The organism is Streptomyces sp. NPDC059247 (assembly GCF_042754005.1).
Classification (GTDB): Bacteria; Actinomycetota; Actinomycetes; order Streptomycetales; family Streptomycetaceae; genus Streptomyces.
The window spans coordinates 858,953-916,010 of the sequence record NZ_JBHYZW010000001.1; the positions used below are offsets into that span (position 1 = coordinate 858,953).

General features: G+C 74.4%; 49 protein-coding genes and 1 pseudogene (1 of these 50 only partly in view). 22 read left to right on the plus strand and 28 right to left on the minus strand.

Features of this window, described 5'->3' with window-relative positions:
* Positions 1-134: 134 nt before the first annotated feature.
* The 4 genes and pseudogenes from ACFXGN_RS03565 to ACFXGN_RS03580 all read left to right on the plus strand — a co-directional run bounded on the left by ACFXGN_RS03565 (position 135) and on the right by ACFXGN_RS03580 (position 3,852).
* On the plus strand, positions 135-1,235 hold the full coding sequence (locus ACFXGN_RS03565; RefSeq protein WP_384852868.1) for a glycoside hydrolase family 5 protein: 1,101 nt from the start codon (positions 135-137) through the stop codon (positions 1,233-1,235).
* 209 nt (positions 1,236-1,444) lie between these two features.
* Complete coding sequence (locus tag ACFXGN_RS03570; protein WP_384852869.1) at positions 1,445-2,752, plus strand: alpha/beta fold hydrolase; 1,308 nt, start codon at positions 1,445-1,447, stop codon at positions 2,750-2,752.
* A 180-nt stretch (positions 2,753-2,932) separates the two neighbouring features.
* Positions 2,933-3,094: pseudogene (locus ACFXGN_RS03575) on the plus strand (sugar isomerase); the annotation flags it as partial.
* Complete coding sequence (locus ACFXGN_RS03580) at positions 3,091-3,852, plus strand: PIG-L deacetylase family protein (RefSeq protein ID WP_384852871.1); 762 nt, start codon at positions 3,091-3,093, stop codon at positions 3,850-3,852. The pseudogene ACFXGN_RS03575 and the gene ACFXGN_RS03580, both read left to right, overlap by 4 nt.
* 49 nt (positions 3,853-3,901) lie before the next feature.
* Here ACFXGN_RS03580 and ACFXGN_RS03585 read toward each other — a convergent pair whose 3' ends face one another.
* Both ACFXGN_RS03585 and ACFXGN_RS03590 read right to left on the minus strand, forming a co-directional pair.
* The gene (locus ACFXGN_RS03585; protein ID WP_384852875.1) at positions 3,902-4,681 is read right to left on the minus strand and encodes a VOC family protein; all 780 of its coding nucleotides are present in this window, start codon (positions 4,679-4,681) and stop codon (positions 3,902-3,904) included.
* Positions 4,682-4,888: 207 nt separating this feature from the next.
* The gene (locus ACFXGN_RS03590) at positions 4,889-5,866 is read right to left on the minus strand and encodes an NAD(P)/FAD-dependent oxidoreductase (protein ID WP_384852878.1); all 978 of its coding nucleotides are present in this window, start codon (positions 5,864-5,866) and stop codon (positions 4,889-4,891) included.
* Positions 5,867-5,932: 66 nt separating this feature from the next.
* On the opposite strand from ACFXGN_RS03590, the gene ACFXGN_RS03595 reads away from it, so the two are divergent.
* The 4 genes from ACFXGN_RS03595 (at position 5,933) to ACFXGN_RS03610 (ending at position 10,104) form a co-directional block, all read left to right on the plus strand.
* Positions 5,933-6,520, plus strand: coding sequence for a helix-turn-helix domain-containing protein (locus tag ACFXGN_RS03595; RefSeq protein WP_384852881.1), 588 nt, complete (start codon positions 5,933-5,935; stop codon positions 6,518-6,520).
* Between the two features lie 337 nt (positions 6,521-6,857).
* Positions 6,858-7,826 (plus strand): NADPH:quinone oxidoreductase family protein, encoded by a 969-nt coding sequence (locus ACFXGN_RS03600; protein ID WP_384852884.1) that lies wholly within the window; start codon positions 6,858-6,860, stop codon positions 7,824-7,826.
* Positions 7,823-9,004, plus strand: coding sequence for an acyl-CoA dehydrogenase family protein (locus tag ACFXGN_RS03605; protein WP_384852887.1), 1,182 nt, complete (start codon positions 7,823-7,825; stop codon positions 9,002-9,004). The genes ACFXGN_RS03600 and ACFXGN_RS03605 overlap by 4 nt, the downstream gene beginning before the upstream one ends.
* Complete coding sequence (locus ACFXGN_RS03610; protein ID WP_384852889.1) at positions 9,001-10,104, plus strand: acyl-CoA dehydrogenase family protein; 1,104 nt, start codon at positions 9,001-9,003, stop codon at positions 10,102-10,104. The genes ACFXGN_RS03605 and ACFXGN_RS03610 overlap by 4 nt, the downstream gene beginning before the upstream one ends.
* A gap of 129 nt (positions 10,105-10,233) precedes the next feature.
* Here ACFXGN_RS03610 and ACFXGN_RS03615 read toward each other — a convergent pair whose 3' ends face one another.
* Positions 10,234-11,709 (minus strand): amidase family protein, encoded by a 1,476-nt coding sequence (locus ACFXGN_RS03615; protein WP_384852891.1) that lies wholly within the window; start codon positions 11,707-11,709, stop codon positions 10,234-10,236.
* A 389-nt stretch (positions 11,710-12,098) separates the two neighbouring features.
* On the opposite strand from ACFXGN_RS03615, the gene ACFXGN_RS03620 reads away from it, so the two are divergent.
* The 8 genes from ACFXGN_RS03620 (at position 12,099) to ACFXGN_RS03655 (ending at position 19,984) form a co-directional block, all read left to right on the plus strand.
* Positions 12,099-13,712, plus strand: a complete 1,614-nt coding sequence (locus tag ACFXGN_RS03620) for an ABC transporter substrate-binding protein (protein ID WP_384852894.1) — start codon at positions 12,099-12,101, stop codon at positions 13,710-13,712.
* Positions 13,709-14,701 carry an ABC transporter permease gene (locus tag ACFXGN_RS03625; protein WP_384852897.1) on the plus strand — a complete coding sequence of 331 codons (993 nt, stop codon included), beginning with the start codon at positions 13,709-13,711 and terminating at the stop codon, positions 14,699-14,701. The genes ACFXGN_RS03620 and ACFXGN_RS03625 overlap by 4 nt, the downstream gene beginning before the upstream one ends.
* Entirely contained in the window at positions 14,694-15,530 is an 837-nt protein-coding gene (locus tag ACFXGN_RS03630; RefSeq protein WP_384852900.1) for an ABC transporter permease, read from the plus strand. The genes ACFXGN_RS03625 and ACFXGN_RS03630 overlap by 8 nt, the downstream gene beginning before the upstream one ends.
* The gene (locus ACFXGN_RS03635; RefSeq protein ID WP_384852903.1) at positions 15,527-16,639 is read left to right on the plus strand and encodes an ABC transporter ATP-binding protein; all 1,113 of its coding nucleotides are present in this window, start codon (positions 15,527-15,529) and stop codon (positions 16,637-16,639) included. Before ACFXGN_RS03630 ends, ACFXGN_RS03635 begins: the two co-directional genes overlap by 4 nt.
* Positions 16,632-17,303: an ABC transporter ATP-binding protein gene (locus tag ACFXGN_RS03640; RefSeq protein WP_384852906.1), complete on the plus strand. Its 672-nt coding sequence runs from the start codon at positions 16,632-16,634 to the stop codon at positions 17,301-17,303. Before ACFXGN_RS03635 ends, ACFXGN_RS03640 begins: the two co-directional genes overlap by 8 nt.
* The gene (locus ACFXGN_RS03645; protein WP_384852908.1) at positions 17,300-17,953 is read left to right on the plus strand and encodes a hypothetical protein; all 654 of its coding nucleotides are present in this window, start codon (positions 17,300-17,302) and stop codon (positions 17,951-17,953) included. The genes ACFXGN_RS03640 and ACFXGN_RS03645 overlap by 4 nt, the downstream gene beginning before the upstream one ends.
* Before the next feature lie 130 nt (positions 17,954-18,083).
* Complete coding sequence (locus ACFXGN_RS03650) at positions 18,084-18,278, plus strand: hypothetical protein (RefSeq protein ID WP_366440912.1); 195 nt, start codon at positions 18,084-18,086, stop codon at positions 18,276-18,278.
* Between the two features lie 116 nt (positions 18,279-18,394).
* Complete coding sequence (locus ACFXGN_RS03655) at positions 18,395-19,984, plus strand: hypothetical protein (protein WP_384852912.1); 1,590 nt, start codon at positions 18,395-18,397, stop codon at positions 19,982-19,984.
* Between the two features lie 70 nt (positions 19,985-20,054).
* Here the strand turns inward: ACFXGN_RS03655 and ACFXGN_RS03660 are convergent, their stop codons facing one another.
* The 3 genes from ACFXGN_RS03660 to ACFXGN_RS03670 all read right to left on the minus strand — a co-directional run bounded on the left by ACFXGN_RS03660 (position 20,055) and on the right by ACFXGN_RS03670 (position 22,376).
* Positions 20,055-20,855 carry a VOC family protein gene (locus ACFXGN_RS03660; RefSeq protein ID WP_384852914.1) on the minus strand — a complete coding sequence of 267 codons (801 nt, stop codon included), beginning with the start codon at positions 20,853-20,855 and terminating at the stop codon, positions 20,055-20,057.
* Between the two features lie 121 nt (positions 20,856-20,976).
* Complete coding sequence (locus ACFXGN_RS03665; protein ID WP_384852917.1) at positions 20,977-21,903, minus strand: universal stress protein; 927 nt, start codon at positions 21,901-21,903, stop codon at positions 20,977-20,979.
* Positions 21,904-21,977: 74 nt separating this feature from the next.
* The gene (locus ACFXGN_RS03670) at positions 21,978-22,376 is read right to left on the minus strand and encodes a DUF5997 family protein (RefSeq protein ID WP_384852919.1); all 399 of its coding nucleotides are present in this window, start codon (positions 22,374-22,376) and stop codon (positions 21,978-21,980) included.
* Between the two features lie 63 nt (positions 22,377-22,439).
* On the opposite strand from ACFXGN_RS03670, the gene ACFXGN_RS03675 reads away from it, so the two are divergent.
* Complete coding sequence (locus ACFXGN_RS03675; RefSeq protein ID WP_384852922.1) at positions 22,440-23,282, plus strand: LysR family substrate-binding domain-containing protein; 843 nt, start codon at positions 22,440-22,442, stop codon at positions 23,280-23,282.
* 354 nt (positions 23,283-23,636) lie between these two features.
* Here the strand turns inward: ACFXGN_RS03675 and ACFXGN_RS03680 are convergent, their stop codons facing one another.
* From ACFXGN_RS03680 to ACFXGN_RS03700, 5 genes are all read right to left on the minus strand, one after another.
* Positions 23,637-25,301 (minus strand): FAD-dependent oxidoreductase, encoded by a 1,665-nt coding sequence (locus ACFXGN_RS03680; protein ID WP_384852925.1) that lies wholly within the window; start codon positions 25,299-25,301, stop codon positions 23,637-23,639.
* A gap of 61 nt (positions 25,302-25,362) precedes the next feature.
* The gene (locus tag ACFXGN_RS03685) at positions 25,363-26,268 is read right to left on the minus strand and encodes a diiron oxygenase (RefSeq protein ID WP_384852928.1); all 906 of its coding nucleotides are present in this window, start codon (positions 26,266-26,268) and stop codon (positions 25,363-25,365) included.
* A gap of 216 nt (positions 26,269-26,484) precedes the next feature.
* Positions 26,485-28,299, minus strand: a complete 1,815-nt coding sequence (locus ACFXGN_RS03690; protein ID WP_384852930.1) for a S8 family serine peptidase — start codon at positions 28,297-28,299, stop codon at positions 26,485-26,487.
* Positions 28,300-28,525: 226 nt separating this feature from the next.
* Positions 28,526-31,510 carry a carbohydrate binding domain-containing protein gene (locus tag ACFXGN_RS03695; protein ID WP_384852933.1) on the minus strand — a complete coding sequence of 995 codons (2,985 nt, stop codon included), beginning with the start codon at positions 31,508-31,510 and terminating at the stop codon, positions 28,526-28,528.
* A gap of 581 nt (positions 31,511-32,091) precedes the next feature.
* Positions 32,092-32,559: a MarR family winged helix-turn-helix transcriptional regulator gene (locus tag ACFXGN_RS03700; protein WP_384852936.1), complete on the minus strand. Its 468-nt coding sequence runs from the start codon at positions 32,557-32,559 to the stop codon at positions 32,092-32,094.
* Between the two features lie 203 nt (positions 32,560-32,762).
* Between ACFXGN_RS03700 and ACFXGN_RS03705 the strand changes: the two genes are divergently transcribed.
* Complete coding sequence (locus tag ACFXGN_RS03705) at positions 32,763-34,229, plus strand: MFS transporter (RefSeq protein ID WP_384852939.1); 1,467 nt, start codon at positions 32,763-32,765, stop codon at positions 34,227-34,229.
* A gap of 88 nt (positions 34,230-34,317) precedes the next feature.
* Complete coding sequence (locus tag ACFXGN_RS03710; protein ID WP_384852941.1) at positions 34,318-34,608, plus strand: hypothetical protein; 291 nt, start codon at positions 34,318-34,320, stop codon at positions 34,606-34,608.
* On the opposite strand, the gene ACFXGN_RS03715 is transcribed toward ACFXGN_RS03710, so the two are convergent.
* On the minus strand, positions 34,577-35,395 hold the full coding sequence (locus tag ACFXGN_RS03715) for a VOC family protein (protein WP_384852944.1): 819 nt from the start codon (positions 35,393-35,395) through the stop codon (positions 34,577-34,579). The genes ACFXGN_RS03710 and ACFXGN_RS03715 overlap by 32 nt on opposite strands.
* Positions 35,396-35,702: 307 nt before the next feature.
* Complete coding sequence (locus ACFXGN_RS03720; RefSeq protein WP_384852947.1) at positions 35,703-36,626, minus strand: MerR family transcriptional regulator; 924 nt, start codon at positions 36,624-36,626, stop codon at positions 35,703-35,705.
* 184 nt (positions 36,627-36,810) lie between these two features.
* On the opposite strand from ACFXGN_RS03720, the gene ACFXGN_RS03725 reads away from it, so the two are divergent.
* Positions 36,811-38,511: an alpha/beta hydrolase gene (locus tag ACFXGN_RS03725; RefSeq protein ID WP_384852950.1), complete on the plus strand. Its 1,701-nt coding sequence runs from the start codon at positions 36,811-36,813 to the stop codon at positions 38,509-38,511.
* A 114-nt stretch (positions 38,512-38,625) separates the two neighbouring features.
* Here the strand turns inward: ACFXGN_RS03725 and ACFXGN_RS03730 are convergent, their stop codons facing one another.
* From ACFXGN_RS03730 to ACFXGN_RS03750, 5 genes are read right to left on the minus strand one after another with little or no spacing between them, the layout of a single operon-like run.
* Positions 38,626-39,417: an ABC transporter ATP-binding protein gene (locus ACFXGN_RS03730; protein ID WP_384852952.1), complete on the minus strand. Its 792-nt coding sequence runs from the start codon at positions 39,415-39,417 to the stop codon at positions 38,626-38,628.
* Positions 39,414-40,400, minus strand: coding sequence for an ABC transporter ATP-binding protein (locus ACFXGN_RS03735; RefSeq protein WP_384852955.1), 987 nt, complete (start codon positions 40,398-40,400; stop codon positions 39,414-39,416). The genes ACFXGN_RS03730 and ACFXGN_RS03735 overlap by 4 nt, the downstream gene beginning before the upstream one ends.
* Before the next feature lie 5 nt (positions 40,401-40,405).
* Complete coding sequence (locus ACFXGN_RS03740) at positions 40,406-41,278, minus strand: ABC transporter permease (RefSeq protein ID WP_384852957.1); 873 nt, start codon at positions 41,276-41,278, stop codon at positions 40,406-40,408.
* On the minus strand, positions 41,275-42,228 hold the full coding sequence (locus tag ACFXGN_RS03745) for an ABC transporter permease (RefSeq protein ID WP_384852960.1): 954 nt from the start codon (positions 42,226-42,228) through the stop codon (positions 41,275-41,277). The genes ACFXGN_RS03740 and ACFXGN_RS03745 overlap by 4 nt, the downstream gene beginning before the upstream one ends.
* Positions 42,225-43,865 carry an ABC transporter substrate-binding protein gene (locus tag ACFXGN_RS03750; RefSeq protein WP_384852963.1) on the minus strand — a complete coding sequence of 547 codons (1,641 nt, stop codon included), beginning with the start codon at positions 43,863-43,865 and terminating at the stop codon, positions 42,225-42,227. The genes ACFXGN_RS03745 and ACFXGN_RS03750 overlap by 4 nt, the downstream gene beginning before the upstream one ends.
* Positions 43,866-43,996: 131 nt before the next feature.
* Between ACFXGN_RS03750 and ACFXGN_RS03755 the strand changes: the two genes are divergently transcribed.
* Entirely contained in the window at positions 43,997-45,079 is a 1,083-nt protein-coding gene (locus tag ACFXGN_RS03755; RefSeq protein WP_384852966.1) for a LacI family DNA-binding transcriptional regulator, read from the plus strand.
* On the opposite strand, the gene ACFXGN_RS03760 is transcribed toward ACFXGN_RS03755, so the two are convergent.
* Entirely contained in the window at positions 45,046-46,680 is a 1,635-nt protein-coding gene (locus ACFXGN_RS03760; protein WP_384852969.1) for an amidohydrolase, read from the minus strand. The two genes, ACFXGN_RS03755 and ACFXGN_RS03760, sit on opposite strands and share 34 nt — an antisense overlap.
* A 94-nt stretch (positions 46,681-46,774) precedes the next feature.
* Here ACFXGN_RS03760 and ACFXGN_RS03765 point away from each other — a divergent pair, with 94 nt between their 5' ends.
* A complete protein-coding gene (locus ACFXGN_RS03765) occupies positions 46,775-47,563 on the plus strand; it encodes a TetR/AcrR family transcriptional regulator (protein WP_384852971.1) in 789 nt (262 codons plus the stop codon).
* Here ACFXGN_RS03765 and ACFXGN_RS03770 read toward each other — a convergent pair.
* The 9 genes from ACFXGN_RS03770 to ACFXGN_RS03810 all read right to left on the minus strand — a co-directional run.
* Positions 47,502-48,251 (minus strand): 4'-phosphopantetheinyl transferase family protein, encoded by a 750-nt coding sequence (locus ACFXGN_RS03770; protein WP_384852974.1) that lies wholly within the window; start codon positions 48,249-48,251, stop codon positions 47,502-47,504. The genes ACFXGN_RS03765 and ACFXGN_RS03770 overlap by 62 nt on opposite strands.
* 7 nt (positions 48,252-48,258) lie before the next feature.
* Positions 48,259-49,512, minus strand: a complete 1,254-nt coding sequence (locus ACFXGN_RS03775; RefSeq protein ID WP_384852977.1) for an MFS transporter — start codon at positions 49,510-49,512, stop codon at positions 48,259-48,261.
* 343 nt (positions 49,513-49,855) lie between these two features.
* A complete protein-coding gene (locus ACFXGN_RS03780) occupies positions 49,856-50,134 on the minus strand; it encodes a hypothetical protein (protein ID WP_384852980.1) in 279 nt (92 codons plus the stop codon).
* A gap of 101 nt (positions 50,135-50,235) precedes the next feature.
* The gene (locus ACFXGN_RS03785; RefSeq protein ID WP_384852983.1) at positions 50,236-51,615 is read right to left on the minus strand and encodes a glutamate synthase-related protein; all 1,380 of its coding nucleotides are present in this window, start codon (positions 51,613-51,615) and stop codon (positions 50,236-50,238) included.
* Entirely contained in the window at positions 51,612-52,610 is a 999-nt protein-coding gene (locus tag ACFXGN_RS03790; RefSeq protein ID WP_384852985.1) for an asparagine synthetase A, read from the minus strand. The genes ACFXGN_RS03785 and ACFXGN_RS03790 overlap by 4 nt, the downstream gene beginning before the upstream one ends.
* 179 nt (positions 52,611-52,789) lie before the next feature.
* Positions 52,790-54,154, minus strand: a complete 1,365-nt coding sequence (locus ACFXGN_RS03795) for a methylaspartate mutase (RefSeq protein ID WP_384852988.1) — start codon at positions 54,152-54,154, stop codon at positions 52,790-52,792.
* A complete protein-coding gene (locus tag ACFXGN_RS03800) occupies positions 54,151-54,573 on the minus strand; it encodes a cobalamin-dependent protein (protein ID WP_351784384.1) in 423 nt (140 codons plus the stop codon). The genes ACFXGN_RS03795 and ACFXGN_RS03800 overlap by 4 nt, the downstream gene beginning before the upstream one ends.
* Positions 54,574-54,726: 153 nt before the next feature.
* Positions 54,727-54,933, minus strand: a complete 207-nt coding sequence (locus ACFXGN_RS03805) for an MbtH family protein (RefSeq protein ID WP_384852992.1) — start codon at positions 54,931-54,933, stop codon at positions 54,727-54,729.
* 136 nt (positions 54,934-55,069) lie between these two features.
* Positions 55,070-57,058: the final stretch of an amino acid adenylation domain-containing protein gene (locus tag ACFXGN_RS03810; protein ID WP_384852995.1), read on the minus strand. It continues 5,262 nt past the right edge of the window; only the last 1,989 of its 7,251 coding nucleotides appear in the window; the start codon falls outside the window, past its right edge; its stop codon occupies positions 55,070-55,072.

Consider the following 57,058-nt stretch of genomic DNA (forward strand, 5'->3'; position numbering starts at 1 on the left):
GAACCACGTCTCCTGTTCTGACTCTTGCGGGGTGCTCCAGAACCCTGCTATCCATCCGTTAGGAAGGTTTCCTTCCAATCCTGTGGGCCCGATCCGGGTCCGCGTCCCTCGTTCGTCGTTCCGTGGAGATCCCCATGACTTCGGCACGATCCGTACGACCCACCGCCCGTCGCCTCGGCCTCGCGGGCACCGCGCTCGGCGCCCTGCTCCTCGGCCTCGCCGCCGCCCCCTCGGCCGTGAACGCCGCCCCCGCCCCCACCACCCCGCAGGCCGCCCCCGCCCCCGCCCGCGCCGCCACCCCCGCCTCGATCAACGGGCGGCTCAAGGTCTGCGGCACCAAGCTCTGCAACCAGTACAGCAAGCCGATCCAGCTGCGCGGGATGTCCTCGCACGGCACCCAGTGGTACAGCCAGTGTCTGACCGGCGGCTCCCTGGACGCCCTCGCGGGCGACTGGAAGGCCGACGTCCTGCGCGTCTCCACGTACGTCCAGGAGGACGGCTACGAGACCGACCCGCGCAAGTACACCGACCTCGCCCACTCGCTCATCGAGCAGGCCACCGCGCGCGGCATGTACGTGATCGTCGACTGGCACATGCTCGACCCGGGCGACCCGAACTACAACCTCTCCCGCGCGAAGACCTTCTTCACGGAGATCGCCAACCGGCACAAGAACAAGACCAACCTGCTCTACGAGATCGCCAACGAGCCCAGCGGCGTCTCCTGGTCCAAGATCAAGAGCTATGCCGAGCAGCTCATCCCGGTCATCCGGGCCAAGGACCCCAACGCGCCGGTCCTCGTCGGCACGCGCGCGTGGTCCTCGTTCGGCGTCTCGGAGGGGGCCACCGAGTCGGAGGTCGTGTCCAAGCCGGTGAACGCCACCAACATCATGTACACCTTCCACTTCTACGCGTACTCGCACCGGGACGAGTACCTGCAGACCCTCTCCCGCGCCGCCGACAAGCTGCCGGTCTTCGTCACCGAGTTCGGCACCCAGAACTACGCGGGCGAGGGCAGCGACGACTTCACCATGTCGCAGAAGTACCTGGACCTGATGGCCGCCAAGAAGATCAGCTGGGTCAACTGGAACTTCTCCGACGACGGGCGCACCGGAGCGGTCTTCAAGACCGGCACCTGCGACCGGAACGGCCCCTGGACCGGCACCGGATCCCTCAAGCCCGCCGGGGTCTGGATCCGCGACCGGATCAGGACGGCGGACGACTTCCCCACCTCCTGACCGGCCCGCCCGCCCCTCTCGGCCGGGGCGCCTGCCCACCGGCGGGCGCCCCGGCCTCCTGACCGGCCTCCCCGCCGTCCGGCCGGGAGGCCCCGGCACCGGGCCTCCGACCGGACCCCCGACCCGGCCGTCCCGGTCCGGCCCCGGTACGCCCCCGCGGTGTGATCAACTGTCCTCGCGGGGGCGTACCGAAGAGGAGCATCGACAGCGTGACCACCTACCGGCAGCCGGGACTCGTCCTCACCGACCACCGTTTCCCCGTCCCCCTCGACCACGACCGCCCCGACCGGGAGCGGATCGAGGTCTTCGGCCGCGAGGTCGTCGCGAGCGGACGCGCCGGAGCGGACCGCGAGGGCCTCCCCTGGCTGGTCTACCTGGAGGGCGGCCCCGGCTTCGGTGCCCGCCGCTTCATCGGCCCGCAGGCCTGGCTCGGCAGGGCCGTCGAGGAGTTCCGCGTCCTCCTGCTCGACCAGCGCGGCACCGGCCGCTCCACCCCCGCCAACCGGCAGACCCTGCCGCTGCGCGGCACCCCGGCCGAACAGGCCGCCTACCTGGCGCACTTCCGCGCCGACTCGATCGTGCGGGACTGCGAACTGATCCGCCGCAGGCTCACCGGCGGCGCCCCCTGGACCGTCCTCGGCCAGAGCTTCGGCGGCTTCTGCGCCACCCACTACCTCTCCACCGCCCCCGAGGGCCTGGAACGGGTCGTCGTCACCGGCGGCCTGCCCTCCCTGCACGCCACCGCCGACGAGGTCTACCGCGCCGCCGCCCCCCGGATCCTGCGCAAGAACGAGGCCCACTTCACCCGGTACCCGCAGGACGCCGAACGGACCCGCGCGATCCTCACCCACCTCCTGGAACACGAGGTCACCCTCCCCGGCGGCGGAACCCTCACCCCCGAGGCGTTCCAGTCCCTCGGCATCCTCCTCGGCTCCGGCGAAGGCACCCACCAGCTCCATCTGCTCCTCGAAGGCGCGTTCGTCCCCACCCCCGGCGGCCCCCGGCTCGCCGACGCCTTCCTGGAACAGATCCAGGCCCAGCTGTCGTTCGCGGGCCACCCCCTCTACGCGGTGCTGCACGAGGCCATCTACGCCCAGGGGCGGGGGCCCACCGACTGGGCCGCCGAACGCGTCCGCGCCGAGCACCCCGAGTTCGACGCCCGCGCCGCGCTCGCCGAGGGGCGGACGCCGTTCTTCACCGGAGAGAGCGTCCACCCCTGGCACTTCACCACCGACCCCGCTCTGGCCCCGCTGCGCGAGACGGCCGAACTGCTCGCCGCCCGCGCCGACTGGGCCCCGCTGTACGACCCCGAGCGGCTCGCCGCCAACGAGGTCCCGGTCGCCGCGGCCGTCTACCACGACGACATGTACGTGGACACCGCCCACTCGCTGGAGACCGCCCGCGCCGTACGCGGTCTGCGCACCTGGGTGACGGACGAGTTCGAGCACGACGGCCTGCGGGCGGGCGGCCCCCGCGTCCTGGACCGGCTGCTCGCCCTCTCCCGCGACGAGCTCTGACGGAACCTCCCGGAACGAGGCCCGTACGCGCCTCGACGGCGGGTCCGCGCCCCGGTCCGGGCCCCCGGCGGTCCGCGAAAGTCCAAGCACCGGCACCGACTTGCGCATGGCGGGCTCCGGCCGGACGGCGGTACGACTCCGACCGGGGCCCGCGCGGACCTGTTCGCCGCCGACGCGATCGACCCGGTCGCCGCGCTCGTACGCGTCCAGCGGCTCGCGGTGGCCCTCGCGGACCGCCGGGGGCTCAATCCCGACCGGCCCCGGAACGTCTCCCGGTCGGTGATCCTCTCCGGAGGGTTCCGCCCGACAGCCGCGGAGGCGGCTCGTATCCTGCGGTCATGACCGCAACCGAGGACACCGGGGTCACCGACCTCGCGGAGCTGCCCGGCGACTGGGCCCGCGCGCTCGCCGTCGTCGCCCACCCCGACGACCTGGAGTACGGCTGCTCCGCGGCCGTCGCCGCCTGGACGGACGCCGGGAAGGAGGTCGGGTACGTCCTCGCCACCCGGGGGGAAGCGGGGATCGACACCCTCGCACCGGACGTCTGCGGACCCCTGCGGGAACGCGAGCAGCGGGCGAGCGCCGCCGCCGTCGGCGTGGACGCGGTCGAGTTCCTCGACCACCGCGACGGGGTGATCGAGTACGGGCCCGCGCTGCGCCGGGACATCGCGGCGGCGATCCGCCGCCACCGCCCCGACCTCGTGGTGACCCTCAACCACCGGGACACCTGGGGCGAGGGCCCCGGCGCCCCCTGGAACACCCCGGACCACCGGGCCGTGGGCCGCGCCGTGCTCGACGCGGCGGCCGACGCGGGCAACCGCTGGATCTTCCCCGAACTCGCCGACCGGGGCCTGACCCCCTGGGACGGGGTCCGGTGGGTCGCCGTCGCCGGGTCGAACCGTCCCACGCACGCCGTCGACGCGACCCCGGGCCTGGAGCGCGCCGTCCGCTCGCTGCTCTGCCACCGCACCTACATCGAGGCCCTCACGGACGAGGACCCGGAGGAGTACGTCCGGTCGTTCCTCACGGCCACGACGGCCCGCGCCGCCGACCGCTTCGGCGGCCGGCCCGCGGTCACCTTCGAGCTCTTCACCCGCTGAAGGACCGGCCGCCGCCGGGGAGCCGGGACCCCCGGCCCACCCGTTCGGCTCAGTCCATCGGCACGGGCTTGAGGACCGCGAACGTCGCGCCGGACGGATCGGCCAGCCAGGCGATCCGGCCGACGTCCGGCACGTCCGCCGCGGGCATCAGGACCGAACCCCCGTTGCCCTGCACCGACCGTACGGACGCGTCGGCGTCCTCGACCGCGAAGTACGGCACCCAGCGCGCGGGTTCGGCCGCGTCCCGGAGCTCGGCGACCCCGCCGAAGGAGGCGTCCTGCTGATCGCCCTCGGCTGTGGAGACCACCCGGTACGTCATGCCGGGGACGGTCATCTCCGCCCACCGCCAGCCGAACAGGGTCCGGTAGAAGCCGAGCGCCGCCTCCGGGTCCCCGGTGTGCAGCTCCACCCAGACCAGGGTGTTCGTCTCCGAGGTCCGGTCGAGTCCCCGGGTGGTGCCGGGCTGCCAGACCGCGAACCGCGCTCCGGCGGGATCGGTGAGGGCGGCCATCCGGCCCGCCTCCATGACGTCGGAGGCGGGCAGGCGCACCGCGCCGCCCGCCGACTCGGCGGCCCGCTGCGTCGCGTCCGCGTCCGGCGTGCCGAAGTACACCGTCCAGGCGCTCTCCGCGCCCTCCTCGGTGAGCGGACCGAGCGCGGCGACGGTCCTGCCGTCCTGCTGGAAGAAGCCGTAGCCCCCGGCCTCGGGCCCCGCGGAGCGGAACTCCCAGCCGAGGACGGCCCCGTAGAAGGCGGCTGCCGCCGCCGTGTCGGGGCTGCCGAGGTCGATCCAGGTGGGCGAGCCCGTGGTGAACCGCGTACCGAGCATGGGTGTCCCGTCCTTCCGCGGCCCGGGGCGCGGGCCCCCGGACTCCCCGGCCGGGGCCGTGGCCCGTGCGCCCCACCGGGTGTCGCGCGGTCCACGGTCCGGGTCCGTGGGCCCGGCCCGTGCCCCGGGTCCGTGCCGTGTGTGTCCGGCCACCCTCACCGATCCCCGGCCGACGAAGGGCGTGGCCTGCGGCCCGGCGGCCCGGGTTCATCCGACCGGCCGACCGGCCACCGCCTCCTCCAGGCCGCCGAGGACCAGCTCGTTGTTGAGCGCCACGCCCGCCCGGTAGCCCCGGCTGACGGCGTTGACCACCTGTTCCTGCGGCCCGGTGACGTTCCCGGCCGCCCACACGCCGGGCACGCTCGTCCGGCCCGTCCCGTCCACCACGACGAACTCGCCGAAGGGAGTGGCGCCCAGCTCCGCGCCGAGCTGCCGGAGCAGCCCGTCCCGGGGCGCGAGCCGGGTGGCGGCGGCGAAGACCACCGAACGGTCCACGGTCCGGCCGTCCGCGAGCCGGACCCCGGTCAGCCGGTCGTCCGTCACCGCCAGCCCCGTCACCTCGCCGCGCTCGATCCGGACGCCCGCCGCGCCGAGCAGCGCCTCCTCGTGCGCGGACAGCTCCCGCGCGGTGTGGGTGAAGAGGGTGACGTCCTTCGACCAGTGCGCCACCATCAGCGCCTGGTGCGCGGGCATCTCCGAGTGGGCGATCACGCCGAAGGCCCGGTCGCGGACCTCCCAGCCGTGGCAGTACGGGCAGTGCAGCACATCGCGTCCCCACCGGGCGGCGAGCCCTTCGACGGCGGGCAGTTCGTCGACGAGCCCGGTGGTGACGATCAGCCGTCGGGCGCGGACCGGGCCGCCGTCCGCCAGGGTGACGAGGAAGCCGCCGTTCCCGTCGGGCGCCGCGCCCGTCACCTCCCCGTCCCTGACCTCGACCCCGTAACCGGCGACCTCGGCGCGCCCGGCGGCCAGGTACTCCTCGGGGCTCATGCCGTCCCGGGTGAGGACGCCCTGCATGTGGGCGGCGGGGGCGTTGCGCGGGCGGCCCGCGTCGACGACCAGGGTCCGGCGCCGCGACCGGCCCAGGATCAGGGCGGCGCTGAGCCCGGCGGCCCCGCCGCCGACGACCACGGCGTCGAATGCGTACGTGCTGGTCCCGTGTGCGTCGTCAGGATGTGCGTTCATGGGGCGAGCGTGCCCCGGGGCGGCGGTACCGGCAAGCGAACTTGCCGTTTCTGCAAGACTGGGGACATGACCGAAGACGACCGCATCGACTCCGTGCTCCAGGAGGTCGGCCCCCGCCTCCGCCGGGTCCGCCGCGACCGGGGGGTCACCCTCGCCGAACTGTCCGCCGCCACCGGGATCTCCGTGAGCACCCTCTCCCGGCTGGAGTCCGGGCAGCGCAGACCCAGCCTCGAACTGCTCCTGCCGCTCGCCCGCGCCCACCAGGTCCCGCTGGACGAGCTGGTCGGCGCGCCCGCCACCGGCGACCCGAGGGTGCGGGCCAAGCCGATCGTGCGCCACGGCCGGACGATGTTCCCGCTCACCCGGCAGCCCGGCGGCCTCCAGGCGTACAAGGTGATCCAGGAGGTGACGCGGGGGGAGCCGGACCCCCGGGTCCACGAGGGCTACGAGTGGCTGTACGTGCTCTCCGGCAGGCTCCGGCTCGTCCTCGGCGACCACGACGTGATCCTCGGCGCGGGCGAGGCGGCGGAGTTCGACACCCGGGTACCGCACTGGTTCGGCCCGACGGACGAAGGGCCGGTGGAGTTCCTGAGCCTCTTCGGCCCCCAGGGCGAGCGGATGCACGTACGGGCCCGCCCGAAGAAGTCGGGGTGACCGGATCCCGTACGGGGCGGGTGAGCCCGTAGGGGGGTGGACGGAGACCCGTACGGGGCGGGGAGCGCCCTTGAGGGGCCCGGAGCGTGTCCGTACGGGATGGGGGCGGCCCCGTAAGGGATCGGGGGCGCCCCGTACGGGACGGGAAAGCCGCCCCTGGGGGGCGGCCGGGCGGGAGCCCCCGCGGGACGCCGCCGGTGCCCGGCCCGAGCGGTCCCCGGCGCCGCCGGGGGTGCGATCCGGCCCGACCGAAGAAGTCCGGCCGAGCCGTTCCCCCAGAGGCAAGCGACCGCTTAGTATGCCTCCGACCGATCGGCGGTACGGAGGAGGCTTCCGGATGCGGGCATGGCGTGTGTACGAGAACGGGGAACCCCGCGCGGTGATGCGCCGCGAGGAGATCGCCCCGCCCACGCCCGGCGAGGGCCAGGTCCTCCTGAAGGTCCGCGCCGCCAACGTCAACTTCCCCGACGCGCTGCTCTGCCGGGGCCACTACCAGGTGCGGCCCCCACTGCCCTTCACCCCCGGCGTGGAGGTCTGCGCCGAGACCGACGACGGACGCCGGGTCGTCACCACCGCGGCCCTCCCGCACGGCGGCTTCGCCGACCACGTCCTCGCCGACGCCGCCGGACTCCTCCCCGCCCCCGAGGCGCTGGACGACGCCGAGGCCGCCGCCCTCCACATCGGCTACCAGACCGGCTGGTTCGGCCTGCACCGCCGCGCCGCCCTCCGGCCCGGCGAGACCCTCCTCGTCCACGCGGCGGCCGGAGGGGTCGGCAGCGCCGCCGTCCAACTGGGCAAGGCCGCCGGAGCCACCGTCATCGGGGTCGTCGGCGGCCCCGCGAAGGCGGCCGTCGCCCGCGCCCTCGGCTGCGACGTCGTGATCGACCGCCTCGCCGAGGACGTCGTCGCCGCCGTCAAGGCCGCCACCGGCGGACACGGCGCCGACGTGATCTACGACCCGGTCGGCGGCGACGCCTACCGGCAGTCCGCGAAGTGCGTCGCCTTCGAGGGCCGGATCGTGGTCGTCGGCTTCGCCGGAGGCACCGTCCCCGCGCCCGCCCTCAACCACGCCCTGGTCAAGAACTACGCGATCCTCGGACTCCACTGGGGCCTGTACGCGGCGAAGGACCCGGCATCGGTCGCCCGCTGCCACGAGACCCTCACCGCCTACGCGGCCAAGGGCCTGATCAGACCGCTCGTCGCCGAACGCGTCCCCTTCGACGGGGCGGCCGACGCCGTCCAGCGCGTCGCCGACGGCGCCACCACCGGCCGCCTCGTCGTCCTCCCGGACGGAGCCCGCACATGACCGGCGCCGAAGAACTCCGCACCCGGACAAGGGACTTCCTGGCCGCCCACCCGCCCGCCGGAACCGCCCGCACCGACTTCCTGCGCGCCCGCTTCGACGCCGGACTCGCCTGGGTCCACTACCCCGTGGGCCTCGGCGGACTCGACGCGCCCCGCGCGCTCCAGAACGTCGTCGACGCCGAACTGGCGGCGGCGGGTGCCCCCGACAACGACCCGCGCAGAATCGGCATCGGACTCGGCATGGCCGCCCCCACCCTCCTCGCCCACGGCACCGACGAGGTCAGAAGACGGTTCCTCCGGCCGCTCTGGGTGGGCGACGAGGTGTGGTGCCAGCTCTTCAGCGAGCCCGGCGCGGGCTCCGACCTCGCCGCCCTCGCCACCCGGGCCGTCCGCGACGGCGACCACTGGGTGGTGAACGGCCAGAAGGTGTGGACCTCCAGCGCCCACCTCGCCCGCTGGGCCATCCTGATCGCCCGCACCGACCCGGACGCGCCCAAGCACCGGGGCATCACCTACTTCGTCCTCGACATGACCGACCCCGGCGTCGAGGTCCGGCCGCTGCGCCAGATCACCGGCGAGGCCGAGTTCAACGAGGTCTTCCTCACCGGCGTCCGCATCCCCGACACCCACCGCCTCGGCGCGGAGGGCGACGGCTGGCGGGTGGCCGGGACCACCCTCATGAACGAGCGGGTCTCCATCGGCGGCGCCCGCCTCCCGCGCGAGGGCGGCATGATCGGAAAGGCCGCCGCCACCTGGCGCGCCCGCCCCGGACTGCGCACCCACGACCTGCACCGGCGCCTCCTCGGACTCTGGATCGACGCCGAGGTGGCCCGGCTCGCCGCCGAACGCCTCCGTCAGGGACTCGCCGAGGGCAGGCCGGGCCCGGAGGGCAGCGCGGCGAAACTCGCCTTCGCCCGCCTCAACCAGGAGATCAGCGGCCTGGAGGTCGAACTCCTCGGCGACGAAGGGCTGTTGTACGGGGAGTGGGAGATGCGCCGCCCCGAACTCGTCGACTTCACCGGCCGCGACGCGGGCTACCGCTATCTGCGCTCCAAGGGCAACTCCATCGAGGGCGGCACCAGCGAGGTGCTGCTCAACATCGTCGCCGAGCGGGTCCTCGGCCTGCCCCCGGAGCCCCGCACCGACAAGGACGTCCCGTGGAAGGACCTCGCCCGATGACCGGACGGACGGAGCCGGACGAACTGCCGCTGGACCTCCTCCACTCCGAGACCGAGGAGGAGCTGCGGGCGGCGGTCCGCGCCCTGCTCACGGACAGGGCCGGTCACCGGGAGGTCCTGGAGCGGACCGAGACGGGCAGCCCGTACGTCCCCGGTCTGTGGAAGGCCCTCGCCACCGGCATCGGCGCGGCGGGCCTGCTGGTCCCCGAGCGGCTCGGCGGCCAGGGCGCGAGCCACCGCGAGGCCGCCGTCGTCCTGGAGGAACTGGGCCGGGCGGTGACCCCGCTGCCGTACCTGACCAGCGCGGTGATGGCCACCGAGACCCTGCTCGCGCTGGTGGCGCGGGGAGGGGCGGTCACCGGACTGCTCGCGGACCTCGCGTCCGGCCGCACGGTCGCGGTCCTCGCCGTCCCGCTGGGGACGGCGCCGGGCCAGGACCCGGTGCCCGCCCCCTCGGTCGCCGGAGTCGCCGACGCGGTCGCCGCCGACGTGTTCCTGGTGCCGCGCGCCGACGGCCTGTACGCCGTACCTGCCGGGGAGGCACGGGTCGCGCCGCAGGTCCCGCTGGACCTCACGCGTCCGCTCGCCGTGGTGACCCCCGGGGACGGCGGCGTCCGGCTGGCCGGGGCCGCGGACGGCGGCGCCGCCGTCCGGCGCGGACTCCTCGCCGGGGCCGGACTCCTCGCCTCCGAACAGCTCGGCCTCGCCGAGTGGTGCCTGGCCGAGACCGTCCGGCACACCCGCGAGCGCCATCAGTTCAACCGGCCGGTCGGCTCCTTCCAGGCGCTCAAGCACCGGATGGCCCAGCTCTGGCTGGACGTCGTCGGGGCCCGCGCGGCGGCCCGCGCCGCCGCCGACGCCCTCGCGTGCGGACACCCGGACGCCCCGCTCCTGGTGGCGGTGGCGCAGGCGTACTGCTCGAAGACGGCGGTACGGGCCGCCGAGGAGTGCGTGCAACTGCACGGCGGGATCGGCATGACCTGGGAACACCCCGCCCACCTGGCCCTCAAGAGGGCCAAGTCGGCCTCCCTCGCCCTCGGTTCGCCGGGCCGCCATCAGGACACCGTCGCCACCCTGATGAACCTGGCACCGCCGGAGTGACCCGTCACCGTACGGCGGCCGGGGCCGGACCGCCGTGTGCGACGGGGCACTCGTGGCGGGCTCCCCACCGCCGTACGGCCGCCGGGCCCGACGCCCCGCCCACCACGGCGCCCGTCGGGGTCCGGGCCCTCACGCGCGCAGCGCGGGGGCCCGGGGCGCGGGTGGAACGACGCGGGCGAGGGCCTTCGCGGCGGCCACCACCTCGCGGTCGGCCAGGTACGGGCCGATGATCTGGACGGCCAGCGGCAGCCCCTCGGCGGTCCGTCCGGTCGGCAGCACCAGGGACGGCAGGCCCACCAGCGAGGCGAGGTTCAGCCAGCTCGTCTGGTCGTGGTAGCCGCGCCGCACCCCGTCCACGGTGATGTGCCGGTCCTGGACGGCCACGGACGTCTGGTCCGGCACGGCGGCGGTCGGCGCGGCCGGGGTGATCAGCAGGTCGTGCGTCTCGAAGTACGCCTCCCACGCGGCCCGGAGGGCGTGCCGCTCCTCGTCGGCGCGCGCCCAGTCGCGGTGCCGCACCGTGCGCGACCTCAGGTACACGGCGGCGGGGGAGCCGTCCGGAACCGAGGCGGCGGCCTCGACCTCCGCCGCGAACACGTCGTCCGGAGCGGACGCGGCCGAGGTCGCGAACATCAGACGCCGGAACAGGGTGTCGCTCGCCGCGAAGCCGACCGGCCGGGACGTCCCGTCCACCTCGGCACCCGCCTCGCGCACCGCGTGGACCACGCGCTCCAGCAGGTCCCGGGTCGCCGCGTCCACCCCGCAGTACGGGTCGTCGGCCCACACCCCGACGCGCTGCCCGCGCAGCGTCGTCCTGGTCGGCCCCGGCAGGTCGACGCGCCACGCGGCCCGGTCGGCGGGCGCGGGCGCGGCGAGCACGCCGAGCAGCAGGGCGAGGTCGTCGGCGTTCCGGGCGACCGGCCCGAGAGCGAGCATGTCCGCACCGGTGAGCCAGCCCGGCGGGCGCGGGACGTGCCCCCGGACGGGAACGACCGGCGCCGCGCCCCGCGAGGTGCGGAGCGCGAGGACACCGCAGTACGCGGCCGGGAGCCGGAGCGATCCGGCGAGGTCGGAGCCGACCTCCAGGGCGCTGACGCCGATGGCGACGGCCGCCGCCGCGCCGCCCGAGGAGCCGCCCGCCGTGTGGGCGGGGGAGTGGGGGTTGACCGTCGTCCCGACGAGCGGGCTGGAGGTCTGGAGGTCCTGGCACATCGGCGGGACGTTCGACTTGCCGAGGACGACCGCCCCGGCCGCCCGCAGCAGCGCCACGGCGTCCGCGTCCCGCTCCGGTACGTGCTCCGCCAGGTCCGGGCTGCCGCACGTGGTCCGCAGCCCGGCGGTCTCCAGGGAGTCCTTGACCGTCATCGGCAGCCCGTGCAGCCGCCCCAGCGTGCGGCCGGTGTCCGCCAGGTGCCGGTCGGCCCGGTCGGCGGCGGCGCGCGCCCCCTCGGCGTCGAGGGTCACCAGGGCGTTGACACCGGGGCCCACCTCGGCGTGATGGGCCAGGACCTGGTCGAGGAGTTCCCGCGCGGTCACCGTGCGGCGGCGCAGGGCGGCGAGCTGCGTCCGGGCGGTGGCGCGGTACAGGGCGGTGGGACGGTTCACGAGGGGGACTCCCGGTGGGACGGCGGACGGATCATCGTACGGAACGACGGGGGAACCCGCGGGAGTACGTGGGGTGGGGGCCGCCGGGAGTGACGGGTGGGGCCACGGAGAGCACGGTGCCGGGAGCCCGGGAGCCCGGGAGCCCGGGAGCCCGGGAGCCCGGGAGCCCAGGGGCCCAGGAGTCCGGGAGCCTCCGGAGTCCCCGGAGCCCCAGGAGCCGACGACGGCCCCACCGGCAGTGAGTGCACGGCGCGCGGACCCCCCGAGTGTCCGGAACGTGGCCGGAACCTCCGCACGTAAGGGGCCTCTGTGTCCCCTTTTCCTTACATACTGTTTAATTGCAAGCTGCTCGCAACAACAGTTGATCTCCAAGAAGAGGTGTGGCCACGATGACCGCCCGATCCTTCCGGCGTGCCGCCGCCGCGATACCCGCGGCGGCCGTCGCACTCACCGCGGCAGCCTGCTCGAACCCCGGCGCCGCCGGAGGCACCACCGGACCCAAGGATTCCGCGGTCGTCGGCATCGCCTACGAGCCCGAGAGCCTCAGCCCCCTCCTCGGCTACGGCAAGGACGGCAACTCCAAGATCTTCGACGGGCTCCTCGCCCTCGACGCCGACATGAGGCTCACCCCGGCGCTCGCCACCGCGCTGCCCCGGATCAGCGACGACGGCCTCACGTACACGTACACCCTCCGCAAGGGGGTCACCTTCAGCGACGGCGTCCCCTTCACCGCGAAGGACGTCGTCTACACCTACCGGACGATCCTCGACCCGAAGACCAACAACGCCTCCCGCACCGAACTCGACGCCCTCAAGAGCGTCGACGCGGTCGGTGACGGCACCGTCGTCTTCCGCCTCAAGTACCCCTACGCGCCCTTCGCCCAGCGCACCGTCCAGGCCATCGCGCCCGAGCACGTCGCCGGGAAGCAGGACGTCAACACCGGAGCCTTCTCCGGCAAGCCGATCGGCACCGGCCCGTACGTCCTCACCGGCTGGTCCAAGGGCGAGAAGCTCACCTTCAAGGCCAACCCGACGTACTGGAACGGCGCGCCCGCGGTGAAGAAGTTCACCATGGCGATCATCAAGGACGACGACGTCCGCGCCACCCGGCTGCGCGCCGGGGACCTCGACGGCGCGATCCTGCCGCCCAACCTCGCCGCCGGGTTCAAGGGCGACAAGGCCAGGAAGACCTGGACCGCGAAGACCTACGACTACCGCACGGTCACCCTCCCCACCCACCACCGGGTCACGGGCGACACCGCCGTCCGGCGCGCCCTCGACCTCGCCGTGGACCGCCAGACGATGGTCGACAAGATCCTCGAAGGGGCCGGGAAGCCCGCCTACGGGCCCGTCCCCACCGACAGCCCCTGGTTCGCCAAGGGCACCGAACGCCGCCACGACCTCGCCGGGGCGCAGGAGATCCTCGACGAGGCGGGCTGGAAGCCCGGTCCCGACGGCGTCCGCGTCAAGAACGGCGTCCGCGCCGCCTTCCCGCTCTGGTACCTCTCCGGCGACAAGCTCCGCCAGGACCACGCCCTCGCCTACGCCTCCGACGCCAAGAAGGCGGGCATCGAGATCACCGCCCAGGCCGGTACCTGGGAGGTCATCGAGCCCCGGATGAAGACCGACGCGGTCCTCGCGGGCGGCGGCTCCCCCGGCGACCCCGACTTCGACCAGTACCTCCTGCTGAAGTCCACCCTCGCCGGGGACGGCTTCAACAACATGGCCTGGTACGCCGACGGGACCGTCGACCGCGCACTGGAGGACGGCCGCCGCACCGACGACCCCGCCCTGCGCCGCGCCGCGTACGACACGATCCAGCGCGAACTGGTCAAGAACCCCGGCTACACCTTCCTCACCCACATCGACCACCTCTACGTCGTGAACGACGCCTGGGACGGGCTCAGCACCCAGACCGAGCCCCACGACCACGGTCTCGCCTCCGGCCCCTGGTGGAACATCGAGACCTGGAAGCCGAAGAACACCGGAACGACCGCGAAGTGACCCACCGCCTCCCCTGGGGGCCCATGGCCCGGATGACGGGACGGCGCGCCCTGGCCGCCGTCCCCGTCCTTCTCGGCGTCACCCTCGCGGTGTTCGCCGTCGCCGAGGCGTCCCCCTTCGACCCCGTCAAGGCGTACGCGGGGACCGCGGGACTCACCGCCTCGCAGGAGAACCTCGACCAGCTCCGCGCCAACCTCGGCGTGGACCGGCCCCTCCTCACCCGCTGGTGGGAATGGCTCACCTCCGCCCTCACCGGCGATTTCGGCGACTCCTCCGTGATGCGCCGCCCGGTCGCCGAGGTCGTCGGCGAACGGCTCGGCTGGTCCGTCCTCCTCGCCGTCACCGCCTTCCTCGTCGCCATCGCGCTCGGCACCCTCCTCGGGGTCCTCGCCGGACGCCGCAGGGGCGGTCTGGTCGACCGGGCCGTCAGCTCCGTCGCGTACACCCTGGAAGCGGCCCCCGCCTTCTGGCTGGGCCTCCTCGCCATCTGGTTCTTCGCCCTGCGGCTGGGCGTGCTGCCCGCCGGAGGCCTCACCGACACCGCCAGCGACACCGTCACCTTCGACCAGGTCGCCCGGCACCTGGTGCTGCCCGCGCTCGTCCTCGGCGTCTCGCAGCTGCCCTGGTTCTTCCTGTACGTGCGCCAGGGCGTTGGCGACGCCCTCGACGAGGACCCCGTGCGCGGCGCCCGCGCCCGGGGGCTGAGCGAACGCACCGTCCTCACCGGCCACGCGCTGCGCTCCGGGATGCTGCCCATGCTCACCCTCGTCGGCTCCCGCGTCCCCGAACTCATCACCGGAGCCCTCCTCGTGGAGACCGTCTTCAGCTGGCCCGGGATCGCCGCCGCCACCGTCCAGGCGGCGACCTCCGTCGACTTCCCGCTGCTCGCCGCGCTCACCGTGCTCGCCACCGCCGCCGTCCTCGCCGGGAACCTGCTCTCCGACCTCCTGTACGGACTCGCGGACCCGAGGGTGGGCTTCGATGGCTGACCCGCGCACCCACCGCCTGCGCCTGTGGAGCTCCGCCGCCGTCGTCGGCGCGGTCCTCCTCGCCGTCCTGCTCGTCCCTCCGCTGGTCCAGCTCGACGAACAGGCCGTCGACCTCTCCCGCAAGCTCCTCCCGCCGTCCTGGGAGCACCCCTTCGGCACCGACGACCTCGGGCGCGACCTGCTCCTGCGCTGCGTCTACGGCCTGCGGATCTCGCTGCTCGTCGGACTGGTCGCGGCCCTCGTCGCGACCGTCGTCGGCACGGCCGTCGGAGCCGCCGCCGGAGCGCTCGGCGGCTGGACCGACCGCTGTCTGATGCGGCTCGTCGACGCCTTCTCGTCCGTGCCGCACCTGCTCCTCGGCATCTTCGTGGTCGCCCTCTTCCGGCCCGGGGTCTGGCCCGTGATCGTGTCCGTCGCCGTCACCCACTGGCTCTCCACCGCCCGCATCGTGCGCTCCGAGGTGCTCTCCCTGCGCACCCGGCCGTTCGTCGACGCGGCGGTCTCCGGCGGCGCCGGACGGTGGCGGGTCGCCGTCCGGCACCTGCTGCCCGCCGTGCTTCCGCAGGCGGGGCTCGCCGCCGTCCTGATGGTCCCGCACGCCATGTGGCACGAGTCCGCGCTGTCCTTCCTCGGCCTCGGACTGCCGAGCCACCAGGCCAGCCTCGGCAACCTGGTGCAGAACGCGCGCTCCTCGCTCCTCGCCGGGCACGGCTGGCCCACGCTCTTCCCCGGCCTGCTGCTCATCGTGCCGACCCTCGCCATCGCCGGACTCGCCGGAGTGTGGCGCGACCGGCTCAACCCGCGCCGCCGATCGGAGCTGATGCTGTGAACGGCCCCACCACCCCCCGAGGCTCCACCACCCCTCCGAGCTCCATCACTCCCCGAGGCTCCACCACTCCCCAAAGCCCCACCACCCCCACCCGTCGGCCCGGGGGCGACCTCCTCCGCGCCCTCGACGCGGTCTCCGCCGAGCGAGCCGGGGACGCCGTCCTCAGCGTCCGCGACCTCACCGTCCGCTTCCGGCTGCGCGGCGGCCGGACCGTCGCCGCCGTCACCGGCGCCGACTTCGACCTCGGCGCGGGCGAGTGCCTGGCCCTCGTCGGCGAGAGCGGCTGCGGCAAGTCCGTCCTCGCCTCCGCCCTCCTCGGCCTGCTGCCCGGCAACGCCGAGACCTCGGGCTCCGCCCTGCTCGCGGGCGCAGGGGACCGGGCCGGTGTCGATCTGCTCACCGCCGACGAGAAGACCCTCGCGCGCACGGTACGGGGCCGCCGCGTCGGCCTCGTACCGCAGAGCCCCGCCGCCCACCTCACCCCCGTCCGCACGGTCCGGTCCCAACTGGAGGAGACCGTCCGCGCCCTCACCGGTACCGCCCGCAGGGCCCGCCGCGAGGCGGCCGAGGACGCCGCCGACCGCGCCGCCTTCCCCGCCGGGCACCTGGACCGGTACCCGCACGAGCTGTCCGGCGGACTCGCCCAGCGCGCCGCCACCGCCCTCGCCCTCATCGGCGGCGCACCGCTGCTCATCGCCGACGAACCCACCACCGGACTCGACCGCGACCTCGTCGAGCGCACCGCGGACGAACTGCGCCGCCACGCCGACGACGGCCGCGCCCTGCTCCTCATCACCCACGACCTGACCGCCGCCGCGCGGATCGCCGACCGCGTCGCCGTCATGTACGCGGGCCGCATCGTCGAGATCGCCCCCGCCCACCGCTTCTTCGGCACGGTCGGCCCCCGCCACCCCTACGCCCGGGGCCTCCTCGACGCCCTGCCCGACCGGGCGTTCACCCCGATCCCCGGGATGCCCCCGGAACTGTCGGACCTGCCCGACGGCTGCGCCTTCGCCGCCCGCTGCCCCCGCGCCGGGGAAGCCTGCGCCGTCCGGCCGGAGCCCACCGCGGGCGTCGCCTGCCACCATCCGGAGCGCCCCCGTGCTTGAACTCGACTCCGTCACCGCCGGATACGAGCGCCGCGCCCCCGTCTTCCGGGGCGCCTCGCTCACCGTCGCCCCCGGCGAGTCCGTCGGACTCCTCGGCCCCAGCGGCTGCGGCAAGTCCACCCTGGCCCGGGTCGCCGCCCTCCTGCACCGCCCCGACGCGGGCCGTCTCGTCCTCGACGGCACCGAGGTCCGGGCCTGGCGGCACCGCGCCCCGCGCGCCCTGCGGACCTCCGTCGGCGTGGTCTTCCAGCAGCCCAGGACCGCCGCCGACCCCCGCCTGACCCTCGCCGACCTGCTCGTCGAGCCGCTCCGCGCCACCGGCCGCCGCGCCGAGGCCGCCGGGCGCCTCGCGGAACTCGCCCCGGCCGTCGGCCTCACCCCCGACCTGCTGGTCCGCCGCCCGCACGAGGTCAGCGACGGACAGCTCCAGAGGGCCTGCCTGGGCCGCGCCCTGGCCCTGCGCCCCCGCTGGCTGATCTGCGACGAGATGACCGCCATGCTCGACGCCTCCACCACGGCGGCGCTCGTCGCCGCCGTCGAGGGCTACCGGGCCGAGACCGGCGCCGGGCTCCTCGCCGTCGGCCACGACCGCGTCCTGCTGCGCCGCTGGTGCGACCGCACGGTGGACTGGACCGACTGCCTGCCCGCCGAGGAGACCCCGTGACCGGGACACCGGACCCCTGGCCCCGCGTCGCCGAGGACGACCCTCTCGACGGGCTGCGGGCCGCGCTCCTCGAAGCCCCCTGCGGCTACGAGCCCACGCGGGGCTACGAGGACCACTGCTGGCTCCTCCACGGCATCCACGACGGTCCGGTACGACTCCGCTGGGACGAGGTCCTGTCCCGGGCGGACCGACGCCTCACCGACTGGCCGGGCACCCTCTCCCACCTGGTCTTCGAGGACGTGACGGGCGCGGACGAACTCGACGGGCCCGACCCGGCGGAGCTGGACCGGGCCTCGCTGGCCCGGCTCGTCGAGCACCTCGTCCGGCGGTCGCCCGGGGGACCCGACACCCGCTGCGGCGCGGCCCAGGCGCCCGTCGCGGTGCCGCCCGACGAGACGCTCCTGGCCCGGCGCGGCAGGCTCGGTGACGCCCTCGCCCACCACGACGCCGGGCCGGACTTCCACTTCCCCGCCACCTGGTGGGCCGCCGACGGGCACTGGCTGGTCGTGACCGACCACGATCTGAGCGCCACCCAGGTCTTCGGGGACACCGCGCTGATCGAGGCGCTGCTCGCCGACCCCGGACTCGACGCCGTCCGGCGGCCGACCGTCGCGGAGACCTTCGCGGCCCTCCGCGCCTCCGGCGACTGACCGCGCCCCCGTTCCGCCCGGGTTCCACCCGTATGGCCGCCCCGCCGTCCACCCGGACGAACCTCCTTTTCCGCCACAATGTCCGCCGAACGCCGCAATTCAGTTGCGGCAGAAGGAGGACGTGAGGCCGATGGTCGTTTCCCTTTCCGTCGTGGTGCTGCTGCTGATCCTGGCCACGGTCTTCCTGCGGGGCGGCGGGCTCAAGGTCAGCCACGCCCTCGTCTGCGCGCTGCTCGGCTTCTTCCTCGCCGGGACCGGCATGGCGCCCACCATCCACCACGGGGTCGCCGCCACCGCCGACCTGGTCTCCAGCATCCGGCCCTGAGCGTTGCGGCACCGTGAACCGCCCGTGAAACCGGAGCCGATGCCATGTACATCTCAGATCCTCGGGCCTAGCGTCGGCCGCCGGCGCGACAGACACAGGCAACCCGAGGAGCCGCCGTGAGCCCCCACCCGACCCGAGGACGAGCGCGCGCCCTGGTGGCCGCCACCGCGCTCGGCGCGATCCTCCTGACCGGCGCCGCGCCCGTGGCCCAGGCCCAGGAGATCCCCCTCGCCCCCGGCCACCGTCTCGTGGAGCACTACGAGGGCGCCCCCGCCGCCGCGCTCCCGGTGCCGGGGAAGGGCCCCGCCCAGCACCCGTACCTCGCCCCCAACGGGCGCAGCGGGATGCACGCCGACGGCGCGGGCAGCGGCACCCACCCCTACCCCGGGCCGCTCGGCCGCGCCCCGGGCGTCGTCAGCGAGAAGATCGCCCCGGTCGGCGGCGAGTGCGCCACCGTCACCTTCGACTCCGGCGGCAGGCTCGTCACCGTCTGCGGCACCTTCAGCGGCTTCCTCCTGAAGCTGCTGGACCCGCGCACCCTGGACACCCTCGCCGAGTACAAGCTGCCGCAGCGCTCCTCCACCGTCGAGGCGATCACCCGCCTCGACTTCGAGAAGATCTTCAAGGACACCTCGGGGGGCGCCTACTTCTTCCTCGACGAGCGGGACCGGGTCGTCCTCGCCGACTCCCGGCAGCACATCCAGCGCCTGTCGCACCGTCAGAAGCCGGACGGGTCATGGGAGTTCGTCGTCGAGGACGACTGGGACCTGACCTCGCTGGTGCCGCACGACTGCGTCACCTGGACGAACCTGTTCCCCAGCGGCGTCTGCGATCCCGTCACCTCCGTCATGCCGGACTGGGAGGGCCGCATCTGGTGGGTGACCCGCCTCGGGCGGGTCGGCACCGTCGATCCGGCCACCGGGAGGCTGCGCGCGGTCCGCCTCGCGGGCGAGGAGATCCAGAACTCCTTCTCCGTCGCCGAGGACGGCGTCTCGCTCGTCACCGACCACGCCCTGTACTCCTTCGAAGCCGATGCCGACGGCGTTCCGCGCGTGCGGTGGCGGGAGGCGTACGACCGGGGCACCGGCACCAAGCCCGGCTCGGTGAACCAGGGTTCGGGCACCACCCCCGATCTGTTCGGCGTCCACGACGAGTACGTCGCCATCACCGACAACGCCGACGAGCGGATGAACGTCCTCGTCTACCGCAGGGGCGCCGACGTCCCCGAGGGCGGACGGCTCGTCTGCAAGGTCCCGGTCTTCGGGCGCGGCGCCTCCACCACCGACAACTCGCTGATCAGCTGGGGCAACAGCCTCGTCGTCGAGAACAACTACGGCTACGAGAACCCGAGCACGCTCCTGCTCGGCCGCAGTGTCGTCGGCGGCGCCACCCGGATCGACGTCCGCGCCGACGGCAGCGGCTGCGACACCGTCTGGGAGAGCGACGTCCGCTCGCCCTCGACCGTGCCGAAGCTCTCCACCGCCAACGGACTGCTCTACTTCTACGAGAAGCGCCCCAACTCCTGGGGCGTCGACGCCTGGTACCTCACCGCCGTCGACTTCCGCACCGGCCGCCGGGCCTTCAGCCGCTTCACCGGCACCGGGCTCTCCTACGACAACAACTGGGCGCCGATCACCCTCGGCCCCGACGGCACCGCCTACGTGGGCGTCTTCAACGGCATCGTGGCCGTCCGCGACACCGCCTGAGCCCCGCACGGCGCACCCGACGGCCGCCCCCGGGACCTCCGAGGTCCCGGGGGCGGCCGTCGTGCGGGACTCAGACCAGCTCGGGCATCTCGCCGACGGTGGTCTTCGCGTCGATCACGGCGAACGGGGCGCCCTGCGGGTCGAGGACCGCCGCGAACCGGCCGAACGGGCTGTCCATCGGCCCGAACACCTTCCGCCCGCCGAGACGTTCGGCGGCCTCGACGGCCTTGTCGCAGTTGTCGACGGCGAAGTACAGCTGGACGTACGAGGGGACCTCCGGCGGGAAGTCCTCCGCCGACATCACCATCCGTCCGAGGACCGGCTGCGGACCGCCGAGGTCGAAGATCCGGTAGTCCACGTGCTCGTCCTTGATCTTCTTGCTGCCGTAGCCGAAGACCTCCGTGAAGAACGCGTCGGACTTCGCGGGCTCCCGGGTGAAGACCTCCGCCCAGGTGTACGAGCCGGTCTCGCCCTCCAGCTCGAAGCCCTCGTGGCGACCGGCCTGCCAGACACCGAACGTGACGCCCGCCGGGTCCTGCGCGAGGCACATCGAGCCGAAGTCGCCGACCTGCATCGGCTCCATCAGGACGGTGCCGCCCGCGCTCCGGATCTTCTCCGCCGTCGCGGCGACGTCCGGCGAGGCCAGGTACAGACACCAGGCCGACCGGGCCTCGCCGTCCTGGCCGGGCATGGGCGGGACGACCGCCGCGACGGCCTTGCCGTTCTTGTAGGCCTGGGTGTAGTTGCCGTATTCGGAGGAGGACTCGCCGAAGGTCCAGCCGAGCACGTCCCCGTAGAAGGTCTTGGCGCCCTCCAGGTCGGTGAACATCGCGTCGGTCCAGACCGGTGTGCCCTCAGGTCGTGCGGCCATGACGGTGACTCCCACTTCCGATTCGATGACGTGTTCCTGTGAGCCACGCTAGTCACGCTCGCCCCGGAGCGCGCGGTGGCACACGGTCACGCTAATCAAACTGGTGATCGATTACGGGGAATCAGGCGGACGGCCCCGGAGGAACCACGGCCACCGGGCAGTACGCGTGCTGGAGCACCGCGTGGGTGACCGAACCGAGGAGGAGGGAACCGAAGCGATGCCGGTGATGGCGCCCCACCACGATGAGCCCGGCGTCCCGCGAGCCCTCCACGAGCCGCCCCGCCGCGTCCCCCGGCACCACCGAGGCCGTGAACCCGACCCCCGGCCACCGCTCCGCGAACGGCGCGAGCCGCGCGGTCTGCTCCCGCTCCGCCTCCCGCAGGATCTGCTCCGTGTCGTCCTCGAACGGCAGCGGCGGCGGCACCTGGAGCGCGGGGGAGGGGGCCGCGAGGAGCGCGCCCGGCTGCGGCGGGATCCGGAAGGCGGTCACCACCTCCAGCGGCACGCCCCGGTGGTGCGCCGCCCCGAAGGCGAAGGCCACCACCGCGTCCGGGGTCTCCTCGGCCGCCAGCCCCAGCAGCACCCGGCCCGCTCCCGCCCCGCTCTCCAGGGCCGCCGTGCGCGCCTCGTGCGGGACGACGACGAGCGGACAGGGCGCGGTGGCGGCGAGGGTGCGTCCGGCCGAGCCGAGCAGCAGGGTGGCGAAACCGCCGTGCCCCCGGGAGCCGGTCACCAGGAGCCGGGCGTCCCGGGACGCCGCCGTGAGGGCCTCGGTCACGGTCCCGTCCAGGGGCGCGTACCGCACGGGAACACGGTGCCCGCGCTCCTCCACCACGGTCCGTACGGCGCGCAGGACGGGGTCCGGCGGCTCCGGGGCGCCGCCGGGGGAGCCGGTCGGCACCGCGCCGGACCGTACGTGGGCCACGACCAGCGGCGATCCCAGGCGCTCGGCGGAACCCAGGGCCCATTCCAGGGCCCGCAGACTGTGCGCGGAACCGTCCACGCCGACGACGACCGGCGGCTCGGGCGCGGTGCTCGTGTCACTCATGCGGGAATGCCTCCCGCGCGCGCCCGTCCGCCACACCGGTCAGGACCGGCCGCGGCCGGTCCCGGGGGAGAGGGTCAGGCCTCCTGCTGGCGGGTGGCCCGCTCCGCGTCGCGCTCCTTGATGCGGACGGTCTCCTTGCGGACCTCCAGCTGAGTGTTGCGCTCCTTGCGCAGCCACTCGGGGAACTCCTGCTTGAGGGCTTCGATCTGCTCGGTGGTGAGGGGCTCGGTGATGCCTCCGCGCGCGAGACCGGCGATGGAGACGCCCAGCTTCTGCGCGACCACCGGACGGGGGTGCGGGCCGTTCTTGCGGAGCTCCTGGAGCCAGGCGGGCGGGTTCGACTGGAGCTCGTTCAGCTCGGAGCGCGAGACGACACCCTCCTGGAAATCGGCGGGGGTGGCCTCGAGGTACACACCCAGCTTCTTCGCCGCGGTGGCGGGCTTCATCGTCTGGGTGCTCTGGTGCGACGTCATGGGTCAAGGGTATCGATCGCCCGGACGAACTCCGACCACGGCTGCTACCGGTAACCTGGCGGAGTGACAGGCTCGGACGCTCCCCCCTCAGACCTCGCTTCGGATTCCCCCTCCGGCGCCCCCTCCTTCCGGCTGGCGTACGTCCCCGGGGTGACCCCCTCGAAGTGGGTGCGGGTCTGGCACGAGCGGCTGCCCGACGTGTCCCTCGGGCTGCTCCCCGTGACGCCCGCCGAGGCCTTCGGGGCGCTCCGGGACGGCACGGCCGACGCCGGGCTTGTCCGGCTCCCCGTCGACGGCGACGACCTCAGCGCGATCCCGCTCTACACGGAGACCACGGTCGTGGTCGTCCCCAAGGACCACGCGTTCACCGCCGCCGAGGAGCTCACGGCGGACGACCTCGCCGGGGAACTGGTGCTGCACCCCCTCGACGACACCCTGGGCTGGGAACGGCCGCCGGGCCTCGCGGCGAACGAGCGCCCGGCGACCACCGCCGACGCGATCGAGCTGGTCGCGGCGGGCGTGGGCGTGCTCGCGGTCCCGCAGTCCGTGGCCCGGCTGCACCACCGCAAGGACCTCACCTACCGGACGCTCGTGGACGTCGCCCAGTCCCGGGTGGGTCTCGCCTGGCCCGCCGCCGACGAGGCGCCCGACCTGGTGGAGGAGTTCATCGGGATCGTGCGGGGCCGCACCGTGAACAGCACCCGGGGGCGTCGCGCCGAGGCCCTGAAGGGCCAGAAGCAGCCGAAGGAGCGGAAGGGCGGCGGCCGGAAGCAGACCGACCCCGCCCGGTCGGGGAAGCCCGGCGGGGGCTCCCGGACGGCCGGGCGGCCCGCGGCCCGCAAGGGCGGCGGCACCGGCGGCTCCGGGAAGGGCCGCACCGGCGGGAAGCCGCGCCGGAAGTCCTGAGCGGCCCGTCCGCGGACGCGGGCACGGCCGACGCGGGGCGTCGCGGGCGGACACCGCCCGCGCGCGCCGCGCACGGCCGCCCCCGTGACCGACATGGCTCGTGGGCCGTACGGCGGACAGGTCGCTCGACGCTCCCGGTACGACCGGCATCCCGGCCCCTCCTGACCGCCGACTGAATCACTGACTGATCACTGACTGATCACCCGGGAGCCCGCGGGAAGAGCTTCGGCCGCCGGTCCCAGGACCGTCACCGGAGTGGCACCGGACCGCCTCGGCCGGTCCCGGTCCCTCGACCGGGCCTCGCGGCCCGACGCCCCCCCGCCGCGCGGCCGGGCCGGGCCCGTACGTCCGTGATCAGCCCCCGGGCCGCCACCGGCCGCGCCGCGCCGCCGCGAGCAGCTCCGGAACCGTGGCCAGCTTGACCCGGGGACGCCCCGCCGCCCGGCCCCTCGCCCGTTCGGTCCGCTCGATGGCCGCGAGGCCCCGCGCGTCGACCACCTGCCCGCCGCGGCTCCTGACCAGCCTGCGGAACTCCCTCTCGGTGCCCGTGGGCGTCGGCAGCGCGCCGCCGACCGCGTCCGCCAGGAGACTTCCGACCGTCTCTCCGGCGCAGCTCCGGTTGGCCCCGATGCCTCCGGTGGGACCGCGCTTGATCCAGCCGACGACGTAGCTCCCGGGCAGCCCGGTGACGCGCCCGGCGGTGTGCGGCACCGTTCCGGTGGTCTCGTCGAAGGGCAGCCCCGGCAGCGGGACGCCCCGGTGGCCGATGGCGCGGACGAGGAGCCCCACCCCGATCTCCGTACCCGAGGGGGAGCTTCCGCCGGTGACCCGGACCGCGCGGACGGAGTCCCCGCCGAGCACTTCGACGGGAGCCGAGTGGAAGCGGAGGACGATCCGGCGGCGGCCGGGCGCGGGGGGCCGTGCCCAGTCCACCGGCTCGCGGGCGACGCCGTGGAGCAGCGCGGCCTTCTCCCCGGTCCCGGCGGCGTCCACGGCCGCGCCGGTGCGCGGGTCGTGGTCGTCGACGACCAGGTCGACGCCCGGCAGGTGCCGCAGGGCGAGGAGCTCGGAGGTCGTGTACGCCGCCTGCCCGGGGCCCCGGCGGGCCAGCAGGACGACCTCGCGGACGGGGTCGGTGCGCAGGGCGGCCAGGGCGTGGTCGGCGATGTCGGTGCGGGCGAGGACGGCCGGGTCGGAGAGGAGGACGCGGGCGACGTCGAGGGCCACGTTGCCGTTGCCGACGACGAGGACCCGTGCGGCGGGGGAGGGGAGCCGGACGGCGTCCGGGCCGGTCTCGGGGTGGGCGTTGTACCAGGACACCAGGGAGGTCGCGGAGACGCTGCCCGGCAGGTCCTCGCCGGGGATGCCGAGCCGCCGGTCGGCGGGCGCGCCGACCGCGTACACCACGGCGTCGTGGTGTGCGGAGAGTTCCCCGGCGGTCACGTCCCGGCCGATCCGGACCCCGAGCCTCAGCCGTACCCGGGGGTGGGAGTGGAAGCGGGCGAAGGCCTCCCCGGCGCCCTTGGTGGCGGGGTGGTCGGGCGCCACGCCGTAGCGGAGGAGTCCTCCGGCCACCGGCAGCCGGTCGATCAGCGTCACCTCGGACGGGGTGTGGAGGAGCAGGTCCTCGGCGGCGTACAGGCCCGCGGGCCCGGTGCCGACGACGGCGACGCGCAGCGGTGTGAAGTCGGAGGGCAGCGAGCGGGGGAAGGCGGGCTCCCCCCAGGAGTGGAAGGTGGGCGGGGCGGCGGGAGGGGCGGGCGGCCGGTCCGCGTAGTGGGCCGCGTTGATCCCCTCGTACGCGGCGAGCGGTCCGGTCAGCCGGTCCACGGGGAGGATCGCGTCCACCGGGCAGGCGTCGGCGCAGGCACCGCAGTCGATGCAGGACCGGGGGTCCACGTACAGCATCTCCGTGGTGCCGAAGCCGGGTTCCCCGGGCGCCGGGTGGATGCAGGCGACCGGGCAGACGGCGACGCAGGTGGCGTCGGTGCAGCAGGTCTGGGTGATGGCGTAGGCCATGGTGTCGGCTCCGCTCCGCTCGTCGGGGCTGCTCGTCGGTCCGTCCGTGCCGCGGGCCGGTTCAGAGGAGGTGGGCGCGCCGGTAGAAGAAGAGCGCGGGACGGGTCAACATGCCGACGTCGGAGAGGAAGCCCATCAGTCCGGCGCAACTGGCGCGGAGCCGCGCCTTGTAGTGCTCGTTCGCGGCGGCTTCGCGGCGGGCGCGCTCCGGGTCGAGCCCGGCGCGCTCGTACACCTCGGGGTTCACCAGGCTGGTGACGATGTGGTACGCGGCGACGGCGACCACGAGTGCCTGGAAGTGGCGGCGGGCGCGGCTCGCGCGGGCGAGGCGGCGGCGGGTCTCGTCCCGGGCGAACCTCATGTGCCGTGATTCCTCGACGACATGGATGTTGTTGATCGTGCGGACGAAGGGGACCACCCGCTCGTCGCGCATCCAGTCGCGCTGCATGACGTCGAGGACCTCCTCGGCGACCAGGATGCCCGCGTACGCGGCCTCGCCGAAGCCGAAGGTCTTGATGAGGCGGCCGAGTTCGAGGACCGTGCGGCGGGGCCGGTAGGGCGGCGCCCCGAGCTTCCGGGAGCCGCGGGCGAACATGATGGAGTGCCGGCACTCGTCGGCGATCTCGGTGAGGGCCCACTGGAACCGGGGGTCGGTGTGGTCCATGAGGTAGATGTCGCGGAGCACCATCTGCTGGAGGATCATCTCGAACCAGATGCCGGTGCTGGCGACGGAGGCGGACTCCTGCCGGGTCAGCTCCTTGCGCCGCTCCTCGGTCATCTCCCGCCAGTACGCGGTGCCGTAGAGGCTGTTCCACTCGGGGCTCTGGCCGTGGAAGTCCTTGTCGAGCGGGGTGTCCCAGTCGACCTCGACGGCGGGGTCGTACGAGAGCCTGGCGGCCGAAGAGAGCAGCCGCTCGGCGACGTCGTCCTGGTCGGGGCCGCCGGTGCGGGCGGTGCTCCTTGCCATGGTGCGGCTCCTCGGGTCGCGGGTGCGCCGGTCCGGGCTCTTGTTAGACATCGTGTCTAGCAAGCTTGTTGGATGGAACGTATAACAAGGGCCCCTTACGGGCCTACCCCTCGGTAAGGACCAATTCTCCGGGGAGAGTTCGACGGCGGCACCGGCCGGACACGCGAACGGGGCCGGAGCCTGTCGGCTCCGGCCCCGTCCGGGGGTCGCACGCTGCTAGAAGGTGAGGTTCCAGGCGTCGATCTTGCCCGAGTCCTGTGCCGCGTTGTCGTTCACGCGCAGCTTCCACACGCCGTTCGCCACCTCGGACGAGGCGTTGACGGTGTAGGTCTGGAGGATGTTGTCCGTACCGCCGCCCGTCCGGTTGTGCAGGACGTACACGGTGCCGTCCGGCGCCACCAGGTCGATCTTCAGGTCACCGATGTAGGTGTGCTTGACGTCCACGCCCACCTTCAGGGCGGCCGGGGCGTTGCCCGTCACACCGCTGACCGTGATCGCGCTCTCGACCGTCGCGTTGTCGACGATCGTGACGTCCGCGAGGTTCTCGAAGTACGCCCCGGGCTGCGGGGTCGTACCGCCGACGGCCTTCAGGGCGTCGACCGCCCCCTCGCCGAAGAATCCGTTCTTCGCCGTGGTGCCCTTGCAGCGGGTGTCCGAGGGGCACGCCCGGTCCGTGGCCTGAACGCCCAACTGGTCCCGGATCTGCGCCGGGGTGAACGTCGGGTTCACGCTCGCGATCAGCGCGGCGACACCCGCGACGTGCGGGGACGCCATCGACGTGCCGCTCATCGTGCCGTACTTGCCGCCGGGGAGCGTCGAGTAGACGCCGGTGGCGCCGTCACCGCCCGGAGCCGCGATGTCGATCACGCCGTTGCCGAGGTTCGAGTACGAGGACTTGGCGCCGCCGCTGCCCTGCGCGGCGACCGTCACCACGCCCGGCAGCTCCGTCGGGATGTCGATGCACGCGTTGGTGATGGTGCGGGTGACCGGCGTCGAGTCGTTGGGGCTCTCGGAGTCGGTCGTCTTGTTCGCCAGGTCGTAGTTGGAGTTGCCCGCGGCGGCCACCTGGAGCGAACCCTTGCCCTCGGCGTACTCCTGCGCCCGGCGGACGCCCTCGATGATGGCGGCCTGGTCCACGTTGTCCGGGCAGTTGAACTGCCACGGGTCCGTGTAGTAGCTGTTGTTGGTGACCTTGAAGCCGTGGTCACCGGCCCAGACGAAGCCGCAGATCGTGTTCTCCGCGAAGAACAGGCTGCTGGTCGGCTCCGCTATGCGGACCGAGGATATCTTCACGCCGGGCGCGACGCCGATGACGCCCTTGCCGTTCTTCGCCGCCGCGACCGTGCCCGCGACGTGCGTTCCGTGGGTGCCGACGTCCCGCCAGGCACCGGCGCGGGTGTCCGCCTTGCCGTAGGCGCAGGAGGCCGAGTCGGCGGCGTTGAAGTTGGGCGCGATGTCCTGGTGCTGGTCGTCCACGCCGGTGTCGAGGATGCCGACCTTCACCGAGGCCGAACCGGTGGTGACGGCCCAGGCCTGCTCGGCCTTGATCTGCGTCATGTCCCAGCGGTTGGACTCGGTCAGCGTCGTCGCCGACTGCGCCGGGTTCGCCGGGAGCGCCGGGTTGTAGGCGTCGGCCGGGACGTCCGAGGTCCGGGTCGCCCCGACCTGCTGGACACCGCCGACGGCGCGCATCGAGGAGGCGAACGTCGTGGACGTCGAGTGCGCCACGATCACGCCGATCGCGTCGTACGTGGCGAAGACCGAACCGCCGCTGGTCGCCACGGCGCCGCTCACCGCGGCGGTGCCGCCGGGCGCCGTGATCACCAGATAGGCGCGGGTGCCCGCGGCCCAGGCGGCGGGCGCCGCCGCCTTCGCCGCCGGGGCGGGCTGCGCCGCCGTCGCGGAACGGGGGGCGACGGGCGCGGTGTCCGTGGGGGCCGCGTGGACGGGAGTGGCGAGGGCCACGGCCGTTCCGAGGGCGGCGACGGCGACGGCCGACGTTCTCAACCGGCTGGATATGTGGGAAAACAATGCGTCCTCCGATGACCCGGTGGCGCGGGTGGCGCCCGCCGGGTCCTGTGATGTGTGGGGTGGACGCAAGATCCCAGAATCACGGACCGGAGGGAAGGGTTCTGCCCGAGAAGTCTGTTCGCGTTACGCACTGTTGACCGCACACAGGGTGACGCGGGTCGGCGCGGCGCGACCGGTGACGGGTGGACGGCGCCCTTCAGTGCGCCGTCCACCCCGTCACCGAGGGCTACTTGAGGTACGGACCGGGGTCGCCGATCCGGCCGGTGCCGCCGAGCACGTACACCCGCAGGTTGCCCTTGCCGGGCGCGGCGACCACGAGGGTGCCGTCGGTGACGGTACGGACGTCGCCGGTGACGGCGTCCGCGTACGTGCCGTTGGGGACTCCGGTGAAGGTGGCCCCGCCCGAGACCGTGACCAGCGCGAAGCTGTCCGTACCGGCGGCGGTGTAGCGGCGCTTGAACGCCATCGCGCCGGAGACGCCCTCGGTGGAGTACTGGCCCAGCTGGAGCGCGGGGACGGCCCGGCGGATCTGGTTGAGCCGTTGCACGTGCTTGACCAGGGGCTGTCGCAGGGTGGTGGCGACCGCCCCGGAGGCGGCGGAGACCTGGGAGAAGTCACTGGCGGTGACGGAGCCCGCGACATGGTCGCCGAAGTAGGCGCGGCCGGTGGTGGCGAGCGGACAACCGGGCCCGCAGTCGATCTTCTTCCCCTTCTGGAACTCGATCTCGGAGCCGTAGTACAGCGTCGGGATGCCGCGGAAGGTCCACATCAGGGACATGTTCTCGGCCCAGGCGTCGGTGCCGCCCGCGTACCGCTCGCTGGACTTGTTGGGGCCGTAGTCGTGGCTGTCGACATAGACGACGTTGTAGGTGGCGTCCTGGTAACTGTCGTCGGAGTCCTTGCCGTTGGAGAAGGCGTTCTGCGCATCGCCGAAGTTCATGTGCATCCGCATGTCGATGACGTTCATGCCCGAGAACCGGCTGCGGTCGGGGGTGTGGTAACTGTTCCCGGCGAGGAAGGCGTTGGTGGAGGTGGGCTGGTTCCCGGTGCCCTGCCGCTGCTCGTACTCGTACATCTCCAGGGCTGCCCTGGTGTCGTCGGCGTCGTACTCCTTGCGCTCCTTCCAGGTGTAGAACTGCGCCGAGTGGTTCACCGAGCCCCGGTTCCACTTGTCGTTGACGAAGGCGGCCACCTCGCCGAAGACGAAGAAGTTCTTCGCTGCCTCCGCTCCGTGACGTTGTGTCACCCTTTCCTGGATCGCGGGCAGGAAGCGCCGGTTCCAGGTGGTGCGCGGGATGTGGACGGCGGTGTCGACGCGGAAGCCGTCCACGCCCATGTCGATGTACTTGTCGTACGCGCCGATCAGATAGTTCTGGACGGCCGTGTTCTCCGTGTCGAAGTCCGCCAGGTCCTCGTGGAGCCAGCAGGAACGGGAGTCCTCGCCCTCCCAGTTGCCGATCCAGCACTGGTGGTAGAGCGATTTGGGGAACATGCCGGACGTCGGGCTCGGCCACTGGCAGTTGTAGACGGTGTAGCCCTCGGCGCTCTTCCCGCCGGTCGGCTTACCCCAGTTCACGCAGGTGTTCCCGGTCGGCTCGGCCGTCGACCACAGGTCCCCGTTGGAGTGCGACTTGCCGGACTTCGGGTCGACCGTCAGACCGTCGTACTCGAAGCCGGGCTGCTTCTCGTCGTAGTACCAGCTCCACTGGGCGTCCCGGACGCCGTACACGGTGGGTGTGAACAGGCCCTTGGCGCCCCAGCGGGAGGAATGGTTGTAGACGACGTCCTGGTAGATCTTCATGCCCTTGGCGTGGGCCGCGTCGATCAGGTCCTGGTAGGAGGCTCCGGCGGACTCCAGGCGCGGGTCCACCCGGTAGAAGTCCCAGCCGTGGTAGCCGTGGTAGTCGTAGTCCGAGCGGTTGAGGACGACCGGGGTCACCCAGAGCGCGGAGAAGCCCAGCCCCTTGACGTAGTCGAGCTTCTGGATGAGGCCCTTGAAGTCGCCCCGGAACATGGGGTCGTCGTTGGCCGCGTTGCCCGACTTCACGTGCTGGCCGCCGCCCCGGTTGTTGGCCGGGTCGCCGTCGTTGAAGCGGGCGGTGAGGACGAAGTAGATCGGGTCCTTGCGGGGGTCGGTCCCGAGCGGCCTGCCCGTGGCGGGGGTCGCGGGGGCGTCGCCGGTGGTGGCGGTCGCCGGGGCGGAGGCGGCGGAGACGTTCCCCGCCGCGTCCACGGCCCGCACCGTGTAGGTGTACGCGGTCCGTTCGGCGAGCCCCGTGTCCGAGTGGACGGTGGAGGAGGTGTCGGTCACGACCGTGCCGCTGCCGCCGACCCGGGTGACCTGGTACTTCGTCACGCCCCTGTCGTCGGTGGCGGCGTCCCAGGTGAGCAGGACGGAGGTGCCGTCGGGCCGGGCGCTGAGCCGCGCGGGCGCGGTCGGCGGCAGGGTGTCGGGCGTCTCGGCGGCGCACGGGTCGCTCGCGCCCGCCGTCACCACGTTGTTCCGTACGGTGCTGACGCCGGTGCCCAGCGCGTAGTCGGAGCCCCGGTTGTTGTCCCAGGTGCCGTTGCCGTTGTTGAAGGCGGCCCTGAGCCCGGTGGCGGTGCCGAGGTCGATCTCCTGCTTCCACCAGCCGGGACAGGCGGCCCGCATCCCGACGCCGGGCACGCTCGTCCAGGCGCCGCCGACCGGCTGGTAGTGGATGTTGGCCGTGGACCAGCCGAGCGCCTCGGTCGAGTAGTAGACGGTCGCCCTCGCGCCCGGACCCGGAGTCGGTCCGGTGTCGCCGCACGGGTCGGAGTGGGCGACGGCCCCGTCCTTGACGGTGACGCTCCCGGTGCCCAGGGCGTAGTTCCGGCCGCCGTTGTTGTCCCAGGTGCCGCCGCCGTCGTTGAAGGTGGCCCGGAGCCCGGCGGCCGGGCCGAGGGGGACGGTCTTCTTCACCCAGTCCGGGCAGGCGGGCTCCATGGCCGTGCCGGGGACGGTGGTCCAGGAACCGCCGTCGGGCGCGTAGTGCAGGTTGTACCGCGCCCAGTTCTTCGTCTTCGTCCAGTAGAAGACCGTGGCCGTGGCGTCGGCGGTGGCGGCGACCGGCGCCGTACGGGGGGAGGGCGCGCCGCCGCCGGGCGCGGTCATCAGGCCGAGGACGCCTGCGGCGACCGCCAGGGCGGTCGCCGCGCGGCCCGGAAGCCGTCTGCGGGTGGGGGTCATCCGGATCTCCAGACAGGGCCGAGCGTCACCGGACAGAGCTCTCCCCGGGCAGGGGCCGACACTGTTGGAAACGCATACGGAAAATTGCGGAAACATCTTGCATCGGCCGGAAGTTACCGCCGCCGGATCCTGGCGTAAAGGGTTCGGGGGTGATGTGGTGCGCTTCGGTGATCAACGTCCGGAATGCGGGAAGACCCGCCCGGTGACGCTGCCCGCGCCCCTGTGCGTGCTCCATGAGGGGCTCGCGCTCCACGCGCGGAGTTACCGGCATCCGCCGTGTCGCCGACCTGCTCGCCGGAGTGCTCGCGCTCCCTGTGCGGGGGCGCTCCGGCCCGGTCGTGGCCCTCGCCCTCGCCGTCGTCGGTGGCGGTGGGCACGGGCTTCGTCGCGGGGGCCGCCGGGGGGCGCGCGGCGGTCTGAACGGCGGCCTGAACGGGCGGGTCGGACTTCGGGGACGGTCGGCGGCCCCGGTCGGGCACCCTGGGCGACCCGGGCACCCCGGTCGCCCCGGGCGACCCGAGGGCGTCCGGGGCGGCGGTGGCCGGACGCGGGGCCGGGGGTCGTCGTGGGGTGATGGCTCCTCAGGGGCGCGGCCAGGGGCGGCCTTCGAGCCGCTCGATGTCCCGGTTGAAGCGTTCGAGGAACTCGGCGAACCGGGACACGTCCTCGGGCGTCCAGTGCTCCATGACCCGTTCGAGGCCCGCGATGTTGGCGGTGCGGTCGTCTTCGAGGCGCCGCTCGCCCTCCTCGGTGATGCGGAACTTGCGGGCGATGCCGCCGTCCGGGTCGGGGATGCGCTCCACGACCCCGGCGCGGAGCATCGCGGCCGTCTGCCGGTTGAGGGTCGAGGCGTCGAGCCCGAAGGCCTCGCTGAGCTGCCCGATGGACATCGGTCCGTGGATGTGGATGCGGCTCAGCAGGACGTAGGCGCTGCGGTCGAGATTGCCGCCGCCCATCCGGGAGCGGGGTGCGTAGAGGTGGGCGTGCCGCCCGAGCAGCATGGTCTCGAACTCGACCAGACGGGTGGGCTTGTCCACGGGCTTGTCCATGGGCACATTCTCTCCTGAGGCGACGACCTGTGCATCATACATAACTTGTGTATGCGGCAATTAATGTGCATCATGCATAGAAAGACCTCGGAAGCGCTTCGGAAGCGGCTCGGGAGCGGCTCGGAAGCAGCCCCGGAACAGCGGCGGAGCAGGCGTGGAAGACGGTCGTGGAAGCCAGTCGTGATGAGCAAGAGGGAGAACACGTGGACGTCACCAAGCCCGACGCCCGACCAGGAGGCGTCGTCGGCGTCCTCGCGCTCGCGGGCATCGTGGCCGCGCTCATGCAGACCCTGGTCGTACCGCTCATCGGCGACCTCCCCCGGCTGCTCGGCACCACCGCAGCCGACGCCTCCTGGGTGATCACCGCCACCCTCCTGGCGGGCGCCGTCGCCACCCCCGTCGCCGGACGCCTCGGCGACACCCTCGGCAAGCGGCGCGTCCTGCTCGTCTCGGTGGTCCCGCTCGTCGTCGGCTCCGTGGTCTGCGCCCTCGCCTCCTCCCTCGTCCCGATGATCGTCGGACGCGGACTCCAGGGCCTCGGCATGGGCGTCGTCCCGCTCGGCATCAGCCTGCTCCGCGACATCCTCCCGCCCGCGAGGCTCGGCGGCTCCATCGCCCTCATGAGCGCCTCCATGGGCGTCGGCGGCGCCCTCGGCCTGCCCTTCTCCGCCGCCGTCGCCGAGAACGCCAGCTGGCGGGTGCTCTTCTGGGTCGCCGCCGGACTCAGCGCCCTCGTCGGCGTCCTCATCTGGCGCGTCGCCCCCGCCGGCCGCCGCACTCCCGCCGCCGGACGCTTCGACCTCCTCGGCGCGCTCGGTCTCGGCGTCGGACTCGTCGCCCTGCTGCTCGCCGTCTCCAAGGGCGCGACCTGGGGCTGGGGCAGCGGCACCACCCTCGGCCTCTTCGCCGTCGCCGCCGTCGTCCTGCTCGGCTGGGGCGTCTGGGAACTGCGTATCGCCGAACCCCTCGTCGACCTCCGGGTCACCGTCCGCCCGGTCGTCCTCATGACCAACCTGGCGTCGATCCTCGTCGGATTCGCCATGTACGCCCAGTCCCTGGTCGTCCCCCAGCTGTTCCAGCTCCCCGAGGCCACCGGCTACGGACTCGGCCAGTCGATGATGGCCATGGGCCTGTGGATGGCGCCCGCGGGCCTGATGATGATGGCCCTCGCCCCGCTCGGCGCCAAGCTCTCCGCCGCCCGCGGCCCCAAGGTGACGCTCTCCCTCGGAGCCCTCGTCATCGCCGCCGGATACGGCTCCGCGTTCGTCCTCATGGGCAGCACCTGGGGCCTGCTGCTCGTCACCCTCGTCTGCAACACCGGCGTCGGACTCGCCTACGGGGCCATGCCCGCCCTCATCATGGGCGCCGTCCCCCAGGAGGAGACCGCCTCCGCGAACAGCTTCAACACCCTGATGCGCTCCATCGGCACCTCCGTCTCCGCCGCCGTCATCGGCGTGGTCCTCGCCCAGATGACCACCACCCTCGGCGGCCACGCCCTGCCCTCCGAGAACGCCTTCCGCGTCGCCGTGCTCATCGGCTGCGGAGTCGGCCTGGTGGCCGCCGCCGTCGCCGCGCTCATCCCCACCCGTCCGGCGGCCGGTCCCGCCGACACCCGTACCGGCACGGACCCCGGGGCCGCGCCGCGCACCGCCACGGAGGCCACCGCCTGAACGGCCCGGCGTCCGGCGTCCCGCCCGAGCACGGGCCGCGTCAGGAGCCCCCTCGTCCGGTACCGCCCTCAGCCGACTCCGCTACGGCATGACGGTCCTGCGCAACCGCCGCATCCGCCCGCAGGGCCCCGGACGCATCGCCCGCGACCTCGTCGCCACCCTGGCCGAGTGCGGCGAACCCGGCGCCGACCCGGCCCCGCCGCCCGGCCGGGCGGGGGCCGTCGCCACCGCCGTACGCGGGACCGTCACCGAACGAGCCGCCGCCCGACCGGCTCCGGTCAGCCCCGCCCGGCCCCGCGTCCCCGGCCATCGCCCGAGGGCGCGGGGCCGGGCGACGGCCGGGCGCCTCAGGAGTGCGGCCCGGCCGCCTCAAGGGTGAAGAGCGCGCCCTCCGGATCGCGCACCACCACCGGCCCGCGCCCGGCGGACCCGCGCACCCCGCCCCAGTCCCCGCCCGGCACCACCGAACCACCGTGCGCCACGACCGCCTCCCGCGCCGCCTCCGGATCGGGCACCCGGAACCGTACGAGCCAGCGCGGACGCAACTGCGGCTGCGGGGCGGTGGCCTCCACGGGACCGCTGTTCAACCGGGCGACGGCCTCGCCGTCGTGCCGCAGCACCACCTTGTCCTCCTCGTACGACACCTCGAATCCCCCCGGCCCGCCGTCCGCCCAGCGGAACACCTCCCCGTAGAACACGGCCGCCTCGAAGGCGTCCCGGGTGTGCAGTTCCAGCCACGCGGGCGCGGTCCGCTCACCCAGGTGCCAGGGGGTCTCCGTCCGCCCCTCCCACACCCCGAACGACGCCCCCTCCCGGTCCGTCGCCAGCGCCGCCCGCCCGCGCGGCGGGAAGGGCACCGGGCCCACCCCCACCGTGCCGCCCCGCTCCCGCACGCGCGCCACCGCCGCGTCGGCGTCGGCCACGGCGAAGAACGCCGTCCACGCCACCGGCACCGACAGCTCCGCCGCCACCCCCGCGATCCCGGCCACCGGCACCCCGTCCCGCTCACCCACCGCGTACGCGCGCTCCCCTTCGCCCCGCCGGAACGTCCAGCCGAGCACCGCCCCGTAGAACCGCTCCGCCGCCTCCAGATCGCGTGCGGTCAGACCCAGCCAGCACGGCGCTCCCACCGTCTTCCCGGTCGTCGGCCCCGACACCGGCACCACCTCCTCGTCGTCCAGCGCGCTGCGTGCGCCGTGCGCCCCTTCCCCTCTCCGCCGCCCCGCACGCTCCCGTTCCCCCGACTGCCGCCGATCACCACACGCCCGGGTACGACCACCCACGACCCGACGCGTACGGGGTCCGGTCATGGGCGGCCCCGGCCCGCCCTCGGGGAAGCCCCCACGACCGGCACGGACCCGGAAGCCGTACGGGTCGGCCACCGGACCGCGCCGGAGGCACGCGGGCGCGGGATCGCCTCCGGGCGCTGGACCCGGCCGCCCGGTGGGCCGTGCCCCCGGGGCCGGGGAGACCTCAGGCGGTCAGCTCACCGACCTGGACCCGCAGCGAGGCGCCGAGCCGGTGGTGCAGCAGCCCGAGGACCGGCTCGTCGGGGCCGAACAGCACGGGCGCCAGCTTCCAGTAACGGACCATCAGGGGCCCCTCGTGCGCGGCGAGCAGTTCCGTCAGCCGGACCCGGAACGCCGGGGTGTCACGGACCCCGAGCGCCCGCGCGTAGGCGGCGACGAACCCGTCGAGGACCCCCGCCCCCGCCGCGTCCCGCCCGGTCCGCACCGCGTCCCAGGCCGCCCCGTACACCTCGGTCAGACCCTCGTACAGCACGGCGGGCCGGTACTCCCCGTCCGGCAGCGGCCGGGCCGTCCGCAGCTCCGCCGGACCCAGACCCGCCCCGGACACCAGCGCGTGCAGCCGGGCGAAGGCCAGGACCTGCTCCGGCGTCGGCTCCGCAGGGGTGCCCGGCACCACCGCGTCGAGGACCGACGACACCACCCGGCCCGGCAGCCGCACCGGCAGGACACGGCGCCAGAACCGGGCGAGCACCGTGGTGTCGGGCGGCACGGGCACCGCGCCGAGCAGCCGCAACCGCTCGCTCCGCCGTTCCTCCGGCGCCTCCCGCACCAGCCGCAGCGACGCCTCCCGCCAGCGCAGCTCCGCCAGCCGGTCGCCCACCTCGCGCAACTGCCCCGACACGGCCTCCTCCAGGGCCTCGGGACCGTCCAGGGCCCGCCCCGCCTCGGGCACCGGCAGGCCGAGGGCGCGCAGCGAGCGGATGAGGAGGAGCCGGTCGAGCGCCTCCGGCCCGTACCGGCGGTGCCCGCCGGAGCTGCGCCCGGCCTCCGGCAGCAGCCCCCGGTCGGAGTAGTGGCGCACGGTCTTCACGGTGGCCCCGGCGCGCTCGGCCAGTTCACCGATGCTCCACAGCCCGTCGATCGGCACGACGTGATCCCCCCTCGGGCCCGGGGCCCGCGTACACCTCTGTCGGTCGGCTCCAGTGTGCGCCACCGCTCCGGCCTTGAATCTCCCGCAGGGGGAGTTCCTACGGTGGCCGCCCCGGGGCCGCCCGACGGCTCCGGGGAGACGGCCCCGCCGCGAGGGGCCCGTGAGAGACGAGGAGACGGACATGACCGCTTTCGTACTGGTGCCGGGTGCCTTCACCGACGGCCGGGTGTGGGACGCGACGGCCGCCGCGCTGAGGGCCGAGGGCGCGGAGGCCCACCCGGTGACCCTGCCGGGCCTCGGCCCCGAGCCGGGGGACGGCGACGCCCGTCCGGGGAGCGGTGGCGCGGGCGTGGCGGACGGGGACACGGGCGCGGGGCCCGCCGTCCCCCGTACCGGAACCGGAACCGGCACCTCCCGTACGGGAGCGACCGCCCCCGGCACCGGTGACCTCCGTACGGGAGCCGCTGAACCCCGTACCGGAGACACCGCCCCCGCCGTCCCCGGGCGCGTCGGTCCCGAGGCGCACACCGACTTCCTCGTGCGGCTCCTCGACCGGCTCGACGCCCCCGAGGTCGTCCTCGTCGGACACGGATACGGGCTCCACCCGGCGTACGCCGCCGCCGGAGCGCGCCCCGGACGCGTCGCCCGGATCGTCGCCGTCGACACGCTCCTGCCCCGGGAGGGACAGGCCGCCGTGGACGCCCTGCCCGACTCCGGGGTCCGCGACCTGCTCACCGGCGGCGCCGCGACCGTACCGCCGCCGGAGCCGGGCGGCTGGGAGCGCTGGGGCAGCACGGCCGACCTCCCCGCCGAGGCCCTGGAGCGGCTGGAGCGCGAGGCCGTCCCGCACCCGGCGGACACCCTCACCCGGCCGTTCCCCCCGGCCGGGGCGGCCGGGGCGCTGCCGGTCACCGGCCTCCTGTGCGGCGGCAACGGATCGAGCCTCGACCTGCTGCGGATGCTCGTCGCGTCCGGCCCGCCGCAGTTCCGGGCGTTCGCCGACGAGCGGATGCGCTTCCTCGAACTCCCCACCGGACACTGGCCGATGCTCTCCGACCCCACCGCGCTCGCCGGGGTGCTGCTGCGGGCGGCGGCCGGGGAGGGCGAACGGATCACCGCGCCGGAGCGCCCCACCGGCACCGACCCCGGCACCGACCCGTACGACCTGCCGTTCCTCCTGGACGTGCCCGAGGGGCCGCGCGAGCGCGCGGGCCGCCACGACCTGCATCTGCCCGCCGGGGCGCGGTCCGGCGACCGGCCCCGGCCCGCGATCGTCTTCGTCCACGGCGGACCCGTCGAGGCCGACCGGCGGCCCACCCCGCGCGACACCCCGTTCTACCTCGGCTACGGCCGCTACGCGGCGGACCTCGGCGCGATCGGGGTGACCCTGGACCACCGGCTGCACGGCCTCGGCGACTACCCCCGGGCCGCCGAGGACGTCGCCGCGACCGTCGACGCCGTCCGCGCCGACCCCCGGGTGGACGCCGACCGGATAGCGCTCTGGTTCTTCTCCGGCGGCGGGCTCCTGATGGCCGACTGGCTCGCCGCGCCCCCGCCGTGGCTGCGCTGCCTGGCCGCGAACTACCCCGTCCTCGCGCCGCTCGTCGGCTGGCGGGCCGTGCACGACCGGTTCCGGCCGGCCGCCGCGCCGGGCACGGCGGCCGGACCGCCGCTCGTCCTGACCCGGGCCGGGCGCGAACACCCGGCGTTCGCGGCGACGGTCGAGGAGTACCTGGCCGCCGCCGCGTCGAGCGGCGCCGAGGTCGAGATCGTGGACGTGCCGAACGGCCGCCACTCCTTCGAACTCGTCGACCGCACCGACGAGTCCCGCGCCGCCGTGGAACGGGCCATGCGGGCCGTCCTGGCCCGGCTCACGGACTGAGCCGCACCGGACACCCTCTGTCGGTCCGCACCGGACCCCCCGTCAGTCCGCACCGGACACCCCCCGTCAGTCCGGTGCGGCCCCCATCAGGGTCCGGTACGGCCGCCCCGCCCCTCAGCGGCCCGCCGGGGACCAGCCCCGGCGGGGGACCGAGGCCAGGAGGAGCCGGGTGTACGGGTGCTCCGGGGCGTCCAGCACCCGGTCCGCCGGGCCCGCCTCCACGACCTGACCGGACTTCAGGACCATCACCTCGTCCGCGATGTGCCGGACCACCGCCAGATCGTGGGTGACGAAGAGGTACGAGATGCCCGCCTCCCGCCGGATCGTGGCGAGCAGGTCCAGGATCTGCGCCTGGATCGACACGTCGAGCGCGGCGACCGCCTCGTCGAGGACCAGCACCCGGGGCTCCACGGCGAGGGCCCGCGCGATGGCGACGCGCTGCCGCTGCCCGCCGGACAGGCCCCGGGGCAGGGCCGTCGCCTCGCGGGCCCCGAGGCCCACCTGGTCCAGCAGCTCCGCGACCCGGGCGCGCCGGGCGGTCGTGCCGAGGCCGGTGTGCAGCCGGAGCACCTCGTCCAGGCAGCCGGAGACGCTCACCCGGGGGTCGAGCGAGAGGTACGGGTCCTGGAACACCATCTGGATCTCGCGGGCCCGCGCCAGCCGTTCGGCCCGGCCGCGCGGCCGGGCCGAACGGTCCCGGCCGTCCAGCCGGACCGTCCCGCCGTCCGGACGCTCCAGCCCCACCAGCATCCGGACGGTCGTCGTCTTGCCGCTGCCGGACTCCCCGACGAGGGCGAGCGAGGCGCCCGGTGCGAGCGTGAAGGACACGTCGTCGACGGCCAGGTGGTCGCCGTACCGCTTGCGCAGGCCGGTGACGGCCAGGCCCTCCTTCGTCCGGTCGGTCACGGGGTGATCCCTTCGTCGGCGCGGTGGCAGGCGGCGAGGCCGTCGCCGTGGCGGGCCAGGACGGGCACTTCGGCGGTGCAGCGGGGCACCGCGTGGGCGCAGCGCGCGGCGAACGCGCAGCCGGGCGCCCGTTCGGCCAGGGACACCGGCCGCCCCGGGATCGGCCGGGGCGGCGGCGCGCCCGCCTCCAGGCTCGGCGCGCAGGCGAGGAGACCGGCCGTGTACGGGTGGCGGGGTCGGTCGAACAGTTCGTCGGCGCCCCGGGTCTCGACGATCCGGCCCGCGTACATCACGTACACCCGGTCGCAGATCGCGGCGGCCAGTTCGAGGTCGTGGGTGACGAAGAGGAGGCCGGTGCCGCGTTCGGCGCGCAGCCGGGTGAGGAGCGAGACGATCTCGGCCTGGGTCGTGACGTCGAGGGCGGTGGTGGGTTCGTCGGCGACGAGCAGCGCCGGTTCGGCGGCGAGGGCGGCGGCGATGACGACCCGCTGGAGCATCCCGCCGGAGAACTCGTGCGGGCGGCGGCGCAGCGCGCCCCGGGGGTCGCGGATGCCGACGGCTCCGAGGAGTTCCACCGCGCGGGCGGTGGCGTCGGCGGCGGGTGTCCCGGCGGCCCGCAGGCCCTCGGTGAGGAAGTCCCCGATACGGCGCAGCGGGTTGACGGAGGCGCGCGGGTCCTGGAAGACCATGGCGACCCGCCGGGTCCGCAGCGCGGCCAGCGCGGCGCGGTCCATGGTGAGGACGTCCTGTCCCGCGACCCGTATCCGTCCGGAGACGTGGGCGCCGGAGGGCAGCAGGCCCAGGACGCTCCGGCAGGCCACGGACTTGCCGGAGCCGGACTCGCCGACCAGGCCGACGGTCTCCCCGGGCCGTACGGTCAGCGTGACGCCGTCCAGGATCGGCCGGGCGGCCCGGTCGCCGTCGAGGCGGACCCCGAGGTCCTCGATCTCCAGGACCGGTGCCCGGTCCGTGCGTTCTGTCATGGTGCTCACCGTTCCCGCCGCGCTATCCGGTCGGCGAGCCCCTCGCCGACGATGCCGAACGCCACCACGGCGAGCACGATGCACACCGAGGGGGCCAGGGCGGGCAGCATCGCCCCCTGCTGGACGGCCGACTGGCCCTCGTTGATCATGGCGCCCCAGTCGGCGGTCGGCGGCTGGGCGCCGAAGCCCAGATAGGAGAGGGCGGCCAGGTCCATCAGGGCGTAGCCGAAGTTCATCGCGGACTGGGCGAAGACGGTCGGTGCGATGTTCGGCAGCAGGTGCCGGACGCACACGGTCCAGCCGGACCAGCCCTGCACCCGGTACGACTCGATGTACGGGCGGGCCTTCTCCTGCCGGGCGATGCCCCGGACGAGCCGGCCCACGTACGGGGTGTAGGCCACGGCCATCGCGATCACCGGGGCGGTCATGCCGGAGCCGACGACGGAGACGAGGAGGATCGCCAGGAGCAGCCCGGGGATCGCGAAGACCATGTCCATGGAGCGGGACAGGACGGAGTCCGCCCAGCCCCCGCGCCAGGCCGCGACCACTCCGAGGAGGGTGCCGAGCAGGGTGGACACGGCGACGACGAGCAGCGGCCCGAGGAGCCCGGTGCGGGCGCCGTGCAGCAGCCGGGACAGGATGTCGCGGCCGGACTGGTCGGTGCCGAGGAGATGGGCGCCGCTGGTCCCGGTGAGGCTGGCCGACAGGTCGAGGGCCTCGGGGTCGTACGGGGAGAGGACCGGGGCGAGCAGGGCGACCAGGACGAGCGCGGCGAGCACCGCGACCGACAGGGTGAACAGGGGCCCCTGGGAGAGCAGGCGCAGTCCGCGCAGACCCGGTCTGCGGTACGGCACCGGCGGGGCGGTGGTGGTGGTCATGAGGAGCCTTCCCCGTGGAGCGAGAGCCGGGGGTCGATGAGGGGTGCGAGGAGGTCGACGGCCAGGTTGACGAGGACGAACGCGGCCACGCTGAGCAGGGTGATCGCCTGGACGACGGCGAAGTCCTTCGCGGTGACCGCCTGGACGAGCAGCGAGCCGAGGCCCGGCACGTCGAAGGCGGTCTCGACGATGGAGGTGCTGATGAGGAGCCCGGCGAGCATGGTGCCGCCGACGGTGACGACCGGGCCCAGCGCGTTGCGCAGCACGTGCTTGCGGATGACGGTCCGGCCGGGGACGCCCCGGGCCCGCGCCACCTCGACGTGTTCCCGGCCGAGTTCGTCGAGCATGGCCGAGCGGGTCACCCGGGCCAGCAGTCCGGCGAAGGTCAGGGCGAGGGCCAGGGCGGGCAGGGTCAGGTGGTGGAGGCGCTCGGTGAAGCCGGTGGGGGTGCCGCCGGGCCCGGGGAACCAGCCCAGCTGTACGGAGAAGACGGAGACCAGGACGATGGCGGTGACGAACGACGGGGTCGCGGTGGCGACACCGGTGCCCATGAGCACCGCCCGGTCCAGCGGTCCGGGCCGCAGTGCGGCGAGGACGCCCGAGGCCACGCCGAGGACCGCGACGAGCAGCGCCGCGTACCCGACGAGCAGGGCGGTGCCGGGCAGCCGGGAGCCGATGAGCCCCGCGACGTCCTGGTGGAACTGGGCGGAGGTGCCGAAGTCGCCGCTCAGGACGCCGCCGAGCCACCGTGCGTACTGCGTGGGCAGCGGGTCGTCCAGGTGGTACTGGGAGCGCAGGGCGGCCACCGTCTCGGGGCTCGCGGGGCGGCCGTGGAGCAGGAACGACACCGGGTCGCCCGGGGCCAGGTGGATGCTGCCGAAGACCACGAGCGAGGTCACGAACAGCACCGACACCAGGCCGGCGAGCCGTCCGAGGAGATAGCGGGTCATCGCTTCGCGGCCCCGATCGTCGCGGCCCACGGGTAGTACAGCTGGGCGATGCCGGTGGGCGCGCCGGTGATCCGTTCGCCGAGGAAGACCGAGTAGGGGGCCTCGTACACGGGGATGATCGGCAGTTCGGCCATCGCGATCCGCTGGAGCTCGGCGGTCCGCTCGGCGCGGGCCGCGGGGTCGGGCTCGGCGTTGGCGCGGTCGAAGGCCACGTCGAACTCGGCGTTGGACCAGCGGCCGTAGTTCCCGAAGTCGCCGGTGCGCAGGTACTGGTAGAACTCCAGCGGGTCCGGCGTGTTGTCGTAGCCGTTGGTGATGACGAGGTCGAGTCCGGCGCGGGCGCTCGGGTCGACGAAGATGTTGCTGTACGCCTCCGGGGCGACGGACTTGAGCTGTACGTCGAGGCCGATCCGGCGTCCGGCGGCCTGCACCGCGTTGGCGACGACGCTGATCTCCGGCGAGAGGGTGCTGGTGGCGATCGTGACCGTGCGCCCGGTGACGCCCGCCTCCTGGACCAGCTTCTTCGCGGCCTCGATGTCGTACACCGGCTCGGGCAGGGTGTCGAAGAGCGCGGCGGTTCTCTCGGGGGCCAGTGCCCAGGCGCCGCGCGCGGCGGGGGCCTTGGCGGGGACGCCGACGCCACCGGCGGCGGCCTTGATGATGTTCTTCCGGTCGAGGGCGAGGGAGAGCGCCCGGCGGACCCGGAGGTCGCGCAGCGGACCGCGGAAGTCGAGGACGGCGAGGTTCGAGGCGGCCGTGTTGGGGCCGAAGAGGACCGTGCCCCTGCCTCCGGCGCGCAGTTGGCCGAGGGAGGAGGCGGGGACCATGTAGCCGCCGTCGGCGGTGCCGGACCGGAAGGCGTTGGTGCGGGCGGCGACGTCCTCGATGAAGGTGAACTTCACGGCGCGGGACTTCGGGGACAGCTTCGGGTCCCAGTAGGCGTCGTGCTTCCTCAGGGTGATGGCGGACCCCTGTGACCAGGAGTCGAGGGCGTACGGCCCGGTGCAGTTGACCCCGCCCTTGGGGGTGCCGTAGTCCTTGCCCGCCTCGGCGAGGAACGCGGCGCTCTCGACGGTGCCGGGGGAGGCGGCCATCAGCTCGTTCAGCAGGATGTCGGGCTTGCCGAGCCGGAGCGTCACCTCCAGCGGGCCGGTCTTCTCGATCGCGTCGACGTTCTTGAAGACGGAGCCCCAGGGGGAGCCGGTCTCCGGGTCCGTGTGCCGCTTCAGGGAGGCGACGACGTCGTCGGCGGTCATGGTGGTGCCGTCGTGGAACCTCACCCCGGGGCGCAGGGTGTAGACGAGGGTGCGCGGGTCGGGCCGGGTGTACTTGAGGGCGAGTCCGGGCTCGATCCTCAGGTCGGGGGTGACGCGGAAGAGCTGCTCGCAGACGTTGGCGAGGACCGTGTTCGGCGGGTAGTCGTACGCGAGGGCGTAGTCGAGGGTGTACGGCTCCGCGTACAGGGACCAGGTGAACGAGTCCAGGGGGCCCCGCGCGGGCGGGGAAAGCGGGGTGACCGCGGCTCCGGGGCCACCGGCCCCCGCGCCGGCCTGCGGGACGGTGGCGCCGGAGCAGGCGGTGGTGGCCGCGAGGGCGGCGGTACAGGACAGAAGGGCGATGACGCGGGACACGCGCATGGGGACCCACCCCTTTACGGGTGTAGTGACGGGCGCTGGGGGATGGAGCGAGTATTGATGCGGGAACGTTCCCGCACAAGGCTTTGCGGGAACGGTTCTCCGCAGGTCGTGAGGGTGGCAGCATCGTTTCCATGACTGAAGTCCCACGGAACGGCGGACAGCCCTCGGGGCCCCTTCCGCGCGTCCGCCTGATCGACGTGGCCCGCGAGGCGGGCCTGTCCAAGACGACCGTCTCGGCGGCGCTCAACGGCACCGGGAGGCTCTCCCCCGAAGTCCGGGAGAGGGCCCGCGGGACCGCGCGCGAAATGGGCTACCGGCCCAACGCCACCGCACGCCATCTGCGCGCGGGACGGGCCCGGTCGATCGGATACGTGATCGGGGAGTTCGCCGACGCCCCCTGGACCTTCCTGGAGTCGCCGTACTTCGCCCGGCTGACCGCCGCCACCTCGGCGACCGCGCTGCGACGCGGCTACGCCCTGGTGCTGCTGCCCGCCGGGTCCCTGCAGGGCGAATGGGCCGACCTGTCCCTCGACGCGGTGATCGTCGCCGACCCCGTCGCCGACGACGCGGTCGTGGACGACCTGGTCGCCGCCCGCATCCCCGTCTTCAGCGACCGCTCCGTCGAAGGACGGCCCGGCACCTACTGGGTCGACGTCGACGCGGGCGCCGCCGTGCGCGGAGCCCTCGACCACCTCGCGGAACAGGGCTCCGCACGGCCCGTGCTCGTCGTCCCCGACAGCACGACCCGCTTCCACACCGAGGTGTACGCCGCCCACCGCGCCTGGTGCGCCGCCCACAACCTGCCGGAGCGGGTCGTACGGGTCGGCGCACCGGGCAACGGACCGGTCGTCCGGGCCGTCGAGACCGCCCTGGCGGCCACCGGGGACGAACGCCCCGACGCCCTCCTGGTCGTGGCCGAGGCGAGTCCGCCCCTGGTCCTGGCGGCGGCCCTCCGCCACGGCTACGAGGTCCCCGGCGACCTGCTCCTCGTCTGTGTGAGCGAGGACGCCACCGCGGCACACACCGAACCGCCGGTGACCACGCTCAGCCTGCGGCCCGAGGCGGTCGCGGAGGCGGGCGTCGCCCATCTGGTGGCGGTCCTGGAGGACGGGCGGCGGGAGCTCCCGGGGACGCTCGTCCCGACCCGGCTCGACGTACGGGCGTCCTCGCTCAGGGCCGGTCAGGCGCCGTGCACGAGCCGCCCGCCGACATAGGTCCGCTCGACCCTGGCCTCCGCGATCTCCCCCGGCGGCGCCGTCAGGATGTCGCGGTCCAGGACGACCAGGTCGGCGAGGTTGCCCACGCGCAGACTGCCCGTGTCGTCGAGACCGTTCACATGGGCGGTCCCGGCGGTGTAGGCGGCCAGCGCCGTCGTCAGGTCGAGCCGCTGCTCGGGATAGAAGACCCGGCCGTCGCGGGAGCCCGGCTCGGCCCGGTTCACCGCCACGTGGACGCCCGCGAGCGGGTCCGGGCTGCTCACCGGCCAGTCGCTGCCCGCCGCGAGCGTGGCGCCCGCCCGCAGCAGATCGCCGAACGGGTACTGCCAGGCCGACCGCTCCGGGCCCAGGAACGGGATCGTCAGCTCGTCCATCTGCGGCTCGTGGGCCGCCCACAGCGGCTGGATGTTGGCGATCGCGCCGAGCGCGGCGAACCGGCCGAGGTCGTCGGGGTGCACCACCTGGAGGTGGGCCAGATGGTGACGGTTCCCCCGCCGCCCGTTGGCCGCCACCGCCGCCTCCACCGCGTCCAGCGCCTCCCGCACCGCCCGGTCGCCCAGCGCGTGGAAGTGCACCTGGAAGTCCAGCGCGTCCAGCTCCGTGACGTAGCCGCGCAGGGCCGCCGGGTCCACGAAGCTCAGCCCCGAGTTGCCCGTGGCGCAGCCGCAGCCGTCCAGATAGGGCGAGGTCATCGCGGCGGTGAAGTTCTCCGCCACCCCGTCCTGCATGATCTTCACCGAGCCCGCGCGGAACCGGCCCGTGCTCAACGACCCGCGCCGCGCCACCAGCTCCGGGATCTGCTCGGCGCCCCGCGCCCGGTCCCACCACAGCGCCCCGACGACCCGGGCGGTCAGCGAACCGTCCCGCGCGGCGGCCACATAGGCGTCCGAAGGGTCCGGACGGCCGTCGAGGCTGCCCAGCATGGCGTCCTGCCAGGCCGTGATCCCCAGCGAGTGCAGCAGCCGCTGGGCCCGCAGCAGTCCGGCGAGCCGGTCCGCCGGGGTGCTCGCCGGGACCAGGTGCGCGACCAGCGCCGTCGCCCCCTCCTGGAGCATTCCGCTGGGGGTGCCGTCCGCCTCGCGCTCGATCCGGCCGTCGGCGGGGTCCGGGGTGCGGGCGGTGACCCCCGCCAGTTCGAGGGCCCGGGTGTTGGCCCACGCGCCGTGGTGGTCACGGTTGGAGAGCAGCACCGGGCGGTCCGGGACGACCGCGTCGAGGAGCTGCCGGGTCGGCAGCCCCCCGTCGAAGCTCTCCATCGACCAGCCGCCGCCGGTGATCCACTCCCGGTCCGGGTGCGCGTCCGCGTACGCCCGGACCAGTTCCAGATAGTCGTCGACGCCGACGGTCCCCGTCAGATCGCACTCGGCCAGCTCCATCCCGGCGAACACGGCGTGCACGTGCGCGTCCTGGAAACCGGGGAGCAGCAGCTTCCCGGTCAGGTCCACCACCTCGGTGCCGGGCCCCACGAGCTCCCGCACCTCGTCGTGGCCCACGGCCGTGATCCGGTCGCCGACGACGGCGAGCGAGGACGCCCGGGTACGGGCCGGGTCGGCCGTGAAGACGGGACCCCGGGTGAAGACCAGATCGGCCTTGGCCATGCGCGTGCTCCAGAACGTGAGGCGACGGGTGGTGGCCGCCATGGAAGCCGCCAGGGCGTTTACACGTCAATGGTGTTGACGTAAGGTCCCGGCCATGTCCGAACGCGTCGTTCCCGAAGGCGGCCGACGGCGCCGCAGACCCACCAAGCAGGGCGCCGTCCTCTCCGAACAGCTGATCGTCGACACCGCGCTCCGGCTCGTCGCCCGGCACGGCGCCGAAGCGCTCTCGGTCCGCAGGCTCGGCGCCGCCCTCGGCGCCGACCCCAGCGCCCTCTACCGCTACTTCCGCAACACCGACGCCCTCCTCCTCGCCCTCGCGGACGAGCTGATCGGCCGGGCCCAGGAGGGCTGGACGGCCACCGGCGACTGGCGCGAGGACCTCCGCTCCATGGGCCTGCGGATCCACTCCAGCTATCTCGCGCACCCGCAGGCGGCGGTCCTCGCCGCCCACCGCACCACCGGCCGGCCCCACGAGACCCGGGCCGTCGAACGCATCCTCGGCATCCTCCGCACCGCCGGATTCCCCGACGCCCTCGCCGTGCGCGCCTACCACGCCTTCGTCGACCAGGCCCTCGCCTTCGCCGCCCAGGACGCCGCCGCGCTCGCCCTGCCCGAGGCCGCCCGGAAGGCCGACGACGCCGTCTGGCACGCCGTCTACGGCAGGCTCTCGCCCGGCACGCACCCGCACATCGCCGCGACCTTCCCGCTGCTCGCCGCCGACATGAGCGACAGCGGCTACCCCTTCGCCCTGGAACTGATGCTCGGCGCGGTGGCGGCCCTCCTCCCCGCCGACCGGCCGGGACGGGGGCCGCGCCCCGTCGTCACCCGTCCGAGGGCGGGACGCTCAGCGCCACCGCCGCCCAGTGCCCCGGCGGAACCCTGACATCGGTCAGGGACCAGCCGGGCAGCGGCGCGGGGACCGGCCCCGAACCGACGTAGTCGGCCGCCGGGTCCTCGGACAGACCCACCCCGAGCCCCTTCAGATACGCCTCCTTGCGCGTCCACACCCGGGTGAAGGCGAGGGCCCGCTCGGCCTCCGGGAGCGCGGCCAGCTCGGCCGCCTCCCGGGGGTGCAGCACATCGGCGGTCTCCGCGATCGTGGCGGGCGGCGGCACCGCCTCCACGTCCACCCCCACCGGGCTCGTGGCGAAGGCCAGCAGGCTCAGGCCCTCGCAGTGGGAGAGCGAGAAGTGCAGCCGGTCCCCGGGCAGCACCGGCCGCCCGTGCGGCTCCCCGCACCCCGGGCACGGCGCCCGCGAGACCTCCACCTCCCGGGGCGGCAGCCCGAGGTACGAGCCGAGCAGCCGCCGCAGCCCCACATGGGCGCAGAGATACGAGTCCCGGTCGGCCTCGCGCAGGAACTCCGCCGCCCGCGCCAGCTCCTGACGGTCCAGCACGGACGGGGCGTACCGGGCCGCCGTCACCCGATGGGTGACCGTGTCGACCAGCCACACCCGCGGCACACCGGGCGACAGCTCGTCGGTCGGCGGCGGAGCCACGTACACGGCGGCCAGCGCGGCCGGGACCAGGGGCGCGTCCGGGGACGTACGCGGAACGATCAGTTCGGTCATGGCATCCTCACACCGTGGCGGGGGAGTCGTCGGGCAGGGACACGGCCGGGGCCGGGGGCGCCGCCGCCGGAGCACGCAGCGCGCACAGCGCGAACACCGGGGAGAGCACGGCCACCGCACCGCAGAGCAGCCAGGTCCGCTCCACCCCGAGGCCCAGCGACACCGTGCTGAACAGGGCGATGGACACCGGAGCCGTACCGATGCCCGCCAGCGCGAGGGTGGACATCGCCGCCCCCATCTGCCCCTCGGGAGCCGCCTGCTGATAGAACGTCACGATCGCCGGACCGTTGATCCCCGACAGCACGCCGACCCCGGCGGCCACCGCGGCCAGCGTCGTCACCGACGGCATCAGCGCCATCGCCACGATGCCCGCCGCGAGACCGGCACCGCCCAGCACCAGCCGTACGAACAGCGGCACGCGGTGCGCGAAGGCCGCCCCGAGCGCACTCGAACCGAGCGCCCCCGCACCGAAACAGGCGAGGATCAACCCGACCGCGCCCACGCCCCAGCCGCGCTCCGTGACGAGCAGCGGCAGCGCCACCTCGGCCGGCCAGCTGAACGCCAGGTCCATGGTGAAGGCGGCCAGGAACATCCACCGCAGCCGGGGCCGCGCCCTCAGCAGCCGGATGCCGTCGCCCGAGCGCTTCACCAGGGACACCCCCGGCTCGCGCCGGGGCCTGGCGAACCCCCGGGTGACGTACGCGGCGCACACCAGCCACACCGCGCAACTGCCCGCCGCCACCGCGAGCGCCACCCACAGGTGCCCCACGGTGATCAGCCACGCCCCGGCGGGCGCGCCCGCGATCGGCGCGACCCTGAGCACCATCGCGTACAGCGAGTTGGCGCGGGCCAGGTGCTCACGGGCGGCGAAGCGCGGCAGCAGCACCCCGGACGCCGGTCCGGTCAGACCGAGCAGCGAGCCCTCGACGACGGCGACCAGGGCGAGCGGCCACAGCCGGTCCGTCCCGGCCACCACCAGCGCCCCGGCCGCCAGGACGACGACCCGCGCGGAGGTGGCCCGCAGCAGCACGATCCGGGGGCCGAGGATGTCCGAGACGGCGCCCCCGAAGATCAGCATGAGGGCGCGCGGGACGGTCGCCGCCAGCATCAGGAGCGTCACGGCCCGGGTGCCGCCGAGCTGCACGGCGGTCCAGTTCATGGCGATGAGGAGGGCGAAACTGCCGCCCTGGACCGCGGCCTGGCCGCCCACGAGGGCGCCCACCTTGCCCCAGTGCACGGTCGCCGGGGATGTCGTGGCCATGGGTGCTCTTTCTCTCGGTGTCAGGGGGGTTCGTGTCAGGGGTGCGGGGGTCAGGGGTGCGGGGATCAGGGGGCGCCGGTGTCAGAGGTGCAGGTGTCAGAGGTGTCCGGAGGGGGCCCCGCCCAGGTGACTCGGGCCGCCGCGCGGGGCGACGGCGGACGGCGCCGGACCGGTGCCGGACCAGTGCGGCGGTTCGCCGTCGTCCGTCGTCCGTCGTCCGGGGAGCGGGGAGCGGGGAGCGGGGAGCGGGGAGCGGGGGCGGAGGGGCCGGGGCGTCCTCCGGGTCCGGAGGGCGCCCCCCGGTCTCCCGGCGGGCGGGGCCGGGGCGTCCCCCCGGTGTCCCTCAGTCCGCCGGGCGGACCCGCAGCGACGCCGTACCGGGTCCACCGCGCAGGGCCGAGGCGACCGCCAGGGCCGCCACCCGCCGCTCGACGGCCGCCACGGCCGCCGCCTGCCGGGCCGTCTGGGGGGCGGGCCCACCGGTACGCAGCTCCAGCCGGCCCCCCAACTGGCCCCGGCCCGCCGCGCGGAGCGCCCGCCCCGCCGCCGCGCACGCCGCCCCCGCGTTCTCCGGGCACACGGTGATCACGGGCAGTTCGGTGAGCGCGAACCGGGCGCGCACGGTGTGGGGACCCGCGCTCCGGACCGCCCCGGTGGGGCCGGGGCGACCGCCGGGACGGGGTCCGCCCGGCCCGCGCCCGGCCCGCCCGGGACACGGCGCGGTCATGACGGGCCACCCGCGTCCTGCGCGGCCGGGACCGGCACCCGCGCACCCCCGGCGAATCCGCCGCCGGGCCACCACAGGTCCTCCGGCGCGAGCGCGTCCGCCGCGTACTTGCCGAGGGCGCTCACCAGGAGACGGGTCTCCAGGGCGAGGGCCTCGGCCAGCCGGACGAGGCCGTGCCCGGGGTCCTCGTCCACCGCGATCAGCGCCGCCCTGCCGAGCCCCACCGCCCGGGCGCCGAGGGCGAGGGCGCGCACCGCCCGGCCGCCCTCCCACATGCGTCCGGTGGCGAGCAGACAGCCGTGGGTACCGGCCGGGCGCCCGCCCGACGCGGCGATCAGCCGCAGGCAGTCCGCCAGACCCAGCCCGACCTGGTCGAGGAAGACCCGGGGGGCCCAGCCCGTGCCGCCCTCGGCGCCGTCGACGGTGACGGCGTCCGCACCGGCCCCCCAGGCGGTCGCCGCCGCCCGCGCCACATCGCGCCCGGGATGGAACTTCACCCAGGTACGGGCCTTGGGGAAGTTGTTCCGCATGAACCGCAGTTGCTGGCGGACGATCTCCTCGGTGAACGTGCCGGGCGTGGCGCACCGCAGCCGGTGCCCCTCGCCCCCGGCCCCGTCCGCCCCGTCGCCGCCGAGCACGTCCCGTACGGTGAACCGGCCCGCGAGCCGCTCGGCGTCGGCCCGGCCCACCACCGTCATCCCGCCCAGGCCCGGCTTGGCGCCCTGACCGGTCTTCAACTCGAAGGCGAGGCGCCCCGATTCGAGCAGCGGGCGGGTCCCCGGGTCGCTGTAGACGAGGTTCCACACCTCGGAGTCGGCGTCCTCGGTGGACTGCTGGACGACCACCCCGCCGACCCCGTCGGCGACGTTCTCGGTGTACGCCGAGATCCGCGCGAGCAGCGCCGAACGCATCCCGTCCCCGGCGCCGCGCCGGTAGCCGTGCACCGGCACCATGTTCTCCCCGACGACCATCGGGATGCCGAGCCGCGCCGCCTGCTCGCTCGCGGCCACGCCCAGATCACCGCTGCCCACCCGGGTGGACCCGAACGCCGAGAGGAACAAGGGGAGTTCACTGGTGAAGCCGCCCACGCGGGTGCGCAGGTCCACATCGTCGTGGCCCGGTTCCCGGCCCAGCTCGATCAGCTTCTCCAGTCGCCGGGGCATGAACACCGGCGGGGCGATCCTGGCCCGGTCCAGCTCGTCGGGGAAGGGGGCCGGGGCCTCCCGGGCGTCCGGGGAGGCGCCGCCGCTCCCGCCGGTCTGCCCGTACAGTTCCGTGCCGTAGCCGTCCGCCGGGGGGAACACCTCGGCCGTGCCCCGGCGGGCTCGGGCGCGTACCGCGTCCTCGGGGAAGCCCGCCGCCCGCAGCCCGCTCACGGAGCCACCACCCCGGGGAGCTTCGGGTAGGCGCTGACCTGCCAGAGCGAGTCGAGCCCGGTGAGGAAGCGGACCAGCCGCTGGAGGCCCATGCCGAATCCGGCACTGGCCGGGATGCCCTCCCGCGCCAGGTCCAGGTACCAGGCGTACTTGGCGGGGTTCTCGCCGCTCTCCCGCATCCGGGTGACGATCGTGGCGTAGTCGGACTCGCGCTCGCTGCCGCTGACCAGCTCGCCGTAGCCGCCGTGCGCCAGCAGGTCGAAGTTCCGCAGCACGCCCGGGTTCCCGGGGTCCTCGCGGTCGTAGAAGCCGCGCGAGCCCTTCGGGTAGTCGTTGACGAAGAACGGCCGGTCGGCCTCCAGGGAGAGGATGCGCTCGCCCGTCCAGTCGATCTCGGCGTCCGGGCTCTGCGGGTGCCCGCCGGAGACCAGCCGGGCGACCGCCTCCTCGTGGGTGCGGGTGTCGAACTTCCCGGTGCGCAGTTCGGCGAAGTCCATCTCGTCCCGGCCCAGTTCGGCGAGGACGTCGGGGACGGTGGTCCACACGTGCTCGACGATGTGCGTCAGCATCCCCGCCGCCACGTCCTGGGCGTCCTGGCGGCTCGCCCCGGCGATCTCCACGTCGATCTGGTGGAACTCGACGAGGTGCCGTCCGGTCGAGGCGGTCTCCTCCGGCTCCACCCGCACGTTGGGGGCGATGTAGAAGAGCCGGGGGAAGCCCCGCAACGAGGCCTGCTTGTAGAGGATCGCGCTGGTCATCAGCTTGTACGGGTGCCCGTAGTAGTCCACGTCGAGGGCCTTCGCGCCGCGCCCGCCCGGGTCGGTGACCGGGCCGACGAGCGGCGGCAGGAGTTCGGTGAAGTCCTCACCGCGCAGGAACTCCCGTGCCGCGTGGAGGACTTCCTGCTGCACCAGCATCGCGGCGCGCAGCTGGGCGGAGCGCAGGTGCTCACCGAGGGGCGGCGGCAGCTGCGGGGCGGGGACGGGCTGGACCATGGGACGACTCCGTTCGGACGGATACGGGCGGGAGGAGGTCGTGTCGGGCGGGGAAGCGGTCGGGCCGGAGCCCGGGAGAGGCATGGAACGCGGGAGAGACGCTGAGTGCGGGAGAAGGGTGGGGTACGGGAGAGGGGTGGGGTACGGGGGAGGCGCTGAGACCGGGGGAGGGGCCGGGCTCATGGGGTGTCCGGGCCGTCGAGACCGTGGTCGAAGCGGCCGGCGACCCCGTGGAGGGCCGCGAGCAGCCCGTCCGAGGTGAGCGCCGAGCGGGCCCCGGCGACCAGGGACGACGCCACCGGCATCCGCCCCGCGTCCGACCAGCGCAGCCGCCCCCGGTCGTCGACGAAGCTGCGGGACCGGCCCGCGTTGTCGGGGTGCAGGCAGAAGGGGACGTCGAGATGGCCCCGGGCGAACGCGGTCCGCAGCGCCCGGCCCGGGTCGCCGTCCAGATCGAGGACGGCCTCCACGAGGGCACGGGCCTCCGCGTACACCTCGCTGTCGGCCCCACGGGGGTCCTCGGGCCTGTCGGGTCCGGCGCCGCCGGGCGGACGCTCCGTCAGGACCGCCGTCGAGGCGGCCGTCTCCAGGGCCCGTACGTTCTCGTCGACCGTCGGGATGCGGTGCGCCTCGGCGGCCGTCTTCACGATCAGCCGGTGCGCCCCGGCGCGTACGGCGATCCGGGCGGACGCCTCCAGGAGCCGGGTCGCGCCGTGCGCGGTCCGGGGGAAGACCCCCATGTACGTGTACAGCACCACGTGCCGGTCCACCTCGGGCGGCAGGAACTCGGCGGCGAGCCTGCGCAGCGCCCGTACCGCCTCCTCGTCCTGGACCGGGTCGGTCTGCTGGGCGTAGCTCAGCGAGACGCTGCGGATGCCGTGCCGGACGAAGAACAGGCCCTCCAGGAGGCTGAGCGCGACCAGCAGGCCCGGGGGGCAGAGCTGGCCGAGCATACAACCGCCGAAGGTCTCCACGTGCGGGACCCGGGGCTCCGGGACCAGGGAGGCGAGGAGTTCGCAGCCCCGCGCCCAGTTCTCGACGGACTCGGCGAGCGGGGTGCGGCCGTAGGGCAGGCAGTACGAGACGGGGCCGCCCTCGGTGGCGTCCAGGCCCGCCGCCGCCAGCGCCCGGATGATGGCCTCGGGGCGGGACGAACCGTGCCGGACCTGCACGGGGAAGGCCGGACCCGACAGACCGGAGAGCAGCTCGCGGGTGAGGGCCGCCGGGTGGGTGGCGATCGGGTAGCCGTTGAGCGGCACCCCCTCGGCGAGGGAGGCGCGGGCCGCCGCCGCGTCGCCGACGCGGGTGTAGCTGTCGATGGTGAGGGTGCCCACGGTCGTGGCCGCCGCCGCCCGGGTGCGTTCGAGACCGGTCCGCATGGCCGCCGGGTCGCTGAAGCCCATCCGGGGCTGGACCACCAGCCGGCCGTCGGCCGCGGCGGCGGCCACGAACGCCCCGAACGAGGGGGCGAGCGGGGCGCCCGGCGCCTCGGCGGTACCCGTCGCCCCCCGGCGGGGAGCCGGGGCCAGGGTGCCGCCGCTCATGCCGTGACCCGGAGGGACCCGGCGCGGTCGAGCCCGGCGACGAGGGTGCGCAGTCCGGCGACGTCGCCGTCGTCGAACACCGCGTCGCAGCCCGCCGCGAGGAGCTGGGCGGCCCGCTCGTGGTCCCGCGCCCCGGCGACCCCGAGCTTGCCGCCGATGACGACGGGCGTCGTGCCGAGACCGGGCTCGGCACGCAGCCGCCGCACGGCCGAGAGGCCGTCACGGTAGCCGTGCCCGTTGACACTGCTGATGACCACCAGACCGGGCGTGTGCGTGTGGCACGCGGCGGCCAGGAGGTCGTCCGTCACACACGGGCCGATGTTGACGACCCGGTGTCCCAGCTCCTCCAGGAGGAGCTGCAGATAGACCAGATTCCATGTGTGGGAATCGGATGCGGTGCCGGTCAGCAGAATCTTCATGGCTTCACCCTAGAATTCCGGAAAGGCGTCCGGGGGAAGTTGGAGCGGCAGATTCGACGGCAGTGCGCGGCTTCCTGGAGAAACGGGAAAAGGGCCGGACCCCGCAGTGGTCTGCGGGGCCCGGCCCTCGGGTCGGTGCGGGGTGGCGGTGTGTCAGGCGTACTGCGCGAGCAGGCTCTTCGGACGGATGTCCGTCCAGTTCAGCTCCACGTAGGCGAGCGCGTCGGAACGGCCGGCCGACTCCAGGACGACCTCCCAGCCTGCGGGGACGTCCGCGAAGGTGGGCCACAGGGCGTGCTGGCCCTCGTCGTTCACCACGACGTGGAAGGTGCCGTCGGCGTCGTCGAAGGGGTTCGTCATCGCTGTCTCCTCAAGATGCGGAATCGATGCACCGAATTCAATCGGTGAATTCGCGTGCGGAATGGGGGGTGTGGAATGGGGAGTGCTGGAACGGTGCTGTGGAACGGGGATGCGGAGTTGATGTGCGGAATTCTGTTCAGTGGGTGTGTGTGATGCTGAAGGAATCGAGCTTCCCGGCGACGATCCGGCCGATCTCCCGGAGGGGTTCGGGTTCGGTCATGCCCAGATGGGTGGAGTCGACCGTGTGGTTCTCCAGGTTCCCGTCGAGGAAGGGACGCCACGAGGCGGCGAGCGCCCCCGGTTCCTCGCCCGGCCGACGGGCCGTGAAGAACACCGTGTCCGCGGCGGCCCGTCCGGGCACGTACCGGGCTATCAGCTCCGTGTGGGTGCGGGAGGCGCCCGCCACGGCCCGCAGCTCCGCGTCGGTGAACCCGGCGAGCACCGGATCGTCCCGGCGCGCCGCCTCGATCGCGGCGGCCACCGCCGCCGGGTCGGAGAGGTCGGGGCCGTCCGCCGCCGAGGCGGCGCGGGCGTGCGCGGGGCTGCCGGGACCGGTCCGGTGCACGTCCATCAGGGCCAGCAGCTCCACCCGCTCCCCGAGCTCCGCGAGCCGTACGGCCATGGCGTGCGCCACCGTGCCGCCGAAGGACCAGCCGAGCAGCCGGTAGGGGCCCCACGGCTGCACCAGCCGGACGCGCTCCAGATACTCCTCGGCCATCTCCTCCACGCTGCCCGGGGCGTACCCCGGTTCGCTCAGGGCGCGGGCCTGGAGGGCGTACAGCGGCTGGTCCTCGCCGAGGTGCCGGGCGAGCCCGGCGTACGACCAGCCGACCCCCGTCCCGGGGTGCACGCAGAACAGCGGGCGGCGGCGGCCCCGGGTGCTCAGCGGCAGCAGCACCCCCATGGCGCCGCCGTCGGCGCCGTCCTGCTCGTGCGCCCGGAGCAGCCCGGCGACGGTCGGGGTGCGGAAGAGGTCGCGGACCCCGCGCTCCACGCCGAGGACCGTCCGCATCCGGCTCACGAGCCGGACGCCGAGGAGCGAATGGCCGCCCAGGGCGAAGAAGTTGTCGTCGATGCCGACCTCCGGCACACCGAGGATCTCGGCGAAGAGGCCGCACAGCACCTCCTCGCGGGCGCTGCGGGGGCGTCGGCCCGACGCCGTCGCGGCGGGCCGCTCCGGGGCGGGCAGGGCCCGGCGGTCGGGCTTTCCGTTGACGGTCAGCGGGACGGCGTCCAGGACGACCACGGCGGCGGGCACCAGATGCGCGGGCAGTTCGGCGGCGGCCGTCGCGAGGACCTCGGCCCCGGTGACCGTGGTACCCGCGCGGGGGACCACGTACCCGACGAGTTCCTTCTCGCCCGGCCGGTCCTCCCGGACGACGACCACGGCCTGTCCGACGGCGGGGTGCCGGGAGAGGGCCTCCTCGGCCTCGCCGGGCTCGATGCGGAAGCCGCGCAGCTTCACCTGGCCGTCGGCCCGGCCGAGGAACCGCAGTTCGCCCTCGGGCGTCCGGCACACCAGGTCACCGGTGCGGTACATCCGCCCGCCGTCGCCGTACGCGTCCGGCACGAACCGTTCCGACGTCAGCGCGGGCCGCCCCACGTACCCCCGGGCCACGTGCGAGCCCGCGACGTACAGCTCCCCCGGCACCCCCGGCGGCACGGGCCGCAGCCGCTCGTCGAGGACGTAGCCCCGGGTGTTGTCCATCGGCCGTCCCAGGAACACCCCGGGCAGCGTCCGCTGGTGGACGGCGAACCGCTGGTTGTGGGAGGCGAAGGTGGTCTCGGTGGGACCGTAGGAGTGCACGACCACGGTGTCCGGGCAGTGCGCGAGGACCCGGCGCAGGGCGCTCGGCGAGGCCGTGTCACCGCCCGTCCACACCTCCTTGAGGAGCCGCAGCGTGTCGAGACCCTCGTCGGCCATCACATGGAAGAGGCCCATCGTGAAGTAGGCGGCGGTGACCCCGTGGGCCCGGACCGTGCGGTCCAGCTCGGCCAGGTCGGCGCCGTCCCCGGGGGCGATCACCAGCTCCCCGCCGTGCAGCAGCGGCACCCACAACTCGTACGTGGAGGCGTCGAAGCCGATCGCCGAGTGCACCAGCATCCGGGCGTGGTGGGCGACGTC

Coding starts and splice junctions, on each gene's coding strand:
- ACFXGN_RS03565 (WP_384852868.1), top strand. CDS start 135: ATGACTTCGGCACGATCCGTACGACCCACCGCCCGTCGCCTCGGCCTC.
- ACFXGN_RS03580 (WP_384852871.1), top strand. CDS start 3,091: ATGACCGCAACCGAGGACACCGGGGTCACCGACCTCGCGGAGCTGCCC.
- ACFXGN_RS03585 (WP_384852875.1), bottom strand. CDS start 4,681: ATGCTCGGTACGCGGTTCACCACGGGCTCGCCCACCTGGATCGACCTC.
- ACFXGN_RS03590 (WP_384852878.1), bottom strand. CDS start 5,866: ATGAACGCACATCCTGACGACGCACACGGGACCAGCACGTACGCATTC.
- ACFXGN_RS03595 (WP_384852881.1), top strand. CDS start 5,933: ATGACCGAAGACGACCGCATCGACTCCGTGCTCCAGGAGGTCGGCCCC.
- ACFXGN_RS03600 (WP_384852884.1), top strand. CDS start 6,858: ATGCGGGCATGGCGTGTGTACGAGAACGGGGAACCCCGCGCGGTGATG.
- ACFXGN_RS03605 (WP_384852887.1), top strand. CDS start 7,823: ATGACCGGCGCCGAAGAACTCCGCACCCGGACAAGGGACTTCCTGGCC.
- ACFXGN_RS03610 (WP_384852889.1), top strand. CDS start 9,001: ATGACCGGACGGACGGAGCCGGACGAACTGCCGCTGGACCTCCTCCAC.
- ACFXGN_RS03620 (WP_384852894.1), top strand. CDS start 12,099: ATGACCGCCCGATCCTTCCGGCGTGCCGCCGCCGCGATACCCGCGGCG.
- ACFXGN_RS03630 (WP_384852900.1), top strand. CDS start 14,694: ATGGCTGACCCGCGCACCCACCGCCTGCGCCTGTGGAGCTCCGCCGCC.
- ACFXGN_RS03650 (WP_366440912.1), top strand. CDS start 18,084: ATGGTCGTTTCCCTTTCCGTCGTGGTGCTGCTGCTGATCCTGGCCACG.
- ACFXGN_RS03660 (WP_384852914.1), bottom strand. CDS start 20,855: ATGGCCGCACGACCTGAGGGCACACCGGTCTGGACCGACGCGATGTTC.
- ACFXGN_RS03665 (WP_384852917.1), bottom strand. CDS start 21,903: ATGAGTGACACGAGCACCGCGCCCGAGCCGCCGGTCGTCGTCGGCGTG.
- ACFXGN_RS03670 (WP_384852919.1), bottom strand. CDS start 22,376: ATGACGTCGCACCAGAGCACCCAGACGATGAAGCCCGCCACCGCGGCG.
- ACFXGN_RS03680 (WP_384852925.1), bottom strand. CDS start 25,301: ATGGCCTACGCCATCACCCAGACCTGCTGCACCGACGCCACCTGCGTC.
- ACFXGN_RS03685 (WP_384852928.1), bottom strand. CDS start 26,268: ATGGCAAGGAGCACCGCCCGCACCGGCGGCCCCGACCAGGACGACGTC.
- ACFXGN_RS03695 (WP_384852933.1), bottom strand. CDS start 31,510: ATGACCCCCACCCGCAGACGGCTTCCGGGCCGCGCGGCGACCGCCCTG.
- ACFXGN_RS03700 (WP_384852936.1), bottom strand. CDS start 32,559: ATGGACAAGCCCGTGGACAAGCCCACCCGTCTGGTCGAGTTCGAGACC.
- ACFXGN_RS03710 (WP_384852941.1), top strand. CDS start 34,318: ATGACGGTCCTGCGCAACCGCCGCATCCGCCCGCAGGGCCCCGGACGC.
- ACFXGN_RS03725 (WP_384852950.1), top strand. CDS start 36,811: ATGACCGCTTTCGTACTGGTGCCGGGTGCCTTCACCGACGGCCGGGTG.
- ACFXGN_RS03735 (WP_384852955.1), bottom strand. CDS start 40,400: ATGACAGAACGCACGGACCGGGCACCGGTCCTGGAGATCGAGGACCTC.
- ACFXGN_RS03740 (WP_384852957.1), bottom strand. CDS start 41,278: ATGACCACCACCACCGCCCCGCCGGTGCCGTACCGCAGACCGGGTCTG.
- ACFXGN_RS03745 (WP_384852960.1), bottom strand. CDS start 42,228: ATGACCCGCTATCTCCTCGGACGGCTCGCCGGCCTGGTGTCGGTGCTG.
- ACFXGN_RS03750 (WP_384852963.1), bottom strand. CDS start 43,865: ATGCGCGTGTCCCGCGTCATCGCCCTTCTGTCCTGTACCGCCGCCCTC.
- ACFXGN_RS03755 (WP_384852966.1), top strand. CDS start 43,997: ATGACTGAAGTCCCACGGAACGGCGGACAGCCCTCGGGGCCCCTTCCG.
- ACFXGN_RS03760 (WP_384852969.1), bottom strand. CDS start 46,680: ATGGCCAAGGCCGATCTGGTCTTCACCCGGGGTCCCGTCTTCACGGCC.
- ACFXGN_RS03765 (WP_384852971.1), top strand. CDS start 46,775: ATGTCCGAACGCGTCGTTCCCGAAGGCGGCCGACGGCGCCGCAGACCC.
- ACFXGN_RS03770 (WP_384852974.1), bottom strand. CDS start 48,251: ATGACCGAACTGATCGTTCCGCGTACGTCCCCGGACGCGCCCCTGGTC.
- ACFXGN_RS03775 (WP_384852977.1), bottom strand. CDS start 49,512: ATGGCCACGACATCCCCGGCGACCGTGCACTGGGGCAAGGTGGGCGCC.
- ACFXGN_RS03790 (WP_384852985.1), bottom strand. CDS start 52,610: ATGGTCCAGCCCGTCCCCGCCCCGCAGCTGCCGCCGCCCCTCGGTGAG.
- ACFXGN_RS03795 (WP_384852988.1), bottom strand. CDS start 54,154: ATGAGCGGCGGCACCCTGGCCCCGGCTCCCCGCCGGGGGGCGACGGGT.
- ACFXGN_RS03800 (WP_351784384.1), bottom strand. CDS start 54,573: ATGAAGATTCTGCTGACCGGCACCGCATCCGATTCCCACACATGGAAT.
- ACFXGN_RS03805 (WP_384852992.1), bottom strand. CDS start 54,933: ATGACGAACCCCTTCGACGACGCCGACGGCACCTTCCACGTCGTGGTG.